A 54,898-nucleotide genomic window follows, 5' to 3' on the forward strand; every position below is an offset into this window, starting at 1 on the left:
CTCGCCGCTCGTGGGCTCGGCCAGGCGGTTGATGCAGCGCAGCAGCGTCGACTTGCCGGCGCCCGAAGGCCCCAGGACCACGAGGAATTCCCCCGGTGCCACGTCGAGGTCGATGCCCGTGAGCGCATCGAAGTCGCCGTAGCGCTTGTTCAGACCACGGATCCTGATCATTTCATGGCCCTCAGGTCGAGGTTCAGGATCTTGGCCGTCTCGCGGATGATGTCGTAGGCCTTGTCGTTCGTGGGATGAAAGCCGTTGAGCATGCCCTGGTCCGACCAGGGGATGTCCTTCACGTCCAGGAAGGCGGCCTGCACGCGCTTCTTGAGGTCCGCATCCAGGTCCTTGCGCCAGACGGTGGGCGACTCGGGGATCGGGTCCGACTTCCACACCACCACCAGGTCCTCGCGCTTGGCCAGGCCCTTGGCGATGGCGGCATCGAGGATGCGGTCGGCAATCGCCACGGCCTCGATCTTCTTGTTCTGCACCGCCACGGCATTCGAGTCGTGCGAGCCGGAGAAGATCACGCGGCCGAAATCCTTGTCGGTGTTGAAGCCTTCCTTCATCAGCCCGGCCTTGGGGAACAGGTGGCCTGAGGTGGACGTCGGGTCCACGAAGGCGAAGGTCTTGCCCTTGAGGTCGGCCACGGTCTTGATGCCGCTGTCCTTGTGGGCCACGATGAGGGAGTGGTAGAAGGCCCGGCCGGCCTTCTTGGTCTCGGCCACGGCAAAGGCCTCGATGGGCGCCACGGTGGTGCCCATCACGTACGAGAAGGGGCCGAGGTAGGCAACATCCAGCCGCTTGGAACGCAGGGCCTCGATCACGCCGTTGTAGTCCGCCGCCACGAAGGGCTTGACCGGCATGCCCAGCGACTTGGACAGCATGTCCATCATGGCCTGGCTGTTGGCGATCATGGCCCGCGAATCCTCGGAAGGGATCAGGCCTACCGTGAGGACGTTGGCAGCCCTGGCAGGGTTGAGGCCGGCAAGCGGCGGGGTTAGCAGCACGGATGCGCTGGCCAACAGAGATCGGCGCGTGAGTTTCATCGATGTCTCCTGTCTGGTGGGTTTGAACCTCTTTTTGCACTGCCTACCAAGCACAGTGCATGGGGCAACTGTCGGTGGTGCGGGACTATCTTGCAAATTCAAGTTTTTTTACCGATCCATTCATTTAATCTATAGTTGGCCCGGGATAACACGGAGGCGACTGTCATGCGGTTGACGCAATTGAGGTCTTTTCATGCGGTGGCGACCGAAGGGAGCTTTACCCGCGCAGCGCAGGCCTTGCACGTGAGTCAGCCCACCGTGACCACGCAGGTTCAGCAACTCGAGGAGCTGTACAAAGTTGAACTTTTTCACCGAACGGGGCGCCGCATTCGCCCGACGGAAATCGGAGAGCGATTGCTCCAGCTTTCGCGCCAGATGTTCGACCTTGAGCAAGAAGCCGTGCAAATTCTTCGAGACGCAGGCGAACTGCGTTCGGGGCATTTGCGTGTTGCGGCCGTGGGCCCTTCACACGTGACGAAGATGCTGGCGGCGTTTAACCAGAGATACCCGGAGATCCAGATTTCGGTAGGAACCGGCAACTCGGAAGATGTGTTGAGCCGGCTGCTGGACTACCGGGCGGACGTCGGTGTCCTGGCGCAGGTGCTCAAAGACAAGCGTTTCGTGTCGGTTCCGTACAGCGAACACCCCATCGTGATTTTCTGCAATGCAGACCATCGGTTCGCCCGCCGCCGCAGCATCCGCACCGCAGAGCTGCAAGGCGAAAAATTGATATTGCGCGAGCAAGGGTCCACCACGCGCAAGGCCATAGAACTGGCGCTCAAGGCTGCGGATGTGCAGCCGACAGTCGTCATGGAGGTTGCCAGCCGGGAGATCATCCGGGAGGCCGTGCTCCAAGGACTGGGCGTCGCGGCGGTCTCGGAGGTGGAGTACGTGCCCGGTTCAGGTTTGCACGCGGTGCGAATCAGCGATGCGCAAATCAGGACCTATGCACACGTCGTGTGCCTGGCCGAGCGCAGGGACACGCGTCTCATCCGGGCGTTCTTCAACATCATCGGACGTGACTCTTAGTCTCTTGGTCGCGCAGCTGCGTACGGATGGAGGGACAGGCTGCGTGTCGCTCGCCAGCGAGGCTGATATGGAGCGATTCCTGCGCCGGGTGCCTGGCTAGCAGGCGGGGGCCTTGCGCAGCTTCTTGTCCTCGTACATCCTCATGTCGGCATTGCGCAGGATGTCCCTGGAGCTCTCACCGTCCTGGGGCCAGACGGCGCCTCCGATACTGACCTTGATTTCGATGGGCTGGCTGTGGCCCAGCAGGGCGAAGCCGTTGAGGTGCGGCTTCAGCCTGTCGACGATGAAATGCAGGTTCTTTGCATTCTCAGCATCGCGAATGATCATCACGAATTCATCGCCTCCAAGCCTGGCCACAAAATCCGTGTTCCTCGCGTGCTTCTTCAAGCGCTGCGCGAATTCCACCAGCACCTGGTCTCCCACGGAGTGTCCATGGCGATCATTGATCTGCTTGAACTCATCGAGATCAATCAAGGCCAATGCGAACCTGTGGGTCTCGCGTTTCGCACGCTCGATGGACTCATTCAGGATGACGTCAAAGGACCTGCGATTGGGCAGGCTTGTCAGTGGATCGGTATTGGCGATGCTGTCCACTTTCTTGTGGGCGCTTTCCTCGCACACGAGAATGATGCAGCAGTTCCAGGCAATCGTGAACGAGATCAGGACCAGGTACAGATACGCGTGATACGGACTCTGGATGACCGCCGCGCGGTCTTCCGCGAAGAAAATGAAACTCCAGCGCAAGCAGAATGCGATGGAGAGCGATGTGAGATACAGCGCGGAGAGATTCTGTGCGGAGAAGCGCACCGGCCAGTTCCAGTGAGCGATGTGGTAGGCCATGCCCAGGGTAAAGGCCACGACCACAGCGTCAAGAATGAGGTACCTGGCGGCATCCTTGCCGTAGACAGCTGCCATGGTGACGATCATCACCACGGCAAACCACGGCATTGCCAGGAAGGTGATCCTGGCCAATTTCGTTTTGCCGCGAAAATGCAAGGTGCCATGGAGCATGAAGGCCAGCGCCATGATGCCGAAGAAGTCATTGATGAAGCGTGCCGCAGGCGCCTTCAGTTCCACGAATATCGGGATCGAGAAGCCGATCATTGTGGATACCGACCCAGCAATCCACCAGTTGACGCCTTTGACGTCCTTGTTGCCTTTCCAGATCAAGGCAACAATAGGAGCGAGCGTCAACTCGGCGACTGCCAGGACGACACGCAAGGTGTCTCTGTCCAGCAGGTCAAGATTCATGATGCCCTCTAATGACTTACCGCTCGTTTGTAACTTTATGTTCGCTGTTATATCCCTTCCCATCCGTGGGCGCCCTAGGGATAGTGCTGGGTAGCGAAGAGGTGCCCGCCGCGTTTCATGCTGGGTGCATTGAGACAGGACGCAGGGCCGTTGGCTTGCCGCGCCCTTGCCGCCGCGCTCCTGCCCCGTCCTGACGAAGTCGATGAGCTCTTGGATGCGAAAGAACGCGTCTTGCGGGAAGGCCTTCAGGCACGGGGTCCATGAGGTCGAAATTCCACCGTGGCTCCCAGCGCCTGCAAGTGGTCTTGGGAGCGGCGCAGGTGCACAAGATAGCCCTCCGCAACGGCAATTTCGGGTTGCATCGCCAGGGCCAGCGCTTCTTGTGGCGACAAGCCAAACGTCTGCTTGAGGAATTGCACGACCTTCATTTTTTGCGGACCGATGCCGCAGATGACCAGGGTGCCGTGCTGCCATGCCGTGGTATCGGGCGGGAACGCAGGTTCCTTTGCCGTGTCCGCGCGGTTCTGGCGGTTCTCGAGCACCTCCCGCCAGAGCCGGGTTCCCAGGCTGGCCTCGGCTTCGACCACGTGCTGTGCAGCCGTGGCGTCGTCTTCCAGCCCGCGCAGCACCGCCAGCATGTCACCCAATTGCTGCAGACTGGGTGCGGCCTGCTCCGCCTCCCACCGCCCCGCTCCATGCGGCGCATAGTAGACGGGAAAGCCTTTCGCCTCCTGGTTGAGATCGATGAAGAACGGATCGCCGAACCCATTGAGAGCGACCACGTACCAGCCCGGCTGCCATTCGCCCGGTGCGGTGCCGACCAGGCTTTCGCCGGTGATGCCGTGATGGCGAAAGCCGCTTTGCCAACCCTCCCATTGCCCGGGCTGGGGGTAGTGGAAAGGCAAGGCCATGTCGCCCGCGACGATGGCGGCTTCGATGAACTGGCGTGCCGCGTCCGGCAAGATGGATGTCATGGCTGCCTCCTGGACGGCGTGCGGGGCCTTTGTGCTGCCGCCAGCGCGGCCTGTGTCTGTGACAGCGCGAGCAGACCGGAATGCTCATGCTGCCCTTGCACGGGTCCGGTGATTGCGGGTGCCGGACTCCTGGCGATGGACTTGAGGTGGTAGCAGGTCATGGTCAGCGTGCAGCCAGGCTGCATGTCGTCATGCAGAATAATGTACCGATCTACTTCTTGCGCTCTGCGAACGCCATGACGGTTGCCTTTGCATTGCATCACCCGGAGGGCCTGCACATCGCGTGCGGGCTGCAAGAGGCAGTCCTGGTGGACCGTCATGCGGCACTGATCGTGGTGCCGCGCGTACCCCGGGCGGTGCAGGGTTCGGACTGGACCTGGCATCGTCTCAAGGCCTGGAGTGACAGCGGTTTCATGGTGGGCATCGAGCTGGCGTTCTTCCAAGGTTCCTTGTCCGAATGCTGGCTCTTCCACGATGACGACAGCCGCTATGGCAGGGATTGGAGCGATTGGTCCGAACGCAAGGAGCACCGGCGCGCCAAGGCGTTGCGCGACTGGCTGGGCGCGCGGGGCTGGGCTCCTGGGCACCATGCCTGGGGCGAGGTTTGGGTGGGGTACGACCCGCGCACCGGCTTTGGGGGTGGCGGGGTGCGCTACGGCAGCGCAGATTCGCCCGCGGCCAGGCGGGTGTGAAACCCGATGTCACCGCGCCCGGCCTCAACGGCGTTCTGGCGCCCCGTGAAGAGGGCCCGGCTGGGCTCTGAGTTGCTGCTTGTTGTGGGCACGCGGCCGGTTTTCGCCCATGTCCCATTCCTGTACGTGGCCGCTAGGGCGGTGCAGCCCGAAATACCCTATCAGGCCGCTGCCCGTCCAGGTGCCGGCGTACCCCTGCGGTGCGGGTGAGAGGCTGTGCACACCGACCACGGTGTAGTGCGCCGATCGCTCATGGAGCGTACAGCGCAGTTTGCCGGCCTGGCCAGGGTAGAGGGATGCCGCCACGGCGAGAATGCGGGCGCACTCGCGCTGGGGCACCTCGGGTACCTTGTCCGCCGCCGCAGCGAGAGCTGATGCAAGCGCGCAAGCCAGCGCCAGCAGGGCGTGAAGGCCCAAATCGATGGCCCGGCCTTGCGCGCCCAACTGGCTGGAATGTCCGATCATGGCGTTTTGCCCTCTCCCATGAGGAGGGGCCAGAGAAGGTTTTTGGAGGCCGGTGAAGGCCGGTGTCATGCACTCCACATGCCCGATGCGCGAGCCGGGACGGAACAATACGATGGGATTGTCGTTTGCCATGGTGCGTGGGGTGTCGCGGCAGGGCAGTGCGTCTGCATCCGAAGCGCTGGATGCTGGCGAGGTGGAGCAGAAAGAAGAGGCTACGGAAGGTCCTGTGCGCGGGTGCCCAACTTGAGGCTGGCGCAGAACACCGAGAACTCGCCTTTCTCATCAATGGGTGGGTTTTGCAATTGGACGAAGAGGTCGGGTGCGAACTGCACCAGCGTGACATCGGCGCCGCCCGAGCCCGCATAGATGCCCGTGTAATTTTTGACCCGCTGACGCGACCAGCCCATGCGCACGGTGGTTTCGCCCTTCCATGCGGGTTTGCCGCAGAAGGTGGTGGCTTCAGCAGGCTGTGCGCCGGCCTGGGCATTCGACACCATCCATCGGCCGTCTTCCTCGCGCATGAATGCATCCAGGAGCGGACTGCCACCAGGCCATATGCGCACCACCTGCACACTCGGTCCCGGGGTACCGATGTTGATCACCCAATCGCACACGTTGTAGGGCGGCTGGCCGCCGTCTTCCTTGTCCTTGCATTCGCCCTGCTGCACAGGATCGGGCCGGGCCTTGACGATATTGATTGCGCACAAGCGCCCGTGGGGAGCGAGTTCCATCCGCTTGGGGCGGGTAGTCTTGTAGCCCACGGGTAGATCAAACTCGAGACCACAGGCGGCGACGGGGATCGTGGTGGGTTGGCCGGCTTGGGCGCAAGGGAGCATGCCCAGGGTGGCAAGCAACGCAAAGGCAGGTACTGTTCGCAAGGAAGGCTTCATCGGGGACTCTCTTTTGCATCGGAGGGCGCTGGCGGCGGCTGCATGAGCGGCGACCCCTCATGCTGTGCGCGGATGCTTTCCACGTAGGCCGGGCCAAACGCCTGGGCGCAGTCTGCTATTGGGTCGCATGCGATGCCTTGCAGTCGAAAGCCGTCGGGATAGCGTCGTTCAATAGCACAGAGCAGTGCATTCGCGTTCCAGCGCGCGGGCTCACCGTCCAGGGTGGCGCGGGCCTGCGGGTCGCACAGCAATTCATGGAACTGCCAGTAGATGAAGAGGGCCGTGCCTGCGCTGCATTCAGGATGACCCACCACGCAACACAGAGGCTCGAAACCGTCGTTCGCGTTGTAGCTGCGACTGAAGCGGTCGAGCTGGTCGCTGGTGGTGAAGTGGGTGACGAGGGTGCACATCTCGTCATACCCGCATTCCAGGGCTTGCGCCACGCGATCGACAGTGTGTGTAAGGGTCATGCTCCTCCCTCGTCACCGTTGCGCAAGCTCTGCAGCACCCTGGCGCTGAAATCCGGGCTCAAACGCCATTGGTTGTCGGCTTGCAGCAAATCACCTGCCATGGCGCGCGCCTGGAACCAGTCTTCCACGAACCCGGGTGCCCAGGCGCCGGTGCCGAAGTGTGCGCTGCCTACCATCGCGATGACTCCTGGGTAGGACTGCATAAAGCCTTCCTTCGACCGCACCGGCCGGCTGTGGCTCAGCAGCAGGAACTGGGTGGCGTACATCAGGTGCGAATTCGCGTCCGCATGCAGCGTGAAATAGCCCCTGTCCTCCACGATGGTCTCGGCCAGGCGGCGAATATTTGCGGGCATCTCCGGATCGGGCCACTGATCGCAGAGTTTCTGCAGCCGCGTGTTGAAAGGCGCGCTGCGCACATGTGCAAGGGCATCGTGCTTCACGTCCTCAGGATCGTCTTCGTACTCGGATGCATGCACGAGACCCCGCACGAAGGTTTCGAAATCCGCCGCGAGCGGGGTGATGCGGTAGTCCACCTCCTGGTTGACGTGCACCACGCAGGGTTCGCCAGAAGGGCCACAGGCGCGATAGTCCAGCGCGATCATGTCGTGGCCGGCCGAGGGGCAGTCGCCGAAGTACACGCCGATGTCCGGGTAGTCCCATTCCTCGATCTTGAAACGGCTGCCGAGGCTGCCGCACAGGCTCCACTGCTTGCCGAATCCGATGCCCTTGAAGGCGCTGATCGCCACATGGTCCTCGGCCCAGGAGGTGGGCTGGTCGGTGGGGAAACGGCCGTGAGCGGGAATGCCGCCGTTCTGCGTCTGCATCAGCGCGATGTAGCTGGCCGGGAGTTTGTATCCCAGTTCAGCCTCGACCGCCACAATGGTTTCCGGCGAGGGCGCGGGCTCGATGTACTCCCTGCGCGCGTAGTCGCTGTCTTCCCAGAACCCGACAAGGTCGAAACTGGCAAAAGGCGGTTTACCTGCGTTCATGCGTTCGTTTTCCCCTCGCTGGCTCGTTCATGGATTTGCACGTGGAATTTTCCTCGCTGGCAATCAGGATCCGCCAGGCCCGGCCTTACTGCCACTCCACCACATAATCGTCTTTCAACCGCCGCCCGGTGTTCATTTCGGGTTCGGGCAGATAGCTGCCAGCATCTCGCTCCTGGCCCTGGAAGCTCACCTGGCGCTGCGCGCGCAGCACCTGCCGGCCGTTCGCGCCAGAGGCGGCCTGGCCCCACACCGCCGACTCGGCCGCGTTGTTGGCCGTCATGTTGGTGTGCAACAGCACCCGGCCGTCGCGCTCCACCAGGATCAGCAGCCAGCCGCTGCCGTAGATGGCGGTAAGCGGTGCATCGGCATGCACCAGGCGCGCCACGCCGTTGCGGCCGGTGCCGGTGCGCGTCTTCATCAGGTTCAGGAATGCGCTGCTGGTGATCTGCGCGCGCTCGAAGTCGCGCCGCAAGGCGGCAGCATGGCGCTGGGCTAGGCAATCAGACAGGGACTCCACCTCCTGCTGCGTAAACGCCGAGGGCGGCAGGTACAGGGTGTCGCCGCGGTCGTGGCCGCTGCGCTTGCTGGTGCCGCTCGTATCCAGGTTCAGGCCCAGGTTGTAGATGCGCGGGCTTGCCTGGCGCAGCCAGGGATCGAGGTTCTTGTAGTAGGCCTCGTAGTGGATGGCAGCCAGCACGACACCCCGGTAGCGGTAGCGCAGCTCTGCGCGCGAGCCGCCGGCCTCGTTCTCGCCCCAGGGCCGGGCGTCGACGATGAAATCGCCGCCGGGACAAGCCAGGTGCGTGACGGGCTGGAAGGATTGAGCCATGGCATGCGCTCCCGTGAGGACGAGGCCGGAAAAGACTGTCATGAGGCGTTTCAATGCCGACACCATAAACCCCTTGCGCTCTTCTCGCATCTGGCATGCAGGTCCTGCACAATGGAGCCTCCAACACTGGCGAGATCAGCGGGATCATCGTTGATGCAGGGCAACGAACAGCCCCGTGGAGTCTGTTCGGCCTCCAGGAGCGAGGGGCACCATGCCTCAACGGGGTGGCGTTGAACCCGTCAGGTCAAAAAAAAGCCCCATCTGTGAAGAAGGGGCTTTGGATGTGCGGGACTTCATGGGACGGATTGATCAATCTGTCCAGGTCCTTGATTTTTTAGCTAACTGGCGGAGAGGGCGGGATTCGAACCCGCGGTGGGGATTAGCCCACACACGCTTTCCAGGCGTGCGACTTAAACCGCTCATCCACCTCTCCGGAGCCCTCGATTATAGCCACAGGAAAGCGGCATTTTGCCCTGTTGTTTCATGCGCCTCAAAAAAGTCTGCTTTCGGTCCCTCCGCTGAACGGTGGCGTCCATGTCGCGTGCGGGCACTCTGCGGGATTGCCGCACTATCGATCTCATGGCCGCGCGCTTAGACTGAATCCCTCTTGAGAGGGAAAACCAATGCGATATCTGAGGCAATTCGGCAGAGTGAGCGTGATCGCGCTCGCTATGGTCACCTTGCATGTTCATGCAGCCACCCTGACGGTGCTGAACATCAGCGATGCAGGCGCGGGGTCGCTCCGCGACAGGATATCCGTCGCGGCGCCTGGGGATACCATTGTGTTTGGGCCAGGTGTCACAGGCACGATTCCGCTGGCCTCCACGCTGTCGGTGGCCCAGAATCTCACCATTCAAGGGCCCGGGGCGGGCAATCTCACGATCAGTGGTCAGAACACCGTCCGCGTTCTGGAAGTGACCGGCGGGGTCCTGGTGCTTTCGGCCGTGACGATATCGAACGGATTCACCGCGGGGCTTGGGGGCGGTGTGAACCTTCTGGGCACAGCAACGCTGGCGCTGCGCAACAGCGTATTGAGCAACAATGCTGGTAGTAATGGTGGTGCGATGGCCGTCGCCAGCGGCAGCACCCTGACGGTCACTAATTCGACCGTCGCAAACAACACCACCACGGGTGTCGGTGGTGGTGGCCTGATCAATTTCGGCACTTCAACGGTGACCGGCAGTACATTCCTTGGCAACACCGCGCCGATCAACGGCGGGGCGATCAACAACCAACCCGCCGGCGTGCTGTCGGTTACCAACAATACCTTTCGCTCCAACACTTCAGCGGGCCTTGGTGGTGCCATGGCCAACCTTGGAACGGTGACGGCTGTCAACAATACGTTCTCTGGAAACCAGGGGAGCGGCGGTGCTGCTGTGGCGACGGGCAATGCCAACGCGACTTTCCACAACAACATATTTGCTGACCAGGTCGCGGCTGCGGCGCCCGGTGCTCTTTCGCCGGCCGGCAGTTTTTTGACCTCCAGCAACAACGTGTTCTACAACAATCTCGCTGCAGGTGTTGCGGATGACCAGACTGGCTATGGGACGCTGAACTTTGTGTGGACCGGCACACAGCCCGTGGGGCCGCTGGCCAACAATGGGGGGTCTACGCAGACCATGCATCCTGTGCAAAACGGAGCTGCGATCTGTGCCGGCTCCGTGGCGCTGTTGCCAGCGGGCATCACGACGGACCAGCGTGGCAGCCCTCGGGCGTCGGGGAGCTGTGTCGATGCGGGTTCACTGCAGCACAACTCGATTCCGACGTTATCGACCTGGGCACTCATTTTGCTCGCCAGCCTGTTGGTGACGTGGGGTATGCGCCGCTCTGGATTTGCAAGGTATTGATTGGTGACGGGTCGGGCGGACTTTGGCAGGTGCAGGCACATCAGACGCCGCTCCCGCCCAGAGCCATGAGAAACGGGCCCTTACGGGCCTGTTTCTTTATTGCCAGCCATTGAACAGCCTGCCGAGCATGCCGGTAGCCCACATCCTGATGCGCCCCTGGCTTGTTGTTCAACTCCCCGGACAGCGTGCAGCAGGCACTTCAACTGGCCTTCTGAGCCTGCACCATCTTCATTGCCGACCCAATCAGTGCCGACACCTCGGTCATGTTGCTGGGCACGATGAGCGTGGTGTTCGAGTCCGCAGCCACCTGGCTGTATGCCTCCACCGCCTTTTCCGCGACCTTGAGCTGGACGGCTTGCTCGCCACCCGGCTGGCGGATGGCCGATGCCACGCGTTCGATGGCCTGGGCATTGGCTTCGGCCACGGCCTTGATGGATTCGGCCTCGCCCTGTGCCTTGTTGATGACGGCCTGCTTTTCGCCCTCGGATCGCGCGATGAAGGCCTCGCGCTCGCCGGTGGCGATGTTGATCTGCTCCTGGCGGCGGCCTTCGGAGGCGGCGATGAGGGCGCGCTTTTCACGCTCGGCTGTGATCTGGGCCTGCATGGCATGCAGGATTTCCTTCGGGGGGGTCAGGTCCTTGATTTCGTAGCGCAGCACCTTCACGCCCCAGTTCAACGCGGCTTCGTCGATGGCTTGCACGACCTGGGCGTTGATGATGTCGCGCTCTTCAAAGGTCTTGTCCAGTTCCAGCTTGCCGATGACCGATCGCAGCGAGGTCTGCGCCAGCTGCGTCACCGCCATGATGTAGTTGCTGGAGCCATAGCTTGCCCGCATGGGGTCGGTGACCTGGAAGTAGAGGATGCCGTCCACCTGCAGCTGGGTGTTGTCGCGCGTGATGCAGATCTGGCTGGGAACGTCGAGCGGGATTTCCTTCAGGCTATGCTTGTAGGCGACCTTGTCGACAAAGGGCACCAGGAAGTTCAGTCCCGGTGTGAGGGTGCCGGCATATTTGCCCAGGCGTTCCTTGACCCAGGCGTTCTGCTGGGGGACGACCTTGACCGAGCGCGCGATGAAGATCACGGCAATGACGAGAATGACGATGGCAATTTCCATGAAGGACCTCTCTTTTCTTTTCTGGGAGTGAAGCGTTGGCGGCCGCTACCTACAGCGGATCGACCAGCAGGCGGTTGCCCACCAGTTCGGCCACGCGGTGCATGCCCGTGGAGGGCGTGACGCCCGGGCGGTGAATGGCTGTCCAGGTGGCGCCGCGGTATTTCACCGTGGTGGTTCCGTCCGGGTTCCAGCCTTCGATGAGGATGGTCTCGCCAATGTCCATGTTCACGCTGCGGTCGGCGCGGGCGGACGGGTCTCCGGGACGTTTTTTCTTGAGGTAGTACCAGCCCACCACCGCCCCACCGCCCACGATGGCGGCGGCCACGATCTGCACCGTGACCGGCAGGCCCAGGTGCGCGGCCAGGGCGGCTGCCACCAGGCCCACCGCCACCATGAGCAGGTAGAAAGTGCCCGTGAGCAATTCCGCGACGACCACAGCGCCCGCGGCCAGCCACCAGATGGTGGATTCCTCCATAGCCGACTCCTCGTTGTTTGTGTTTAGTGCACCACATTCTGGGTCAAAAGCATGGCAGTTCAAAGGCGCGTCAACGTTATTCCTTACACTTCGCGCCTATTTCGTTTTTTGGCCGGGCAGGGCACGGTTGCACGGAGGCTGCGCATGAAGTTTCGCTTTCCCATCATCATCATCGATGAAGACTATCGTTCCGAGAACACTTCGGGCCTCGGTATCCGCGCGCTGGCGCAGGCCATCGAGTCCGAGGGTTTCGAGGTTGTGGGGGTCACCAGCTACGGCGATCTGTCGCAGTTCGCGCAGCAGCAAAGCCGTGCCAGCGCCTTCATCCTGTCCATCGACGATGAAGAATTCACCGTGGGCGAGGGGCTCGACCCCATCGTGCTGAGCCTGCGCAACTTCATCGGCGAGGTGCGGCGCAAGAACACCGAGGTGCCGATCTACGTGCACGGCGAGACCAAGACCAGCCGCCACCTGCCCAACGACATCCTGCGCGAGCTGCACGGCTTCATCCATATGTTCGAGGACACGCCCGAGTTCGTGGCGCGCCACATCATCCGCGAAGCCAAGAGCTACCTGGAGAGCGTGCAGCCGCCGTTCTTCAAGGCGCTGCTGGACTACGCCGAAGACGGCTCGTACAGCTGGCACTGCCCCGGCCATTCGGGCGGCGTGGCGTTCCTGAAAAGCCCCGTGGGCCAGATGTACCACCAGTTCTACGGCGAGAACATGCTGCGCGCCGATGTCTGCAACGCGGTGGAAGAACTCGGCCAGCTGCTGGACCACAACGGCGCCATCGGCGAGAGCGAGCGCAATGCCGCGCGCATCTTCAATGCCGACCACTGCTTCTTCGTGACCAACGGCACCAGCACGTCCAACAAGATGGTGTGGCACCACACGGTGGCCCCGGGCGACGTGGTGGTGGTGGACCGCAATTGCCACAAGTCCATCCTGCACAGCATCATCATGACCGGGGCCATCCCCGTGTTCATGAAGCCCACGCGCAACCACTTCGGCATCATCGGGCCCATCCCGCAAAGCGAGTTCGAGCCCAAGGCCATCGAGGCCAAGATCAAGTCCAATCCGCTGCTCAAGGGCGTGGATGCCAAGAAGGTCAAGCCGCGCGTGCTCACGCTCACCCAGTCCACCTACGACGGCGTGCTGTACAACACCGAGACTATCAAGGGCATGCTCGACGGCTATGTGGACAACCTGCACTTCGACGAGGCCTGGCTGCCGCACGCGGCCTTCCACCCGTTCTATGGCAGCTACCATGCCATGGGCAAGAAGCGCACGCGCCCCAAGTATTCGGTGACCTACGCCACGCAGTCCATCCACAAGCTGCTGGCGGGCATCAGCCAGGCCAGCCATGTGCTGGTGCAGGATTCGCAGACCACGAAACTCGACAGGCACCTCTTCAATGAGGCCTACCTGATGCACACCAGCACCAGCCCGCAGTACAGCATCATCGCCAGCTGCGACGTGGCCGCCGCCATGATGGAGCCGCCCGGCGGCACGGCCCTGGTGGAAGAAAGCCTGCTCGAAGCGCTGGACTTCCGCCGCGCCATGCGCCAGGTGGAAGATGACTTCGGCAAGAACGACTGGTGGTTCAAGGTCTGGGGACCGGACAAGCTCGTGGACGAAGGGCTGGGCCGGGCCGAGGACTGGATCATCCGCAGCGATGGCAAGGGCAAGAAGAACGGCAGCAAGTGGCACGGTTTCGGCCAGCTGGCCGACGGCTTCAACATGCTGGACCCGATCAAGTCCACCATCGTCACGCCGGGCCTGAACCTGGACGGCAAGTTCGACAAGACCGGGATTCCCGCGTCCATCGTGACCAAGTACCTTGCCGAGCACGGCGTGGTGGTGGAGAAGACCGGCCTGTACAGCTTCTTCATCATGTTCACCATCGGCATCACCAAGGGCCGCTGGAACACGCTGCTCACGGCGCTGCAGCAGTTCAAGGACGACTACGAGAAGAACCAGCCCATGTGGCGCATCCTTCCCGAGTTCTGCCAGCAGCACAAGCGCTACGAGCGCATGGGCCTCAAGGACCTGTGCCAGCACGTGCACGAGATGTATGCCAAGTACGACATCGCGCGCCTGACGACCGAGATGTACCTGTCGGACCTCACGCCCGCCATGAAGCCCTCGGACGCGTACGCGCACATCGCGCACCGCCAGACCGAGCGGGTGGAGATCGACCACCTGGAAGGCCGCATCACCGTGGGCCTGGTCACGCCGTACCCGCCGGGCATTCCGCTCTTGATCCCCGGCGAGGTGTTCAACAAGAAGATCGTGGACTACCTCAAGTTCGCCCGCGAATTCGCCAAGCTGTGCCCGGGCTTCGAGACCGACATCCACGGCCTGGTGGAGGTGGAGGACGAGAACGGCCAGGTGCGGTACTACGCCGATTGCGTGGCCGATGCGAACAAGGCCCCCGGCAAGAACCCCAAGCCGCTGGCCACCGCCAAGAACCTGGTGCAGGTGGGGGACGACGGCCCTTACGGGCGCATTGTCTGAAGGCCCGCGCTGACTCTTGGTTAGGGCATAAAGATGGCGGGAGCGCTTGAATGACAAGCGCTCATTGCTATATTTTCAATAGCAAATGCGCGCAAGACGTGCCTGCTCAGCGCGCGGGCATGTCTTCGCGTACCCGCACGAAGCTGGCAAACCGGGGCAGCCCGCCCCCGTGCGTGCCGCGATAGCGGTAGGTCACCCAGCTGCCCACCGGCGGTGGATGGCTGCGGTCGGCTTCGGTGAATCCTGCGCCCAGCCGGAAGCGCTGGCCCGAAGGCATCTCCACCAGCAGCGCGCCCATGCGCCCGGCATGACGGCCCTTGCCGGGCAGGTGGGCGACCACGCGGGCCTCGGTGTCTTCGTGGGTCTTGACCTTGACCAGATCGTCGCTGCGTCCTGACCGGTACAGCGAGGCGCCCCGGTGCAGCATCAGGCCTTCGCCCCCCGCACGCACCGTGCGCTGCAGCAGCGACTGCAGGGCGGCGTCGCTCGCCACGCGCTGTTGCGGCACGGCCTGCACCCAGGGCTGGCCGATGCCCGCGACCAGGGCGTTGAGCGCGGCGAGCCGTTCATCGAATGTGCTGCCGTGCCGGGGCAGGTCGAACACCATGAACCGCATCTGGCGCCAGGCGGCGTCATCGGGCTGCTGCTGCCGCGCGGTGGACTGCGCCTGGCTGAATCGGCCACGCCCGGCCCACAGTTCGCCGTCCATGGGGGTATCGGGCCACCCGGCGGTGAACCAGGCAGGGGCGGCAATCGTCTCGCCGCCGCGTGTGCGCAAGACCTGGCCGTCCCAGTAGCCGCGCACACCGTCGTATTTTTCGCTGACCCAGTAGTCCGCCAACGGCATGCCAGGCCGGTACACATTGGCCAGCAGCAGCGCGGGCGCATCCGCCGCACGGGCGCAGGGCAGGGCCGTGGCCCACGCCAGCCATGCCAGGCAGCTTCTGCGGCGCATGTGCTATTGAATGTGTAGCGGCTTGCGCTTTGCCATCAAGCGCTAGCGTGGATTCTGGTTCGTATTTCGTGGCGGGTCAGACCTGGTCGGCGCTCAGCCCGGCCGTCTGGCTGAAGCCTCCGTCCACGTAGGTGATTTCGGCGGTCATGCCCGAAGCCAGGTCGGACAGCAGGAACGCCGCCACATTGCCCACGTCTTCGATCGTCACATTGCGGCGCAGCGGCGAGGCGTCGGCCACGCGGCTGAGCAGCTTGCCGAAGTCCTTGATGCCGCTGGCGGCCAGCGTCTTGATGGGGCCGGCGCTGATGCCGTTGGCGCGGATGGCGCGGCCGTCCTCGGTGCGGCCCACGGCTTCGGCCAGGTAGCGCACGGAGGCTTCCAGGCTGGCCTTGGCCAGGCCCATGGTGTTGTAGTTGGGAATGGTGCGCAGCGCGCCCAGGTAGCTCAATGTGAGCAGCGACGACTTGTCGTTCAGGTAGGGCAGGGCGGCCTTGGCCATGGCCGGGAAGCTGTAGGCGCTGATGTCGTGGGCGATGCGGAAGCCCTCGCGCGAGAGGCCCTCGAGGAAGTTGCCGGCGATCGCCTCGCGGGGGGCGAAACCGATGCTGTGCACGAAACCGTCGAACTTGGGCCACACCTGGGCCAGGTCCGCGAACATGCGCTCGATCTGCTCGTCGCTGCCCACGTCGCAGTCAAAGATCAGCTTGGAGTCGAACTCGGCGGCAAAGTCGGTGATGCGGTCCTTGAAGCGGTCGCCCACGTAGCTGAAGGCCAGCTCGGCGCCCTGCGCGTGGCAGGCCTTGGCGATGCCGTAGGCGATGGAACGGTTGGACAGCACACCCGTGATGAGCAGCTTCTTGCCGGTCAGAAAACCCATTGTTGTTCTCCTGTGGAATGCGGAAATTGGCGTGGGCCGTGGCGCCCTGGCGGCCTGCGGGGGAATCTCCACAGCCTGCGCGGCGGCACCTTCGGCGTAGTGCAGAATTGTCGCATGCGGTTCTGGCTGACTTTTCTGCTGATGGGGTGTGCCGTCCCGGCGTGGGCCGCGCATGGGTACGCGCTGTGGGGCGACCTCAAGTACCCGGCGGGTTTTGCGCATTTCGACTATGTGAACCCCGCGGCCCCCAAGGGCGGCGAGCTGCGCATGGTGAGCAACCTGCGCTATTCCACGTTCGACAAGTACAACCCGTTCACCATGAAGGGCTCGGTACCCGCGTACCTGAGCGACCTGTTGTTCGAGACCTTGCTGACAGGCTCCATGGACGAGACGGCCTCCGCCTATGGCCTGCTGGCCGAGGACGTGCAGGTGGCCGACGACCGGTTGAGCGCCACGTTCCGCCTGCGCCCCGAGGCGCGCTTTCACAACGGCGATCCCGTCGAGGCCGCGGACGTCAAGTACAGCTACGACACGCTGATCGGCCCCTACGCGTCGCCCAGCTACGCCACGCTGCTGCAGGAGGTGGCGGGCGTCGACGTGCTTGACACGCGCACCGTGCGTTTTCGATTCAAGCAGCCCAACCGCGAACTGCCGTTGACCGCCGGGGGCATCCCGGTCTTCAGCCGCGCCTGGGGGCGCCAGCCCGATGGCAAGGCCAAGCGCTTTGACGAGATCGTGACCGACATTCCCATTGGCAGCGGCCCCTACCGCATCGGGCCGATGAAGTTCGGCCGCGACATCACCTACGAGCGCGATCCCCAGTACTGGGGCCGCAACCTCAACGTCAACCGCGGCGCCTTCAATTTCGACCGCATCACGGTCAAGATCTACAAGGACAACACCGCGCGGCTGGAGGCCATGAAGGCCGGCGAGTTCGATTTCATGACCATCTATTCGGCGGGCGACTGGGCCCGCCGCATCGATGGCAAGCTCTTCAAGCAGGGCGTGCTGGTCAAGAAAGACATGGCGCACAGGCTGCCCGCGGGGTTCCAGAGCTACGTGCTCAACACGCGCCGCCCCATCCTCCAGGACGTCCGCGTGCGCGAGGCGCTGGGCCTGGCCATCGACTACGAGTGGATGAACCGCCAGATGTTCTATGGCGGCTACCCGCGCGTGAAGGACCTGTTCGGAAACACCAGCTGCGAAGCCACGGGTACGCCGGGGCCTGAGGAGCTGGCCCTGCTGGAGCCCTGGCGCGGCAAGGTGCCCGACGCCGTGTTCGGCCCCATGTACACGCCGCCCGTGACGGAGGGAGACGGCCATTCGCTGCGCGACAACCTGCGCCGCGCCCGCCAGCTGCTGGCCGATGCGGGGTGGACGTACCGCGACGGCGCCCTGCGCAACGCCAAGGGCGATCCCATGGAGATCGAATACCTGGACAGCAAGGAAGCAGGGGCCCGGACCGTCACCCCCTGGATGCGCAATCTGGAAAAGCTCGGCATCACGCTGCGGTTCTCGTCGGTGGACTTTGCGCTGTACCTGCAGCGCATGGACAAGTTCGACTACGACATGGTCAGCCTGAACTACCCCGGCACCTACAACCCGGGGCAGGCCATGAAGGAGCTGTTCGGCAGCAAGGGGGCCGATGTGGAAGGCTCCAGCAACCACGCGGGCGTGAAGAGCCCTGCGGTGGATGCCCTGGTGACGGCGCTGACCCGTGCGCGCAGCCAGTCGGAGATGCTGCCCGCCTGCCGCGCGCTGGACCGCGTGATCATGCACAGCCACTACCTCATACCGCAGTGGACGCTGGCCTCGCACCGCGTGGTGTACAACCAGCAGCGCCTGGCCTACAAGGAGCCGATGCCGCCCTATGCCAAGGCGGAGGAATGGCTCATGTACTCATGGTGGAGCCTCAAGCCATGACCCCGAAGCCGCCGCAGCCCTGAGAGTCACCCTTTCCATCCAATGCTCGCCTACATCGCCAAACGCCTGCTGCTGATGCTGCCCACCCTGCTGGGGGTGCTGCTCGTGACTTTCGCGGTGATCCAGTTCGTGCCGGGGGGGCCGGTGGAGCAGTACCTGGCCGAAGCGCGCACGGCCGCGGGCAAGAGCGGCGTGGAATCGGGCGGCATGGCCTACCGGGGCGACCAGGGCGTGGACCCCAAGCGGCTTGCGCAGATCAAGGCGCTGTACGGCTTCGACAAGCCCGCGCACGAGCGTTTCCTGCAGATGCTGGGGCAGTTTGCGCGCTTCGACCTGGGCCAGAGCTTTTTCCAGAACAAGGCCGTCTGGGATCTGGTGAAGGAAAAGCTCCCCGTCTCCATCAGTCTGGGCCTGTGGACCTTCTTCATCAGCTACCTGGTGGCCGTGCCGCTGGGTGTGGCCAAGGCGGTGCGGGCAGGCTCGCGGTTCGACCTCGTGACCACGCTGATCATCCTCGTGGGCTATGCCATTCCGGGCTTCGTGCTGGGTGTGGCGCTGCTGGTGATCTTTGGCGGGCAGCTGCAGTGGTTCCCGCTCAGGGGCCTGACCTCGGCCAACTGGGACGAGCTTTCCTGGGGCGCGCGCATCGTGGACTACCTGTGGCACATCACGCTGCCCGTCACGGCCATGGTGCTGGGCAGCTTCGCGGTGACGGCCATGCTCACCAAGAACGCGTTCCTGGAAGAGATTCGCAAGCAGTACGTGCTCACGGCCCGCGCCAAGGGCCTGTCGGAGCGGCAGGTGCTGTGGAAGCACGTGTTTCGCAACGCGCTCATCCCCATCATCACCGGGTTTCCGGCCGCGTTCGTCGGTGCGTTCTTCACGGGCTCGCTCCTGATCGAGACACTGTTCTCCCTCGACGGGCTGGGCCTGCTCAGCTACGACAGCGTCATCCGCCGCGACTACCCCGTGGTGCTGGGCACGCTGTACCTGTTCACGCTGATCGGCCTGGTGACCAAGCTGGTCAGCGACCTGTGCTACGTGTGGGTGGACCCCCGCGTGAAGTTTGACTAGCCCGCCAGCCCGCCCAGCCAGCTTGAACCAAACGAACAGCCAGCCCTGATGAGCCCTGCCTCTCCATCGCCTTCGCTCTCTCCCGCGCGCCGCGCGTGGCTGCGCTTTCGGCGCAACCGCCTGGGCTACTGGAGCCTGTTGATCTTCAGTGCCCTGGTGCTGCTGAGCCTGTGCGCCGAACTGGTCAGCAACGACAGGCCGCTCATCGTGCGCTACGAGGGGCACACCTACTTTCCGATGCTCAAGGACTACCCCGAGACCACGTTCGGCGGAGACTTCGAGACCCCCACCGACTACCTGGACCCCTTCATCAAGAACCGGCTGAGCCAGGGCAGCAACTGGGCGCTGTACACCCTCAATCCGTACGGGCCCAACACGCTCAACTACTTCGCCAAGTCGCCCAACCCGTCGGCGCCCACCGGCGACAACTGGCTGGGCACCGACGACCGGGGGCGTGACCTGCTGGCCCAGCTGCTCTACGGCTTTCGCGTGAGCGTGCTGTTCGGCCTGGCGCTCACGGTGACGGGCGTGCTGCTTGGGGTGGTCACGGGGGCGATCCAGGGGTTCTTTGGGGGCAAGACCGATCTGGCGTTCCAGCGCTTCATGGAAATCTGGGGCTCCATGCCCGAGCTGTACCTGCTCATCATCTTCAGCGCCGTGTTCGCCCCGAGCATCTCGCTGCTGCTCATCCTTCTCTCCCTGTTTGGCTGGATGGGCCTGTCGGACTACGTGCGCGCCGAGTTCCTGCGCAACCGCCAGCTCGACTACGTGAAGGCGGCGCGGGCCCTGGGCGTGGGCAATGCGCAGATCATCTGGCGCCACATCCTGCCCAACAGCCTCACCCCGGTGGTGACCTTCCTGCCGTTTCGCATGAGCGCGGCCATCCTCGCGCTCACTTCGCTCGACTTCCTGGGCCTGGGCGTGCCGCCCGGCACGCCGTCGCTGGGCGAGCTGCTGAGCCAGGGCAAGAACAGCATCGACGCGTGGTGGATTTCCTTGTCCACCTTCGCCGTGCTGGTCACCACCTTGCTGCTGCTGACCTTCATGGGCGATGCGCTGCGGGACGCCCTCGACCCCCGAAAGGCCGATCAATGATCGCCCCCACGCCTGGCACCGGCATGTCCTCGCTGCCCCCCGGGGGCGCTCCCGCTGCCCCGCTGCTCGACGTGCGGGATCTGCACGTGCGCTTCGGCGCCAAGGAGGTGGTGCGCGGGGCCAGCTTCACCATCGCAGCCGGCGAAAAACTCGCGCTGGTGGGCGAGTCCGGCTCCGGCAAGACCATCACCGCGCTCAGCCTGCTGCGGCTGGCGGGCAATGCCGCCATCACCGGCCAGGCCATGCTGCGGGGGCAGCGCGATCTGCTGGCGCTCACGGAGCGCGAGATGCGGGGCGTGCGCGGCGGCGAGATCGCCATGGTCTTCCAGGAGCCGATGACCGCGCTCAACCCGCTGATGACCATTGGCACGCAGATCGCCGAGATCCTGCAGCTCAAGAAAGGCCTGACGGGCGAGCAATGCGCGCAGGCCGCCGTTGCGCTGCTGGCCAAGACCGGCATTCCCGAGCCCGCGCGCCGCGCCAACAGCTTTCCCCACCAGCTCTCGGGCGGCCAGCGCCAGCGCGCCATGATCGCCATGGCCCTGGCCAGCGAGCCGCAGCTGCTGCTGGCCGACGAACCCACCACCGCGCTCGACGTCACGCTGCGCGGCCAGATCCTGGACCTGCTGTCCGATCTGCAGCGGCAGAACGGCATGGCGGTGCTGCTGATCACGCACGACCTCAACCTGGTGCGCCGCTTCGCGGACCGCGTGGCCGTGATGGAGCAGGGCGTGCTGGTGGAGCAGGGGTCCGTGGCCGAGGTGTTCGGCGCGCCGCAGCATGCCTACACCCGCCGCCTGATCGCCAGCCAGCCGCGCCGTGACGTGGCACCCGCCGATTCCCCCGCGGGCACGCCGCCGGTGGTCCAGACGCGGGACCTGCGCGTGGTGTACCCCACGCCGCTCCCCGGCCTGCGGGGATGGTTCCAGAAAGGCGAGTTCGTGGCCGTGCAGGCCGCCACGCTCGCGCTGCCGCCCGGAGAGACGCTGGGCGTGGTGGGCGAATCCGGGTCGGGCAAATCCACGCTGGCGCAGGCCATCCTGGGCCTGCTGCCCTGCACCGGCCAGCTGCAGGTCGGCGGGCAGGCGTGGCAGCAGCCCGCCACGCGCAACACGCCCGCCAACCAGCAGCTGCGCCGCCGCGTGCAGGTGGTGTTCCAGGACCCGTTCTCGTCGCTCTCTCCGCGCCTGACGGTCGAAGAGATCGTGGGCGAGGGCCTCAAGGTGCATGAGCCCGCGCTGGGCGTGGCCCAGAGGCGCGCCCGGGTCGAGGCCGCGCTGGCCGAGGTGGGCCTGGCCGAGGCCCAGTACCCGCGGCTGCTCGAGCGCTACCCGCATGAATTCTCCGGTGGGCAGCGCCAGCGCCTGGCCATCGCGCGCGCCCTCATCGTGCAACCGCAGGTGCTCGTGCTCGACGAGCCCACCAGCGCGCTCGACGTCACCATCCAGCAGCAGGTGCTGGGCCTGCTGCAGCGCCTGCAGAAAGAAAAGGGCCTGAGCTACCTGCTCATCACCCACGACGTGGACGTGATCCGGGCCATGGCGCACCAGGTGCTGGTGATGAAGGATGGCTCCGTGCTGGAAAGCGGCAGCGTGGACGAGGTGCTGGACGCACCCCGGCACCCGTACACCCAGCGCCTGGTGGCCGCCGCCACCGTGCCCGGGGCGGAGTAGTTTCTGTCCGAAATGGCCGCTGGCGCTTTTGGTGAAAGCGCGAAGCGCTATTTAATTGGTAGCAAAAAGAGTCTTCATGCCGGTTGGGTGCGGCGCACCACATCGCATCGCGGTGCTTCGCCGCGGCCAGGTGCTGGCATCCGGCGCACGGGCTCCACGCCCGCAGCGCCTGGCCTTGCCTCAGGTCATCACTGCGCGCCTGGCGTGCTGTTCACTGGCGGGCGGCGCCCACAGGATGCGGCCCACGTCGATGCCCATGGACTGCGCACGCTCGATCAGGTGTTCGCGCACATGCCAGGGCAGGGTGGGGGTGCGCGACAGGATCCACAGGTAGTCCTTGCTGGAGCCCACCACCATGGCCCACTGGTAGTTCTCATCCAGCGCCACCACGTTGTAGCCGCCGTAGAACGGCCCGAAGAACGACACCTTCAACGCCGCGCGCGTGGGCGCATCGACGAAGCTTGCCGTGCCCTCGGCCTCCTTCCACTCCTTGCGCACCGGGTCGTACCCCCGGTTCACCACCTTCACGGTGTCGTCGGGGTTGCGGCTGTAGGTGGCGCTGGTCTGGGTGAGCCCGCGCTCGAACGAGTGGTCGATGCGCGCCACCTCGTGCCAGTGGCCGGTGTAGCGGTCCACATCGAAGCCGGTCACGGCCTGGATGCCTTCGGGCGTGCGTGGCGTGGAGCAGGCCGTGAGCGCCAGCAGCGCCATCAGTGCGGTGGCTCCGATCACCAGGGACCAGGGGGAGTGGCGGCGAGGCATGGCGTGGATGCGCATGGGATTGCTCCTGCGGTGGCGGCTTTCGAGGGTGCGTTGCAGGGCTTTGTGGGCATGCGCTGCGCGGCGGTTGTCTGTGCGTTCGACTGTAGGCACGGTGGCTGCCCCGGCGTGTAGGCGCAGGCTGGCAGCGCCTGTCGGCGCGGCGTTGACGGACCGGCGGCAGTCGTCCAGGCGTAGAGTGGGGCCAGGCGCCTTCTGCCTGTTTGCTGCCTGTTGGCGAATGCGCCCCGATCGGAGAGGAACACCCATGACCGCCCACCCCCACCCTGCGCACAACGCCCCACCCCTGGAAGACGGCCCGCCCCGGGTAGACCCCTTGCGCTTTCACCGGCGCCATGAGCACCTGGCCCCTACCTTCGGCACGGACCGGTTTGCGTTGCAGGCCGAGGCCTTTGCGCGGTTCTTTGGCACGCCGCTGTTTCTCGGTGCGCAGACGCTGATCGTGGCGGCGTGGATCTTGATCAACGTGCTGGGTGCCGCCAGGTTCGATCCCTATCCGTTCATCCTGCTCAACCTTGCGTTCAGCCTGCAGGCGGCCTACGCCGCGCCGCTCATCCTGCTCGCCCAGACGCGGCAGGCCGCGCGCGACAAGCACCACGCCGACGCGGATGCGCAGCACCGCGAGGCGCTGGCCATCGCCAGCGAACAACGCCAAGCCATTGCCGCGCAGAATGCCGCGCAGGTGCTGGAGCTGCTGCAGCAAAACACCCTGTTGACCGAACAGACGCGCCAGCTCACGCTGCGCGTCGAAGCACTGACTGTGGAGATCCACCAGCGATTTGTCACGCAGGCCGCGCGGCCGTGACGGGATGGATCCACGAACGACTTCCCGTCATCCACGCGGGCCCGGGCCATGCCCTCCTGCTCCTTGCCCATCACACCGCGGAATGTCCATGCCCCCACCATCCCCGCCATCTCCTTCGCCCCCTCCGGCCCCGCCGGTGGCTTCATCGCCGTCGCCCCAGGGGGGTGATGCGGACGTCGATATCGCGTCGCTGTACCGCCGGGTCCATGGCCTTGCCGTGCCAGGGCAGCTGGCCACCGCCCTGCACATGGGGGCGGAGCACACCGTGGTGGCGACGGGGCTGGATCCTCAGCTGCCCTCCGTCGTGCTGACCCTGGCGCTGGGCAGCCAGAAGACGGCGCGCGATTTTTTCCGCGGGGTACTTCCCACCCCCTTCGAGCTGGAGACCGCCATTGCGCGGGTGGAGGACGAGGTCTACGCCGCCCATGTCCGCCATCGCCCCTGGGTGCCGCAGGGTGCGGTGGTCACGCCTTGTTCCGCAGACCCGGCGCTGCACGAGATCGCCACCCTGGCGGGCATTGCGCCAGGGCCGCGGCGCATGCTCACTCTCGATGCCCTGGAGCATGTGTTCAACCGGCTTGTCTCCGTATCCCAGGGGCGTCCGGCTTCGCAGGAGGGGTTGCCCGCCCACGCTGCATTCGCGGCCACCCTGCTGGTGCTGCGCGAGCTGATGCACCACATGCCGTTCGGGTCGCTCACGCTGATGGACGGTGCCTGAGGGGCCGTGGGCCGATGGGTGGCCCAACGCTGGACGGTGCGGGCATGTGGTGGAAAGCGGCGCGGAGAGCGTGCGCCGCTCGTCGCCAAGTCTGGGTGTTGTCCTACAGACACGCGCCGGGATGCCTCTAAGGTTGTTTGTGTGAATTTTTCACATTCTTCGGGATGCTCCCCTGGTCCCGCAGCCGCCAACATCTCACCAAAGAGGCCACCCCATGAAAACACATCCTTGTCTGCGCACCGTCCTATGTGCGCTGTCCATCGCCAGCCTTGCCGCCTGCGGGGGCGGTGGTGGAGGTGGCGAAACCAGCGGAAATGGCACGTTGCGCCTGGCGATGACGGATGCCCCCAGCTGCGGCTATTCCGCCGTGAATGTCACGGTCGAGAAAGTGCGCGTCCACCAGAGCAGCAATGCCTCGGACAACGATGCGGGCTGGTCCGAGATCGTGCTGAACCCGGCACGCAGGGTGGACCTGCTGACGCTGACGAACGGTGTGCTCATGGAGCTGGGGCAGGTGCCGCTGCCCGCGGGAAAGTACACGCAGTTGCGGCTCGTGCTGGCCAGCAACACAGGGGCCCAGCCGCTGGCCAATTCAGTGGTCCCCACCGGCGCATCGGAAGTCGCGCTGAAAACGCCGAGCGGGCAGCAATCGGGCGTCAAGACGAATGTGAATATCGACGTGGGCGCCAATCAGATGGCCGACTTCGTTCTGGACTTCGATGCCTGCAAGTCGGTGGTGGCCGCTGGCGCCTCGGGCCAGTATCTTCTCAAACCCGTGGTGTCGGTGATCCCGCGCTTCGTTTCCGGTGTGCAGGGCTATGTGGAACCCGGCACGGGCACCAGCGTCTCCCTGCAGTTCAACGGTGAGCTGGTGCGCGCCACCACACCCGACAGCGCGGGCAGGTTCCTGCTCCAGCCGGTGGCCCCGGGCAGCTACACGCTGGTCGTCGTGGGTGCGGGGCGCACCACCACGGTGGTCACGGGGGTCCCGGTGGCCGCCGAGACAGTGACTTCCGTGGGCGCGGGCGCCGCGCCTTTGAGCCTGCAGCCATCTCCGGTCGCGACGGTGAAGGGCACCGCCCCGGTGGACACCATGGTGCGGGTGCTCCAGCCCTTGTCGTTGGGGGGCACGATCGAAGTGGCCGGCCGGGGCGTTGACGGGGTGACAGGGGCCTACGGCTTCACGGTACCTACCCTCGCGCCGCGGGTCGCCCCCTATGCCGCGCCGGGCACCAGCCTGGTGTTTGCCGCGGACTCCGCGGCGGCGGGGCGCTACGCTGTTCAGGCCCGCCTGGGTGGTTTTGCCGACAAGACGCAGGCACTGCCTGTCCTGACGGAGGGTGCCGTGCAAACCACGGATTTCACCTTCCCCTGACACCGCGGGCGGAGGGCACCGCCCCGCCTGCGATGAATGGCAGCGGGGCGGCCTTTCAGGACGGGGGGCGCGTCTCGGCGCCTGTCGGCCAGGGGGGGGTGATGTCAGGGCTCTCCGGCCGGCCGCGCCACGAGGTCCTTCCGGTCGCCGGAAAACCAGGCCGCCAGGAAATCCGCCAGCGCCCGCGTCTTGGCCGACAGGTCGCTGCGGGTGGGGTACACCAGCGTCACGTCCGCCGCGGGCAAGGCCCAGGCGGGCAGAACGCGCCGCAGGCGGCCAGCGGCCAGGTGGGCTGCCACGTCCCACTCGGAGCGCATCAGCACGCCGTGGCCTTCCAGGGCCCAGGTGGTGGCGGCCGCGCCATCGTTGGTGCTGAGCATGCCGCGCACCTTCACCGTTTCCTGCCGCCCGCCCTGGTGCAGGTGCCAGGTGCCATAGGTTTCATCGCTTTCGCGGATCACGATGCACAGGTGGGCCAGCAGGTCGGCGGGCTGGGCGGGCTCGCCCGCGTGGGCCAGGTAGGCCGGCGACGCGCACAGCACGCGCCGGTTGGCCATCAGCCTGCGGGCCGTGAGGCGCGAGTCGGGCAGGTCGCCAAAGCGCACGGCGGCATCCAGGCCCTGTTCCACCAGGTTCACGGGCCGGTCGGTCAGGTGCAGTTGCACCTCCACTTCGGGGTAGGCGCGCGAGAAGGCCGACAGGGCGGGCGCGATGTGAACGCGGCCAAAGCCCAGCGTGGCCGCCAGCTTGATGAGCCCGCGCGGCGAGCTGCGCGCGCCGGCCACCGTGCGCTCCAGCGCCTCCAGGTCGCCCAGGATGCGGGCACCATCCAGCAGGTAGGTCTCGCCCTCGGGTGTGAGGTGGATGCGCCGTGTGGTGCGGTGCAGAAGGCGCACGCCCAGCCGGTGCTCCAGCTGGGCCAGGCGCCGGCTGACCGCGGGCGGGGTGATGCCCATCTGCTGCGCGGCGGCGGCCAGGCTGCCTTCCTTCATAAGCAAGGCAAAGAAGCGCAGGTCCGAAAAGCCGTCCATGGGTACCTCATTCGTGCTTTGAATTTATGAATGAAATGATTTTGACGGTATTTATGGCGTTGAACATCACTCATAAGATCCAGCCACAACAAATACCCGCAGGAGACAACCCATGACCGATTCCACCCCCCCGACACCGTCCCTGTTTCCCCGCCGGCTGGCTGTGGCGGCAACGGCCGCCGCCACGCTGGCACTGCTGTCGCCCGCTGCGGCCCTGGCACAGCCAGCGGCTTTTCCCAACAAGGCCATCAAGCTCGTGGTCCCCTATGCGCCCGGCGGCAGCGCCGACATCGCCGCGCGGCTCATCACCGATGAATGGGGCAAGGCGCTGGGCGGCTCGCTGTTCATCGAGAACAAGGGCGGCGCGGGCGGCAATATCGGTGTGGACATGGTGGCCAAGGCCGCACCGGACGGCTACACCATCGGCCTGCAGACCGTCTCGCTGGCCATCAACCCCAGCCTCTCGGCCAAGATGCCCTACGACACCCTGAAGGATCTGGCGCCCATCGGCATGGTGGCCAGTTCGCAGCATGTGCTGGTGGTCAACAACGCCTTGCCCGCCAAGAACATCAAGGAACTGGTGGCGCTGCTCAAGGCGCAGCCGGGCAAGTACTCGTATGGCTCGGCCGGCGCGGGCAGCACCTTCCACATGTCGGCCGAGTTGTTCAAGGCCGTGGCGGGCACGCCCATCGTGCACATACCCTACCGCGGCGGCGGCCCGGCCATGATCGACACCATGTCGGGCCAGGTGGCGCTGAGCTTTCCGGTGCTGTCGGCCGCGCAGCCGCACGTGCAGGCGGGCAAGCTCAGGGCGCTGGGCGTCACCGGTACCAAGCGCTCGGCGCTCATGCCCGACGTGCCCACCATTGCCGAGGCGGGCCTGCCTGGCTACGCGTTTGAAACCTGGTTCATCGTGTTCGCGCCGGCCGGCACGCCCAAGCCGGTCGTCGACAAACTCAACACCACCCTGAACCAGGCGCTCAACACCCCGGCGCTCAAGGAGCGCATGGCCAAGGACGGTTTCGACCCCATTCCATCGACGCCCGAGCAGGCCCGCGCACGGATCGAAAAAGAGATGCCGCAGTGGGCCAAATTGATCAGGGAGCGGGGCATCACCGCCGAATAGGCACCGCCGCAATTTCAACGACACCATGACCACGACGACCCCGCTTTTCCCCGGCTTCACCCCCCACCGTGTGCCCACGCCCGACGGCCAGCACATCCACGCGCTGGTGGGCGGCACGGGCCCGGCCCTGCTGCTGCTGCACGGCCACCCGCAGACCTCGGCCATCTGGCACAAGGTGGCGCCGGTGCTGGCCCGGCACTTCACGCTGGTGCTGGCGGATTTGCGGGGCTATGGCGATTCCGCAAAACCTGCTGGGGATGCCGAGCATGCCCTCTACAGCAAGCGCACCATGGCCGCCGACATGCTGGCCGTGATGCAGCACCTGGGCCACCCACGCTTCACCGTGCTGGCCCACGACCGGGGCGCCCGCGTGGCGCACCGCCTGGCGGCCGACCACCCGGCCGCCGTGTTGCGCATGGTGCTGCTGGACATCGCCCCCACGCTGACCATGTACGAACAGACCAGCAACGCCTTTGCGCGTGCCTACTGGCACTGGTTCTTTTTGATCCAGCCCGCGCCGCTGCCCGAGCGCCTGATCGAGGCCGACCCCGCCGCCTATGTGCGCGACGTGATGGGCCGGCGCAGCGCCGGCCTGGCCCCGTTCGACCCGCGGGCCCTGGCCGAGTACGTGCGCTGCCTGGGCCTGCCCGGTACGGCCCACGGCATCTGCGAGGACTACCGCGCCGCCGCCGGCATCGACCTGGTGCATGACCGCGCCGATCGCGACGCGGGCCGCCAGCTGGCCATGCCGCTCCTGGCCCTGTGGGGCGAGCAGGGCGTGGTGCACCAGTGCTTTGCGCCCCTGGCCGAGTGGCAGCGCGTGGCGGCCGACGTGCGCGGCCACGCACTGCCTTGCGGCCACTACATCGCCGAGGAGGCGCCGGATGCGCTGCTCGACGCGGCGCTGCCCTTCCTGCTGGCCGACCGGTAAGGCTGCACCCAACGACAACCCCCGACGCTGACCATGACCACTCCCTCAACGCTCTACCAAAAGCTGGTGGCATCGCACACCGTGGCCGTTCTGGACGAACAGAACGTTCTGCTGTTCTGCGACCTGCACCTGATGAACGAATACACCAGCCCCCAGGCCTTCGCCGGCCTGCACGAGGCCGGGCGCGGCGTGCCCGTGCCGGGGCAGAACGTGGCGGTGGTGAGCCACATCATCCCCACGCACCCGGTGCGCTGGCGCACCATCCAGGACCCGCCCTCGGCCCTGCAGGCCAGCAACCTCAAGGCCAACTGCGACCGCCACGGCATCCCGCTGTTCGACACCAACGACCCGCTGCAGGGCATCGAGCACGTGATCGCGCCCGAGCACGGCATGGTGCGCCCGGGCATGGTCATCATCTGCGGCGACAGCCACACCACCACGTACGGCGCGCTGGGCGCGCTGGGTTTCGGCATCGGCACGTCCGAAGTGGAGCACGTGCTGGCCACCCAGACCCTGGTCTACCGCCTCGCCAAGGACATGCGCATCCGCGTGGACGGCACGCTGCCCACGGGGACCACGGCCAAGGACCTGATCCTCATGGTCATCAGCCGCATCGGCGCGCAGGGCGCACGCGGCTATGTGGTGGAGTTCTGCGGCAGCGCCATCGAAGCCCTGTCGGTGGAGGCGCGCTTCACGCTGTGCAACATGGCGGTGGAGGCGGGTGCGCGCGGCGCGCTGATCGCGCCCGACGCCACGGCCATCGACTACGTGCTGGCCAAGGCCCCCGACATCACCGGCGAGGTCCGCACGCAGGCCCTGGCCCACTGGGCCACGCTGGGCAGTGACGCGGGCGCCGTGTTCGACGTGGAGCATGTGTTCGACGCCAGCGCCGTGGCCCCCTTCGTCACCTGGGGCACCAGCCCCGACCAGGCCATGGCCATCAACGCCACCGTGCCCCGGCCCGAGGACATCACCGACGCCGTGCAGCGCAGCAGCGCCGAGCAGGCCCTGCGCTACACGGCCCTGGCGGCAGGGCAGCCGCTGGCGGGTGTGCCCGTGCAGCATGTGTTCATCGGCTCGTGCACCAATGCGCGCATCGAGGACCTGCGCGAGGTGGACCGCATCGTCGGCAGCCGCCATGTGGCCAGCGGCGTGCGCGCCATGGTCGTGCCCGGCTCGGGCGCCGTGAAGGCCCAGGCCGAGGCCGAGGGCATCGCCGCGCGCCTGATGGCCGCCGGCTTCGAATGGCGCCAGCCCGGCTGCTCCATGTGCCTGGCCATGAACGACGACGTGCTGGCCCCCGGCCAGCGCTGCGCCTCCACCACCAACCGCAATTTCGAGGGCCGCCAGGGCCGTGGCGCCATCACCCACCTGATGAGCCCGGCCATGGCCGCCGCCGCCGCCGTCACGGGCTGCATCACCGACGTAAGAACCCTGGAGGTGACCGCATGAGCGCCGACCACAACCACAGCACCGTGCGCGGCCAGGCGGCCCTGCTCGACATCGCCAACCTCGATACCGACCAGATCATGCCCAAGCAGTTCCTGCGCGGCATCGACAAGGCGGGCCTGGCGCCGGGCCTGCTGTACGACCTGCGCTTTGACGGCGCCGGGCAACCGCGCGAGGACTTCGTGCTCAACCAGCCGGCGTTTGCCGGCACCGATGTGCTGCTGGCCGGCAGCAATTACGGCTGCGGCTCCAGCCGCGAGCATGCCGTGTGGGGCATGCAGCAGTACGGCTTCCAGGCCGTGGTGGCGTCGAGCTTTGGCGAGATTTTCTACTCCAACGCCATGAACAACCGCCTGCTGCTGGCCATGGTGACCGAGGCCGATGCCCAGGCCTTCATGCGCGAGGCCCGTGCCACTAACGGTCCCTTGGCCATGGAGATCGATGTGGAACAGCGCCAGGTGCGCACGGCAGGGCACAGCGCACCGTTCACCATCTCCGAGCGGCACCGGCGCATGTTCCTCGACGGGCTGGATGTGATTGGAGCTTCGCTCACCTACCAGGCGCAGATCGATGCCTTTGCCCAGCGGCACTGGGCCGCGCAGCCCTGGGTGAAGGATGTCGCGCGGCGCACGCGCGAGCGGCTTGGGGCCGCCTCCGCGCAGGCCTGAACCGCCAGCGCCTTGGCGCTGCGGGGCACCTACTTGGCGGCGGGCTTGCCGGCCTGCGCCGCCTTCGCGGTCTTGTTGTAGACCTCCATCACCGTGGCGAAGTCGCGCTCGAAGTTGATGGGCAAGAAGGTGTCGTTGCCCGGCAGCAGCTGGCGCAGCTTGGGCGAGAAGCTGTAGCTGTACGAGCATTTCTTCACGCGCGCCTGCACCTCGGGCGACACGTCCTTGCCCAGGGTCCAGGTTTCGGTCATGAACGGCGGGCTTTCCCACAGCGTGCGGATGCTCGAACCCTTCACATCGCCCTTGACCACCATGCGCTGGTACAGGTCGCTGGCCACGGCGGCGGCGGGGTAGAAGCCGTGCATCACACCCGTCACCGAGCGCTCGTGGCCGTTGGAGAACACCACCTCGTAGTTCTGGTCCGGCACCAGGCCAATGGCCGGGAACAGCGCGCGCGGCGCCAGGTTGCCGGAGTTGGATGTGGGCGTGGTGTGCGCGATCTTCTTGCCCACCAGGTCCTGCGGCTTGGTGAACGGGCTGTCCACGCGCGCAATCAGGATCAGCTTGTACGAGTTGCGCTGCCCGCTGGCCTTGTTGCCCGGCACGCCAAACGGCGCGGGCTGGCCGGCGGCCACCAGCTGCGGCACCAGGCCGGGGTTCACCTGGGCCAGCTGGGCCTTGCCGGCGACCAGGCTGTCGATGAGGTCCTTCTCCCCCAGCACGTCGATGTTGGTGCTGCGTTCCAGCGACTCGCCCTGCAGGTTCTGCAGGTCGATGTTGCCGCAGCGCGCCAGATGATTGAAGTAGTCGCCCCACAGCAGCATGGTTTCGCTCTTGGCGTAGGTCTTGGGCATGGCCACCACCAGCTTCTCGCGCGTCCCGCTGAAGGCGGGGGATGGGGCCGTGGCTGCGGCGCGGACAGCGGCGGCGCGGGCCTGGGGTGTGGCGGCGCTGTCCGTCTGGGCGGCAACGGGGCCGAGCGTGAAGGTGGCGCAGAGCAAAAGCGCGCCAGAGCGTGCGTGAGAACGCATGGTGAATCTCCCTCAGGGTTTTGTGATGGTGGTGGCCCGCAGGCCAACCTGCCGGGGCCACGCACGGGTTGCGGGCCTGCCCGTGGCGTGCCGCGCGGCGCTGCCCGGCCGCGCGGCGGGCTGGCCGTCGAGTATGCATGAAGCTCCCGCGCGCCAAGGCAAGCGGCGGGTGCTGGAACCGTGGAGGCGCGCGGTGCCCACCGCATCCATCCAACGGCCGTGCCGCTGAAGGACGGTGGTTGACATGGCGTCAAGTGCCAGGGCCCGGGCAATGGACAACGCCGAGAGGGACGGTGCCCGCGAAGCCGGTAACAATTCGTGTACTTCCACCGCGAACCCACTCTCCCTACCGCCGCACCATGTCGCAAAACGCACACACCCTGCACCTGTTCTTCGAAGACGCGATCAAGCTCAAGACCGGCCAGCTGGTCTACCAGTACCTGGCCGCCGGCAATACCGAACAGGCGCAGCGCTGGGCCCAGAAACTGGGGGGCGCGGATCTGGCGGCGCTGTGGGACGAACAGTGGTTCAACCAGGAGGTCCTGGCCCAACGCACCCACCTGCTGCTGCGCTTTGACACCGGCACGCACGACGACCTTCCCTTGCGGGCGCTCGAAACACTGTTTGCCCACGGCCTGCAGTCGGCGGTGCTGGAGGTGTTCTACGACCAGGTGGGCGAAACCGAGCGCATGCACTTCGACAAGGGCCTGTGGGTCTCGCGCAAGGCGTTCTTCGAGGCCAACCCGCAGTGGCGCGCGGTGGTGGAGCCCGTGGACGAACCCGTGGCTGCCGGTGAGGCTGGCGAAGGGCCCGACGAGGAAGATGCCCACGCCCACTCCAAGGACCCGGGCAAGCCGGTCTCAGTGTCCAAGCTGCGCAAGCAGGAGGCCGAGCGCAGGAAGAAGGGCGAGGAAGCCGCGCAGGCCTTCATCGACATGGCCAAGGAAATGCACAAGACCGGCACCTCTCCCGTTCAGGGACTGATCGCGGTGCTGCTGCTGCGCGCCGGCTTCAAGGGGCTGCTGCAGGCCATCGCGTTCACGGTGGTCACCGTGCTGCTATTCAAGGGCCTGTGGCTCTGGCTGGGGCTGGGCCTGGTGCTGGCCATCGTGCTGCCGCTGTACTACATGCTGAGCGAGTACAAGGACCTCCACGGGGACGGCGACCCGGACAAAGACGCCGACGACGACAGCGAAGATGGCGGCGAGAGCGAGGGCCGTGGTGGCGAAGCGCCGCAGGGCGGCAACGCCAGCAAGTCCAGCCATTGAATCCGAGGGAGACACACAAAATGCTGACACAGATCGAATGGTGGGGCGGGCTGATCTTCGTGCTGGGCGCGATCACCTACAAGCTCGTGATGGGCGCGCTGGAAAAGAAGGACGATGGCATCCATTGGTACCGGCTTCAGATGCACGCCTTCTTCCTGCTGCCCGCCGTGGTGCTGGCCGCGTATTTCTATCCGCTGGACAGCCCGTGGCTGCGGTACGGCTACCTGGGCGTGCTGGGTGTCTCGCTGCTGGTGGTGCTGGTGATGCTGGTGCAGGAGATCACGGGCGACGCACCCGGGGACGATGCGGAGAAGGCCGCCACGCTCGACACAGTCAAGGGGGAGGGGGGAGAGGAAAAGAAAAAGCAGACCGAAAACGAGGAGGATGAAACCGGCTGGCTGACGGCGGTGCTGGGGGCCCTGGTGCTCTACAGCCCGGTGCTCGCGGCTTGTGGCCTGGGTTGCTACAAGGCCTGGCCCCTGGTGCAGGCGCTCTGGTAGCGCGGCCTGCGCGGGCAACGCCGGAAGGTGCCGGGTGCTGGACGGCACCGGCACGCATCACAATCCGTGCCAGCCAGCCACCGACTTCTTTTCGTTTGTGTTCTTTCCAAAGCCCTCTCACCGCGCGGCGCGCAGAGTGCCCACCCCCACAGCCATGGCCCACGATTCCTTTCCGGAGCTTCTCTCGCTCTACATGCGGCGCATTCGCGCCAGCGCCTCCGGCGTGGCCACCGAGATCGGCCTGAGCCGCGAGGCCGTGAACAACTGGCGCAACGGCCTGTCGGCGCCCAACCCCCGCTCGCGAGAAAAACTGGTGGCCTGCACCCGCTACCTGCGCCTGACGGAAACCGAGGCCAACCGCCTGCTCAGCGCCGCCGGCTTCGAGCCCGAGTTTCCGCTGCAGGCCGAGTCGGCGGGCGCGGCGCAGCCCTTCGCTGCCTTCCAGGACCGGCTGTTTGCCCAGCTGGCGCAGGCCGTGCCGTATCCCATCTCGCTGCTGCTGTCGCCCGCCCACTGGGGCCAGCCGCCGTTCAGGCAAGAGCTGCTGCAGCGCGCCAAGGCGCAGTACGGCGAAGGCGCGGTGCTGCACATCCAGCCGCCCTACAGCGTGAGCACCGTGCCGGCCGAGTACTTCGCCGCCATTGGCCGCCAGTGCGGGCTCGGCGATGTGGCGTCCGACTACGAATTCGAATCCGCGCTGGAGCGCCGCCTGCTGGCGGGCGAGCGCCTGTTCTGCCTGGTCAGCCGTTTCGAGCAGGGCACCCCCGAACTGCGCGAAACCCTGGCGGGCATCCTGCGCAGCCTGAGCGAGATGCACAGCGGACGGCTGCACCTGCTGCTGTGCGGCGGCGAGGCGCTGGCCGACCTCAAATACCGCAGCGGCGACCTGTCGCTGCTCAACATCGCGCAGGTCAACCACTGGCCCGATCCGTCGCTGGAAGACCTCACCCAGCTGGCGCGCCACCGCTGGCCCGAGCAGGCCTGGCCCCAGCCGGTGCTGGCGGCCCTGCAGGAGATCAGCGGTGGACACCCCGCGCTGTTCGAGGAAGGCCTGCAGTGGCTGGTGGACCAGGGAGCGGGCGGCGGCCTGCAGGGCGCGCAGGCAGACCGCGCCGCGCTGCGCACCCACCTGGCCAGCAGCCCGCGCCTGTGGCAGACCCTGCTGCCCCTCGCGCAGGCACCGGCCACCCGGCAACGGCTGGCGCAGCTGCTGCAGGCCGATGAGCTGGGCCGCGCGCGCCCCTACCTGCAGGACGACGAGCTGCGCCGCCTGTTCTGGGGCAACCTCATCCATGTGCGCGGCACGGGCGAGGCCGCGCGGCTGCACTGGCGCAGCCCCACCATCCGCGACGCGGGCCTCATGGTGCTGGACTCGTGTTCGTCGGCCGCATGAGCCCGCTGCTGTCCAGGTCCGTGGTCCGCGCGGTGGTGATCGCGGCCATCACGCTGTTCGTGGGCAGCGCGCTGCTCACGCCCAAGCTCAACCCGGCCACGCGCGGCTCCGTGCTGGGGGCCGAGAACGCGGGCATCGTCTGGGGCGAGCTGGTGCAGTGGCGCGTGGCGATGATGCAGGCGCACAACGAGCTGGACGCCTGGCCCGAGGACATCCGCACACATGCGCCGCGCATCGGCAACCCGCAGTTGCGCGTCACGTCGCCCCGGCCCTACGTGCTGCAGGCCGACATCGCCCACAACCCCGAACTGGGCAAGCTCGCGGGCACCCAGGTGGTGGTGGAGCTCAAGCCCGGCACGACCACCTGGAGCTGCCGCCCCGGGCGCCCGCCCATTCCCCTGGGCTATCTGCCCATCAACTGCCTGGAGGGGCAGGCCGACGACTTCACGCCCGTGCCGCCGTCCGAGCGCGACCCGTTCGAAGGCCTGCGCAAGCTCATCTACTGGTGCGCCGCCATCTTCGCCGTGGGCGCGGTGGTCTGGGTCGCGCGCCACCCCCTGCTCGGGCCTTCGCAGCTGCAGCCTGCGCGCCTTCGCCGCACCCCGCTTGCGCGGCTGCCCCGTCTGGACCGGCTGCTGGGCTGGACCGGGCGGCGGGAGTCCACGCTGCTCGCGGCCGACATCCGCCCGGTGGACTGGCGCCGCGCGGTGCTGTGCGCGCAGCCCGGCGCGGCAGAGGGTGCGGGGGGCCTCGCGCGCGCGATGGCCGAGCGGGTTTCCGCCCGCAGCCAGCCCAGCACCGACTGGGCGCTGCCGGGGCTGGTGTTCGAGTGGCAGTTCCCGCCGGACCTGCCCGTGTCGCTGGACCGCTGCCTGGTCTTCGTGCCCACGCCCGGCGTGGACGAGGCCGCCGTGCTGCGCCAGCTGCGCGCCGCGCAGACCGGCAGCGACGTGCTGCTGATCCTGAGCGGGCACAGCGTGGACGCGCCGATGCCCCTGCTGCAGGCCCATGCCGATGACCGCGCCAACCTGCACGTGATGGTGGACAGCGCCAGCCAGACCGAATGGCTGGTGGGCGGCGAGGCCCTGCAGGTGCTGCTGCGCCTGCTGGCCGCGCAGCTGCGCATCACCCGCATCTCGCCGTACCAGACGCGCGGTGGCGTGACGCGGGAGGGCTCCTTCTTCGGCCGCGCCCAGCTGCTGGCCCGCGTGGTCAACCGCGAACCCGCCAACTACCTGGTGGTGGGCGGGCGCCAGCTGGGCAAGAGCAGCCTGCTCAAGGCAGTGCAGCGCCGCCTGCAGGGCCACCCGCACACCGTGTGCCACTACGTCTCGCTGCGCGACCACCGCCTGGCGCCGCGCATGGCGCTGCAGTTCGGCCTGCCGGCCGACACGCCGCTCGAAGCCATCGTGGACCACCTGCAGGCGCAGTACGCGGGCAAGCGCCTGTATTTGCTGATCGACGAAGCCGACCTCTTTTTCCGCGACGAGTCGAACAGCGGCTACGCCCAGTTGTCCACGCTGCGCGCGCTCAGCGAGGAGGGGCGCTGCTGGTTCATGCTGGCGGGCTTCTGGGACCTGTACGCCACCGCCGTGCTCGACTACCAAAGCCCCCTGCGCAACTTTGGCGAGGTGCTGGCCATCGGCGGGCTGGAGCGCGCCGCCTGCCGCGAGCTGGCCACCGAGCCGCTGCGCCGCCTGCGCCTGGGTTTTGGCAGCGACACGCTGGTGGAAAAGCTCGTGGACGCCAGCGGCCAGCGCGCCAACCTCGTGGCCATCCTGTGCCAGGAATGCCTGGAGGCCCTGCAACCCGGCGAGCGCGCCATCGAGGCGCGCCACCTCGCGCAGGCCCTGGCCTCGCAGCCCGTGCAGGACGCGCTGGCCGGCTGGGGGCGCCTGAGCCAGGACGAGGCCGCCTGCCGCCTGGACCGCGTGGTGGTCTACCACACGGCCCAGGCCGGGCAGACCAGCCTGGTGGCCCTGGCCCAGCTGCTGCAAGGCCACGGCATCACGGCCGACGCGCAGGCGCTGCGCCAGTCGCTGGCACGCCTGCAGCTGGCCTATGTGCTGCGCAAGCAGGATGCCGCGTACCGCTTTGCCATTCCGCTGCTGAAAGACCAGTTCGAGCCCACGGAGGTGGAGCTGTTGCTGCGCCAGGAGCTGGCCGTGCTGGCGCGTGGGTGACGGCCGCTTCCGCCGTGCACATCGCCACCGCCTTTGCTACACAAGCCTATGACCACCAAACTCAAGTGGACCAACCGCCTCTACGGCCCCATCCGTGTGCTGAACCATGCGGACGGCCTGCATCTGGAAAAATTCACCGACGCCGATCTCGACCAGATCGCGGGCTGTGACGATGTGCTGGAGATCGACCTGCGCAGCAACCGCACCCCGCAGCCGGTGGACCTGTCGCGCCTGGCGCATATCGCGGGGCTGCGGCGCCTGAGACTGGAGCACGTGCGGTTCAGCAACCTGCAGGCGCTGGGGGCTCTGCCACGCCTGCAGTCGCTACTCATCGCGCACTGCGACTTCCAGGACTTCGAGGCGTTGAACGGCCTGCAGATCGAAACTCTGTTCCTGTGGAACAACAAGCTCAGGGCCTTTCCAGCGGGCCTGGATCTGCCGAAGCTGGAAAGCCTGTACCTGTCGCACAACCGCATCGCCGAGGTGGGGTTTGCGGCCAGCTACGCCACGCTCAAGGAACTGCACATCAATGGCAACCAGGTGGCCGACCTCTCGCCCCTCGCCGCCTGTACGGCGCTGGAGCGGCTGTGGGCGGACGACAACCGCCTGAGCACCCTGGCGCCGCTGGCGGGGCGCCGCTTTCAGCGCTTGCATGTGGACAATGCGCTGGCCTGCGAGTGTGAGTCACTGAAGCTGGAGCTGCCCGAGACCCCTTTCGAGCAAGACGCCGAGAGCGCCGAGTCCTGGCGTGTGGCGCGGCTGATGGAGGCCAAGGACTGGCCGCAGCTGTATGCCATCACCTCGCCAGCGCTGCTGGGCAGGGCGTTTTCGAATCTGGTTCACGGGCACGCAGATGCCGAGATGATGCGTGGCGCGCTGGAGCATCCCGCGCCGGGCGCTTTCGAGGCCATGGTGGCTCACGGACTGAGGCCGCACTACGTGTCCGTGCGGGAGCAGTTGGTGGATGTGGTCAGCGCCCACGGCGAGCGGCTAGTGCTGCCGCTGGCCCGTGCATTTGATGCTCTGCTGGCCCAGGGCTACGTGCACGACCCGGAGTTCTACGCTGGTAAGTTCAAGCAAGAGCACTTCACGCTGGCGCGCATCCTGCAGCAGGTGGCCAGCCCGGTATTTGCCGGCCTGTTCCAGGCCTTCTTCGCACAACGCGAGAGCTTTTCGCAACTCCACCTGGACCTGTACAAATGGCTGCTCGACGTAGTGGGCAAGACGCAGTCGCCCGCGCTGGTGGAGCCACTCATCGACCTGCTGCGCCTTGAAGAGCGCATCCTGGGTGGCGATGCGGCGTTCATGAAAAAGACCTTCAAGGCCATTGGGCAGCTGGGCACCCGGGCAGACGCGGCCCTGCTGACCAGCCGATTTGACGTCGCGGCCGAAGCGCGGCCCGATGTGGCCGAGGCCTGCTTGGCCACCTTGAAAAAGCTCGAAAAGAAAAAGGCCGAACCCGTGGCGGCGCGTGCGGCTGTGCGCTCTTGCGTCTCCTCCCAACCCTGAGGTTTCCTGATGTCTGAGTCTCGTCTTCACTACACCGTTTATTTCTCATCCCGCGCCCAGGCCGCGGCCTGGGCCGCCGAAGCGCAGGCGACCGCTGATCTGCCGCTGGAGGAACAGGCCCCCGTGCTGGGCGCCATGCTGGGCCTGGGCGGCGATGCGGGTGCCTCTTTCGAGTTCGCGGGGGCTGCCGAGTTGTGTGCCGAGCTGGCCATCCTCGGGCCGTGGAACCTGCTGGCCGCCAACGAGTGGCCACCGGGCCTGATGGAGCGGGGCGCCAAGCTGTTCAGCTGCGAATGCCACAACGGCCCCAAGGCGGAAGGCCTGTGGTTCAACGGCCCCAAATCCGTCACGCGCAAGCAGTTTGAGGCTGCTGTGCGCAAGTTGGACCCGCTGGAAGAAGTGCACCAGTGGCTCTCCAAAGAACAATATGGCGAGGTTTTGAACCTGGTGCACCACCATGGCCTGGACCCCAACACGGTGCTGTACCACCGGCCGCTCATCGTGCACTTGCTCACGCCGCAGGCAGGCAAGGCCAGCGGCGTGTTGCCCACCGACGCCATCATCGCCCTGCTGCAAGCCGGGGCGCGACCCGACCCACTGGCGCTGGTCACTCTCATGCCCAGCTTCACCTTGCCCGTGTTTCCGCTGCATTGCGCGGCGTATGCGTTTGACATTGCACTGATGCAGGCGCTGGTGGACGCTGGCGTGGATGTGAACGCTGTGGACGACGAGGGGCACACGCCCTTGATGCAACTGGCCGATGCCACACACTATTTGAGCAAGCCAGCCTCCATGGCCGTGCAGGCCGCGCAATGGCTGCTGGAGCGGGGCGCAGAGGTCAACGCCGTGAGCCAGCACGGGGATTCGGCCCTGGCCGGGGGCGTGCACCAGGCGCTGCGCGATCTTCTGGTCGCGCACGGTGGCCGGGTGATCTGGCCGCAACACGCGCTGGAGTACGACACCCCGGAGCAGCAACGCAGCGCGATCTGGTACCACGACCATGCGCGCCTCGATGAACTGCTGGCGCAGGCCCCACCGGACGAGGCCTACCGGCAGCAGTTGCTGAGCAGTGCAGTGGATGGAGGAAATGGCCACGCGCTGGACCGGCTGTGGCGGCCGCAAGACCATGCGCTGATGTGCATCGACAAAATCCCACAGCCCCGTTTGCTGGCGGAATCCCTCACGAAGCACGAAGGCACGGACGTGGCCACGATGCAATACCTGGTGCAGCGCAGCGCACCCGAGGCATTCCCCACGCGCGACGCCGCCTGGCTGGATGCCGCCAACAGCTGCATGCACGATTTCACCAGCCGCATCGTGGACCGGCCTGTGGCATTGCTGGAGATGGTGCTGGCGCTCGGCCTGCCCGCCGAGCCACCCGCCGATGCGCAGCACACCCCCCTGGAGTGGGCCATCCACGGCCTGTCTGAAGCCAAGGTCGCGCTGCTGTTGGCCCACGGTGCCAACCCCAACAGGGCGCTGTACCACGGTGGCAATGCCCTGCATGAGGCGGTGCTGTACAAGGCGACCGATTGCATCCCATTGCTGTTGCAAGCGGGGGCGGACCGTACCCAGTGCGACCGCCAGGGCCGCACACCGCTGCAACTGGCCGTGTCCAAGCGCAATAAGACGGCCCAGAAGCTGCTCGCGGCCTGATTTTGATCGAAATCCAGATTTGGGGCTTTACCCGTAAGCGCTGAAAGCTATCAATAGAGTAGCAAAAATATCTGGCTTCCATCACGGCCGCTGCACCATCACCAGCGCATACAGCGCCTGCGCCGCCACCGACAGGCTCTCGTCGCGCCGCCGCACCAGGTAGATCTGCCGTGTCAGCCCGGGCAGCGACAACGGCCGCGTGACCAGCCCCGGCTGCTCGAAATGGAACAGCGTGAGCGCCGGCACCACGCTGATGCCCAGCCCCGCGCGCACCATGCCCATCACGGTGGCCAGTTGCTCCACCTCCATCAGCGTGTGCATGGCCTGCGGGTGCAGGGCGGCCTCGAGGTACTGGCGCACGCTGCTGGTGCGCGCCAGGTGGATGAAGGGCCAGGCGGCCAGGTCCTGCGCGGTGATGGCCTTGCGCCTGCGCGCCAGCGGGTGGTCGGCGGGGCACACCAGATAGAAGTCATCGCTGCAGAACGGCTCGGCCTGCAGCGCGGGGGTGTCGGCGCGGATGGCGGCCAGTGCAAAGTCGGCATGGCCGCTGGCCACGCGCTCGATGCAGGGTTCGGACAGTACGTCGGCAATGTCGATCTCGATGCCCGGGTGCGCCGCGCGGTACTGCGCCAGCACGCCCGGCAGCCAACCCGCGGCCAGCGAGGGCAGCAGCGCCACGGCCACGCGCCCGCGCTGCAGCGTGGCCGTGTCGCGCACGGCGGCCAGGGCGCTGGTGATTTCGGCGCGGATGCGGCGGGCCGACTCCAGGAAGTTCTGCCCCTCGGGCGTGAGGTCCACATGCCGTGTGCTGCGGTCGAACAGGCGCAGGCCCAGGTCGTCCTCCAGTGCGCGGATGAGGGCGCTGAACGCGGGCTGCGACAAGTGGCACAACGTGGCGGCGCGGGTGAAGCTGCGCTGCTCGGCCAGCGCAAGGAAGGCGTCTAACTGGCGGCTGGAGAGGTGAGGGGCGCTCATGGTGGGGCTGAATGATTCATCTGCATATCAGATGGATTCATCAGAACAATCGATTTCACAGAATACAGCCATGTTCCTACATTCATGGTCAGGAGACAACGGATTCATGCCGAACGACCAAAAAACCAAACTGCTGGTGGGCTGCGCCGCCGGCTTCTCGGGTGACCGCACCGACGCGGCCTTGCCCGTGGTGCAGGCGCTCATCGCCAGCGGCCAGCCTGCGGTGCTCATCTTCGAGACCCTCGCCGAGCGCACACTGGCCCTGGCGCAACTGGCGCGCCGCACTGACCCGGATGCAGGTTATGAACCCCTGCTGGTGGACCTGCTGCGCCCCGTGCTGGCGCAGTGCCTGGCGCACGGCGTGCGCATCGTCAGCAACTTTGGCGCCGCCAACCCGCACGGCGCCGCGCGCCGCATCCACGCCCTGGCGGCCGAGCTGGGCCTGGCCTCCCCGCGCATTGCCGTACTGCAGGGCGACGACCTGAGCGGACCCGAGCACCGCGCGCTGCTGCAAGGCGCCTTGGGCAGCGCCATGCCCACGGAGCCCATCGTCAGCGCCAACGCCTACATCGGCGCACAGGCCATTGCCGATGCCCTGCGCGCCGGGGCTGACATCGTGGTTTGCGGCCGCGTGTCCGACCCGTCGCTCGTGCTGGGCCCGGCGTTGGCGCACTACGGCTGGGCCCCGGACGACTGGGACCGCCTGGCCCGCGCCACCATGGCCGGGCACCTGCTCGAATGCGGCGCGCAGGTCACGGGCGGCTACTTTGCCGACCCTGGCTACAAGGATGTACAAGGCTTGGCGCAACTGGGCTACCCCATCGCCGAGATCGACGCCGACGGCCACTGCACCATCACCAAGCCGCCCGGCACCGGCGGGCGCATCGACGAGCGCACCGTCAAGGAGCAACTGCTGTACGAGCTGCACGACCCTGCGGCGTATCTCACGCCCGACGTGGTGGCCGATATCACCCAGGCCCGCGTGCAGGCCGTGGGCACCGACGCCGTGCGGCTGGAAGGCGTGCAGGGCCATGCCCGGCCCGCCACGCTCAAGGTCAACGTGTGCTTTGAATCCGGCTGGTTCGCCGAGGGGGAAATCTCCTACGCCGGCCCGCGCGCCGAAGCCCGCGCGCGCCTGGCGGGCGAGGTGCTGCGCGAGCGATTGAGCGGCCTGGGCCCGCTGCGCATCGACCTGATCGGCGTGACCAGCATCTTCGGCGACGACACCAGCCGGTGGCTGGACGCCCCTGCAGACGCAGGTGCCCACGCCCGCGATGTGCGCCTGCGCGTGGCCCTGCAGCACCGCGACCACGCCAGCGCCCAGCGCCTTGTGCGCGAGGTGACCGCGCTCTACACCTGCGGGCCTGCGGGTGGCGGCGGGGTGCGCACCGCCATGCGGCCCCGCCTGGGCACGGTGTCGTGCCTGGTGCCGCGCGACGCGGTGGCCGTGCGTTTTGAGATGGTGGATTGAGGAGTACCCACACCATGACAACCACCATCACCGTTCCGCTTTATCGAGTTGCTCATAGCCGCACCGGCGACAAGGGCAACCGCTCCAACATCAGCGTCATCGCCTGGCACCCCGCGCTGTGGGATGTGCTGGTCGAACAAGTCACCGAGGCCGCCGTGGCACAGCAGTTTGCGCAGCGCCGCCCGCGCCAGGTCACGCGCTACCTGCTGCCCCAGCTGCAGGCCATGAACCTCGTGCTGGACGACGTGCTCGACGGTGGCGTGAACGACGCGCTCAACCTCGACAGCCACGGCAAGGCACTGAGCTACCTGCTGCTCGATATGCCCGTCACCGTGCCCGCACATCTGGCACCACACTTTGGCGGTCCCACGGCCTAGGGCCTGTTCACACTATTTTTGCCAGATGCGTTGCGAAGCAAACAGGCCAGGCGCTAGGCGCCAAACGAAGCTGGGGTGCGGCCCCAGCGAGGATTGGCAACACAGCGGATGGCCTGTTTGCTTCGCAACCCGAAGGGAAGGCAACCCCAGCCACGCCACTCGTCGTTGCGTTCCTAGCCAAGGCCCCGGCCTTGGCGTCGTCACGCGCCTAGATTGGCGTGGCTGGGGCTGCCTTCGCAATGGCAAAAATAGTGTGAACAGGCCCTAGACCTCCCCTTTCGCTTTTCCATCCATACCAACACCAGGAGACAACATGACCCATTCATCCCCCCGCCGCGCTCTGCTCGCCACTGCCGCCGTAATGGCGCTGTGCGCATTGCACGCCCCTGCTGCGCTGGCCCAGGCGGCCGGTGCCTACCCCGCCAAACCCATCACCTTCGTCGTGCCATTCGCGGCCGGCAGCGCCACCGACCAGCTGGCGCGCGCGCTGGGCCAGTCCATCACCACTGACACCAAGCAGGCGGTGGTCATCGACAACAAGGCGGGCGCCAGCGGCATGATCGCGGCGTCGGCCGTGGCCAAGGCTGCGGCGGAGGGCTACAGCGTGCTCATCACCACCAACACCACACACGCCGCCAACGAGCACCTGTACAAAAAGCTCTCGTACGACCCGGTGAAGGACTTCGCGCCCGTGACGGGCCTGGGCAAGGGCGGGCAGGTGCTGGTGGTCAACGCCAGCGCGCCGTACAAGAACGTGGGCGAGCTGCTGGCCTTTGCCAAGAAGAACCCCGGCAAGCTCAGCTTCGGCAGCGGCAGCTCATCGAGCCGCATGGCGGGCGAGATGCTCAAGCAACTGGCGGCGGTGGACATCCTGCACGTGCCCTACAAGAGCAATCCGCTGGCCATCACTGACCTGCTGGGCGGCCAGATCGACCTGATGATCACCGACACCTCCACCGGCGTGCCGCAGGTCAAGGCGGGCAAGCTGCGGGCCCTGGGTTATTCCACCCAAAAGCGCAGCGCGCAACTGCCCGACGTGCCCACGCTGGACGAAGCCGGCGTGAAGGGCTACGACATGGGCTACTGGTTTGCGGCATACGTGCCGGCCAACACGCCCGCACCGGTGGTGGCGCGCCTCAACGAGCTGCTGACCGCCGCCACCAAGAGCGCCGCGGCCAAGAGCTTCTATGACAACGCCGGCTCCGAAGCCTGGACGACCACGCCGGATGAACTCGCCAAGTTCCAGGCCGCCGAAACCCAGAAGTGGGGCAAGGTGATCAAGGCCGCCGGTATCGAGGCCGAATAAGCCACCGGCCCACCCACAGGCCCACCCACCGGGCCGTTTCATTCTTTTTTTGCTTCTCGCAGCCTGCCTTTGCCGGCAGGTCTGGGCGAAGCCTTGCCCGCGCGCGGCGCAACAGACGCTGCCGTTTTGTTCCAGAGCCGTTCCAGCGGCCCGCACCACCATCCATCCAAGGAGACAGACACCATGAAACCTTTTCGTGCATTCGGAAAACTCGCGCTCACGGCCGCCGCTGCAGCCGCCATCACGGCCTGCGGGGGTTCCAGCAACGATGCGCCCAAGGGCCCCGCGCTCAAGCTGGCCATCACCGCCACCGAGGCCTTTCCGGGCACCTATGGCGCCGTGGGCGAATACGAGCGCGTGACCGGCACCATCAGCGGCGAGGTAGACCCCAAGGACCCCAAGAACGCCGTCATCCAGGACCTGGCCCTGGCGCCTACCAACGCCAACGGCATGGTCGAGTACCAGGCCGACTTCGTCATGCTCAAGCCCAAGAACATGGCCAAGGCCAGCGGCGTGCTGCGCTACGACGCACCCAACCGCGGCAACATCCTCACCATGCTCAACCCCACGGCCACGCCCAGCGATGCGGTGTACCTGGAGCGCGGCTATGTGATGCTGTATTCGGCCTGGCAGGGCGATGTGCCCAAGAGCACTGCCGCGCGCCTGACGGTGACGGTGCCCGTGGCCAAGAACAAGGACGGCAGCAGCATCACCGGCCCCTACCGCGCCGAGCTGGTGCCCACGGCCGCCAGCCCCGCAATGACGCTGCCCGGCGGCGTGTTCAACGGCACCATGATTCCGTACGAGCCCGCCAGCCTGGACAACACCCAGCCCGGCTACTCGCTCACCCGCCGCGCCAACGAGACCGATGCGCGCGTGTCCGTGCCCGCGAGCGACTGGAAGTTCGCCACCTGCGACACAGGCACCAACGCCTTCCCTGGCACGCCCAGCCCCACCAGCGTGTGCCTGAAGGGCGGGTTCGACCCAGCCTATCTGTACGAGCTGGTCTACGTCGCCAAAGACCCCAAAGTGATGGGCGTGGGCCTGGCTGCGCTGCGCGACACGGTGAGTTTCTTCCGCAACAAGGCGGCCGACTCGTCGGGCACCCCCAACCCGCTGGGCGGCCGCATCACACACACGCTGGGGCAGGGCACCTCGCAGTCGGGCAACGCGATGAAGACGTTCTTGCACCTGGGCTTCAACCAGGCGCTCGATGGCGGCAAGGTGTTCGACGGCATGTTCGCCCACGTGGCTGCGCGCCAGACGCACATCAACACCCGCTTTGCCGTGCCCGGTGGCGGCGGGGGCCTGCGCACCGACCACACGGCCTTCGGCCAGACGGCGCCGCGCGGGCTGGACAAGGACTACATGGACGACATCAGCGGGCGCCAGGGCGGGGTGATGAAGCGCTGCGCTGCCACCAACACCTGTCCCAGGTTCTTCCTGGGCCTGTCGGGCACCGAGTTCTGGCAGCTGCAGGGCTCGCCCGTGCTGACCGACGCCAACGGCACCAAGGACCTGGCGCAGCCCGACAATGCCCGCATCTATTACTACTCCAGCACCCAGCATGGCGGGGCAGGGGGCACGGCCAGCATCGCGTATGCGCCCACGCGCGCCACCTACCCCACGGGCACGGTGGTGCAGTTCAACGACACCTTCCGTGCGCTGTTCCTCAACCTGGAAGACTGGGTGGTGCGCGGCACGCAGCCGCCCGCCAGCCAGGTGCCGCGCATCGACAACGGCACGCTGGTGCGGCCCGAGGCGCTGGCCTTCCCGGCCATGAAGGGGCTGACCTGGGCGGTGGGCGGCGTGCAGACCGCCATTCCTGACTTCAGCTACCGGGGCCTGTACAACAACTTCCCGCTGTTCGACTTCGGGACGCAGTACATCCCGCAGGACGAATCGGGCATCGCCACCATCCTGCCCCCGCGCAACCTGGGCCGCGACTACGCGATCATGGTGCCGCAGGTCGATGCATCCACCGGCCTCACCCGCGCCGGCATCCGCAGCGTGGAAGCGCGTGCACCCTTGGGCACCAGCATCGAGTTCAACTACGTCGCCACGCCCGGCATCACCGACCTGGCCAACCTCACGGGCAGCTTCATTCCCTTTCACAAGACGCGGGCCGCGCGGCTGGCGGCGGGCGATGCGCGGCCGTCGCTGGAAGAGTTGTATGGCACACAAGACGGCTACGTGACGGCCGTGACCGAGGCCGCCAACACACTGGTCGCGCAGCGCCTGCTGCTGCAGCGCGATGCGGACCTGCAGATTGCGCGTGCGAAGGCGGCTGCAGTGCTGCCGTGAGGTGATGAGGCCGGGGAGCGGGGGCGGGCGGTAGGTCTGGTGCTGCCATGCTGCTGGGCGATGGCCCCCTCTCCCCAGCCCCTCTCCCGCAAGAGCGAAGGGCGAGGGGCGAGGGGCGAGGGGCAAGAATGCCGCCGTGCGTTCGAGCTCCACGCGAAAATCAAGCAAAAAACAGCCTGCAGCGCTTGATCCACCAGCGTCAATAGCTATCAAAAAAGTAGCATTTCTCTAGCCGGCGCATTGCTGCCACGGCACACCTTCAAACCGCAGCACCAAAAAATCCAGCAGCGCCCGCACCGCGGGCGACAGGTGCCTGCGCGACGGGTACAGCGCATGGATCGTCATCACCGGCAAGCTCCACGCAGGCAGCACCGCCAGCAGCTCGCCGCGGTGCAGATACGGGTTGACCAGGTAGGTGGGCTGCAGCGCGATGCCGCCGCCCGCCAGCGCGGCGCGCATGAGGGTGGTGGCCTCATTGGCGCTGAAGTGGCCTGAGACGCCCACGCGCTCCGTCTCTCCATCGCGGGTCAGCGTCCATACGCTCTTGCCAAAGTTGGCATAGCTCAGGCAGCGGTGCTGCGCCAGGTCGGCGGGCACCTGCGGTGTGCCATGCGCGGCCAGGTACGTGGGCGATGCCACCAGCACCGAATCGCAGCGCGCCAGGGGGCGACCGATGAGCAGCGGGTCGGGCTCGGCGCTGATGCGGATGGCCAGGTCGATGCGTTTTTCCACCAGGTTCAACGAGCCCTCGCTCGCGTCCAGATCAATCTTGAGCAGCGGGTGCTGGGCCAGAAAATCCGCAATCGCCGCGCCCATCTGCGCGAACGCGAACGACACGCTGCAGGTGATGCGCAGCTGCCCGCGCAGCGCGCCCTCGGTGGTGGTGGCGGTTTCTTCCTCCAGGTCCTGCGACAGCGCCAGCATCTGCTGGCAACGGCGCAGGCAGTGCTCGCCGGCGTCGGTCAGGGTCACGCTGCGGGTGGTGCGCTGCAACAGCCGCGCCTGCAGCCACTGCTCCATCTCGCCCACATAGCGCGTGACCATGGCGCGCGACATCTCCAGCCGGTCGGCCGTGGCGCTGAAGCTGCCGCTGGTGGCCACTTCCACAAACACCCGCATGGCAGTCAGGCGGTCCATATTTGCTCTATTGGTGCAACAAATATGCGCATTTTATGGGGTTTATTGGATCGATTGGCGCAAATAAACTTCGCTTCGACATCAACGCCAACCCCTCACAACCCCTTCAACACACTGGAGAAACCGCCATGTTCCGCACCACCCTCATCGCCGCCACCCTCGCCGTCGCCTTCACCGGCGCCCAGGCTGCCCAGCCCCTGCAAGTCAAGGTCTACAACGCCGACGGCAACAGCTTCAACGTCAACTCCACCCTGGTCTACGGCGAGAAGGAAGCCATGGTCATCGACGCCGGCTTCACCCGCGCCGACGCGCTGCGCATTGCCGCCAACGTGCTCGACACCGGCAAGGAGCTGAAAACCATCTACGTGAGCCAGGCCGACCCCGACTACTACTTCGGCGTGGAAACGCTGAAGGAAATCTTCCCCAGGGCCGACGTGGTGACCACCCCCGCCGTGCTGGAGAAGATCAACGCCAAGCTGGCCACCAAGCTCTCGTTCTGGGGCCCCAAGATGGGCGCCAACGCACCGCGCACGCCCGTGCTGCCCAAGGCCCTTGCGGGCAACACGCTGAGCGTGGACGGCCAGGCGGTCGAGATCCGTGGCACCACGGGCCTGCTGGCGCACCGCCCGTATGCGTGGATCCCGTCCATCAAGGCCGTCGTGGGCAACATCGCGGTGTCGGGCACCAACACCCATGTGTGGACGGCCGATACGCAAACCGTGGCCGAGCGCAGCGCCTGGGTGGCCCAGCTCGACGAAATGGCCGCCCTGCAGCCCACCGTGGTCGTACCCGGCCACATGCCCGCCGGTGGCACGCTCGATGCTGCCAACATCACCTACACCAAGGGCTACCTGCAGGCCTTCGAGAAGCATGCCGCGGCCACCAAGACCAGCGCCGAACTCATCGACGCGATGAAGAAGGCCTACCCCGCCGCGCCCATGGGCCTGTCGCTGGACATTGGCGCCAAGGTCAACAAGGGCGAGATGAAGTGGTAAGCCACCCCACCGGCTGGCCTCCAACCCTCTGAGGGGGCATGCAGGCAGCCACTGTTTGTTTGAAAGGACCAGATCGTGACCTCGCACCCCCTCCAGCCCATCCTGCAGCACCTGCACGCCGGGTGCTGGAACGCGGCGCACGACCTGGTGCAGCACGACGGCTCGATGCTGGCGGCCTGGCTGCACGGCATCCTGCATCTGCAGGAAGGCGACCTGGAAGACGCCGAGAACTGGTACGACCGGGCCGGCCGCCATTTCCGCAGCCGGGGCACGCTGGCTGAAGAGCTGGCGCTTTTCGAGGCCGCGCTCGCCACATCCGCACATCCCCCCACCCACCCTGAAAGCCCCTGATCCATGTCCGCCATCTCCGTGACCTATCTGTTCGACCCCCTGTGCGGCTGGTGCTACGCCGCCGCTCCCGCGCTGAAACACCTGCAGGGCGTGGACGGCGTCCAGGTCTCGCTCGCGCCCACTGGCCTGTTTGCAGGCGCTGGCGCACGGCCCATGGACGCGGAATTTGCCGCCTATGCATGGAGCAACGACCAGCGCATCCAGCAGCTCACAGGGCAGCCTTTCACGCAGGCCTATCGCGACCACATTCTGGGCGCGGCGGATGGCCGCTTCGATTCGGGCCCCGCCACGCTGGCGCTGACCGCCGTGGCCCGGACCGCGCCCGGGCGCGAGCTGGAGGCACTGCACGCGCTGCAGCACGCCCGCTACGTGGACGGCCGCGATACCGCCGAACCCGGGGTGCTGGCCGATGTGCTCACCGCCCTGGGCCTGAGCGACGCCGCCGCGCTCACACGGGGGCCCGATGCGGCGGCACTGCGCAAGCTGCTGGCCGAGCGCGTGGCCCAGGCCCAGTCCGTGCTGCGCGCCGTGGGCGCGCGGGGTGTGCCGCAACTGGTGGTCGCGGGGCAGGGCGGTGCGCTGCGCCTGCTCGGTGGCGATGCGCTGCTGGGGCCGCGTGAGCGGCTGGTTGATCTGGTGCGGGCGGCTGCCGCGGCCTGATGGCCGCCCCCCGCCTGATGCTGGCGGGCAGCCCCGTGCGCACGGCGCCCCGGTTTATTCCATCGACGGATCGATCAGCACCTTGGCGCCCGTGTTGCGCGCGCCGTAGAAGGCGATGGCATCGGCGCTGAGCGCACCCGCCAGCGACACCGTGCGCGCGTAGTGGCTGGCGAACGTGGTTTTCAGCTCGGCCGCCACGCGCGCGCGCAGCGCCTGGGCCGCCGCGTCACCGATTTTCTGCAGGAAGGGAAACAGCAGCCAGCCGCCCACGCCCCAGGCCATGCCAAAGGTGCGCTGGATCTCGGTGGGGCGCGTGTCCAGGTGGCCGTACAGGTACACCTGCTTGTGCACCGCCGAGCCATAGCGGCTGTACTCCTGCGCCTTGCGGTTGATGGCCGCTTCCATGCACTGCAGGATCTGCCCGGCCAGCGTGCCGCCGCCCGTGGCGTCGAACGCGATGGTGGCGCCCGTGGCCGCGAGAGCGTCGGTCAGGTCGGCCATGAAAGTGGGCGCGCTGCTGTCGCACACATGTTGCGCGCCCATGCCGCGCAGCAGCGCCGCCTGTTCGGGCTTGCGCACGATGTTGACCAGGCCGATGCCGTCCTTCTGGCAGATCCTGAGCAGCATCTGGCCCAGGTTGCTGGCCGCGGCGGTGTGCACCAGCGCGGTATGGCCTTCGCGCTTCATGGCCTCGACCATGCTCAGCGCGGTCAGCGGGTTGACGAAGCACGATGCGCCTTCGGCCGCCGTGGTGCCTTCGGGCAGCGGCAGGCACTGCGCCGCTGGCATGGCGCGGTACTGCGCGTACATGGCGCCGCCGATCACCGCCACCGTGCGGCCCAGCAGCGCCTGCGCGGCGGGGGACGACCCTGCGGCCACCACCAGGCCAGCGCCTTCATTGCCCACCGGCATGCTCTGGCCGATGCGCGCGGCCATGCCGGGCATGGCGCGTTCGGGGATGCGGGCGGTCGCCACCGGCCGGTCAGGGCTGCCGGATACCTGGACGGTGGCCAGGTCGGCGGGACCGAGCAGCAGGCCGATGTCCGACGGGTTGATGGGCGTGGCCTGCACCTGGATCAGCACCTCGTCGGGCCCCGGCGTGGGCACGGGCGTGGGCTCCAGGCTGATCTGCAAGGTGCCGTCGGGCTGGACGAGCGAGCGCAGTTGCAGCGCGGTCGCGGGGATGGTGGCGGTGGTGGTCATGGGTGGCTTTCGGTGGGAAGGAAGAAGGGCGCGCCCTTTTTCCAAGGGCGCGGCCCGGTGCCGAACATTAGAACTGGATTGCGCCGCAGCCACGGTCGCGCAAGTGCCTTGCGGCGGCAGGGTTGCTCTGGGTACCGCCGTGCAGTCCGGCACGCAGGCCGCGTCCCTCCACGCGCCGTCAACCCCCCAGCGTGCGCACCATCTGCTCGTACATCGCATCCACCGCCGGCGAGCGCAGCGACACCTTGCTGCGCAGCACCGCCACGTCCATCGAATCGAGCGGCGGCAGGTCGAACTCCGCCGGCAGGTCCTGCAGTATCTGCAGATGCGCGGGCACGCTGCAGCGCGTGAGCACCGCCACGGCCAGGCCGCTTTCCACGGCGGCCAGCTGCCCCGCCAGGCTGGAGCTGTGGTACACGATGCGGTGCGCCCGCCGCCGCGCGGCCAGGGCCTTCATCGTCGCCATGCGGGCCAGGCTGGCCGATTCATACACCGCAATCGGCAAGGGGTCGCGCCGCCACACTTCCAGCTGCGGCGAGCCCACCCACACCAGCGGCTCGTGGAACAAGAAGCGCCCGCGCTGCGGCTTGTCGCGCGAGACCAGGGCCAGGTCCAGCTCGCCCCGCCCCAGGCGCGGGATCAGCGAGGTGGACTGCTCGCACGTCAGCTCGATCTCCACCCCGTGGTAGCGGTGCGCAAAGCTGCGCAGCACCGGCGTGAGGTAGGTCGATGCGTAGTCGTCCGGCACGCCCAGCCGCACCCGCCCGGCCAGCTGCGGGCCGAACAGCGCCGTGTGCGCCTCGGCCTGCAGGTCGAGCACGCGGCGCGCGTACGACAGCAGCTCGGCCCCGGCGGGGGTCACCTCCAGGTGGCGCGGCCCGCGCAGCAGCACCGGGCGGCCCAGCGCGGCCTCCAGCTTCTTGATCTGCATGCTGACCGCCGACTGCGACCGGTGCACCAGCGGCGCCGCGCCCGAGAGCGAGCCTGCATCGACCACCGCCACGAAGGCGCGCAGCCAGTCGATCTGGAAATCCGGGTGGTTCATGGGGCGTGTCCTTGTGGGTGGGGCATGCCGCCAAGCCAGACCATGGCTTTGCGGTGATTCGTTTATCGAATGGTAGCTCTTCGAACTATGCGCTTTACACCAAAGCGGCAATCTTCGAGCATCGACCGCATGAACCACAAAGCCAGCATCGCCGCGCCGTCCACTGTTGCCAACGCCCCCACGCCCGGCAACGCGCGCGAGCGGGACGGCCAGTGGCTGCTCATCGCCGGTGGCGTGCTGCTGGGCACCATCGGCGTGTTCGTGGAAGAGGCGGGCCAGCACCCGCTGGTCACCGTGTGGTTTCGCTGCGCGTTCGGCGCGCTGGCGCTGCTGGCCTGGTGCCTGGCCACGGGCCGGGGGCGTGAATTGCTGCTGAACGGCCGCGCGCGCTGGGTGGCCTGCGCCACGGGCGTGCTCATGGTGCTGAACTGGGCGCTGTTCTTCGCGGCCATCCCGCGCACCTCCATCGCCGTGGCCACGGTGATCTTTCACATCCAGCCCATCTGGGTCATCGTGTTCGGCGCGCTGTTCCTGCGCGAAGCCGTCTCGCCCACGCAGTGGCTGGCCACCCTGGCCGCGCTGGGGGGCCTGGTGCTGACCACCGGCCTGCTGGACGGCACCACAGCGGCTGCTGCGGCCAGCAGCAGTGGCGGCTACATGGCCGGGGTACTGATGTGCCTGGGCGGTTCGCTGTGCTACGCCGGCGTCACGCTGCTTGCCAACACGCAAAAAACCATCAGCCCCTTTGCCATGGCGCTGTGGCAGTGCCTGGTGGGCGCGGTGGCGCTGGCCTGGGCCCCCTTCGTGCTGGGCTGGCCGCAGCAGGGTGCAGCCTGGGGCTGGCTGCTGGGCCTGGGGGTGCTGCACACCGGCCTGGCCTACGTGGTGCTGTTTGCCGGCATGGCGCGCCTGGTGCTGGGGCGCATCGCGGTGCTGCAGTTCGTGTACCCGCTCACGGCGGTGTTGGTGGACTGGGCGGTGTATGGGCGCACGCTCAGCCCCGTGCAACTGGCGGGCGTGGGGCTGATGGCCGCGGCGCTGTGGACGATTCGGCGGCCGGGCTGGGCTGCTGTTGCCCAATCGGGCTGATGGCCCGACAGCTCAGCGCAGCCGCTCAGTCATCGGCACAAAAACCATCGACCGCTCGGCGCACTCCGCGTCACTGGGCGGCTGCCACAGGTCGCTGGCCAGCTCAAAGATGTGCGGGGGCACCACCATCGAGAACGTCTCTCCCTGCTCGGCATTGCGCCGCAACACGCGCTCGCGCCGCACCTCGCGCGGTGCGTCCAGCAGGTACACCGTCATCGCGTCAGCCCACGGCCCCATGCGCGCATAAAAGGCGTCGCGCTGGTGCTGCTGGATCAGGCCCGCCTCCAGCACCACATCGTTGCCCGCGGCCAGCACGGCTTCTGCGGTTTTCCAGATCTGCTCCAGGCAGCGCAGGGTGCGGGGCACGTACCAGGCCATCACATCGGCGGTATCGGGCCGGTCCGGCGAAAACAGCGTGGCCATCCAGTCGTCCAGGTTCAGCGGCACGGCGCGGTGATGCTGCACCAGTTGACGCACGAAGGTGGACTTGCCCGCGCCGACCGGCCCGATGACCAGATGAATGCGGGGGGCGGTGCCTGCAACGGCTGCGGGGGTGGTGTGTGTCGAAGCGGAGTGCATGATGAGAAAGGGCTCCAAAAATGCAAAAAGCCCTCTCTGCAGGCAGGGAGAGCTTTCCATCGGGCGGACGAAAAAAAGCCCTCGACGGTGGTGGAGGGCTTTGCGGTTCGCTCCGATTCCAAGGATCAGATGCGAGGTTGGCAGTGTAGGTGGCTGGCGCGCGCAGCGTCAACCCACGGGCCGTGTGGGTGCGACGAATTCCAGCCTGCCGTCAGGGCGCTTTGGCTGCCGCGATGTGCCGCTGAAAGAACGCCAGCACCTGCGCATTGAAAACCTGGTGAAAGGCCACGCGGTCAAACCCCGCGCCATCGCGGCAGATGCCCGGCACTGCCTCGGCCAGCGCTGGCGAGCAGGGCGCCAGAAAGGCGAAGTGCCCCGCGTTGGCCGCCAGATGCCACTCGGGCGCGCTGGGCAGGCCCTGGCGCACGGTCTCCACGCTTTGCAGCGTGACGCCATCGCCGCCCAGTGCCGAGGCCCACAGCTGGACGGGGGTTTTGACTTGCCCCAGGCCTTTGGCATCGAACACGCTCAAGGGGTCGACGATGATTGCCGCCCGAATGCGCGGGTCCGGCGCGGGCGTGGTGGGGATCTCTTTGCGCCGGATCTCGCCGCACAAGGGCCGGGTGGATAGTGGCGAGCACAGGTCCTGCCGTGACGTCCAGTCCGGCACGGCGCCGATGGCCACCAGGCCCGTGTAGCCGCCGCGTGAAAAGCCGAAGAAACCGACCTTGCCCGCGTCCAGCTGCGCGCGCTGGGGCCACGCGCCCAGCATGTAGTCCGTCAGCCGCTTCATGTCCACGG

General features: G+C 66.8%; 51 protein-coding genes and 1 tRNA gene (2 of these 52 only partly in view). 29 read left to right on the forward strand and 23 right to left on the reverse strand.

The features are described 5' to 3' along the window. Together phnC and phnD are read right to left on the reverse strand one after the other, a co-directional pair. On the reverse strand, window positions 1-171 hold the beginning of the coding sequence (gene phnC / locus AC1RVY_RS09925) for a phosphonate ABC transporter ATP-binding protein (protein WP_492806439.1). The gene continues 654 nt to the left of window position 1, outside the view; the window shows 171 of its 825 coding nt (coding positions 1-171); the start codon lies at window positions 169-171; its stop codon lies beyond the left edge, outside the window. Then, window positions 168-1,043 (reverse strand): phosphonate ABC transporter substrate-binding protein, encoded by an 876-nt coding sequence (phnD, locus tag AC1RVY_RS09930; RefSeq protein ID WP_218338878.1) that lies wholly within the window; start codon window positions 1,041-1,043, stop codon window positions 168-170. Before phnD ends, phnC begins: the two co-directional genes overlap by 4 nt. A gap of 165 nt (window positions 1,044-1,208) precedes the next feature. On the opposite strand from phnD, the gene AC1RVY_RS09935 reads away from it, so the two are divergent. Next, on the forward strand, window positions 1,209-2,072 hold the full coding sequence (locus AC1RVY_RS09935) for a LysR substrate-binding domain-containing protein (protein ID WP_218294286.1): 864 nt from the start codon (window positions 1,209-1,211) through the stop codon (window positions 2,070-2,072). A gap of 96 nt (window positions 2,073-2,168) precedes the next feature. Here AC1RVY_RS09935 and AC1RVY_RS09940 read toward each other — a convergent pair whose 3' ends face one another. Together AC1RVY_RS09940 and AC1RVY_RS09945 are read right to left on the reverse strand one after the other, a co-directional pair. Further along, a complete protein-coding gene (locus AC1RVY_RS09940; RefSeq protein ID WP_218294287.1) occupies window positions 2,169-3,323 on the reverse strand; it encodes a GGDEF domain-containing protein in 1,155 nt (384 codons plus the stop codon). 245 nt (window positions 3,324-3,568) lie between these two features. Beyond that, window positions 3,569-4,297 (reverse strand): SMI1/KNR4 family protein, encoded by a 729-nt coding sequence (locus AC1RVY_RS09945; protein ID WP_218294288.1) that lies wholly within the window; start codon window positions 4,295-4,297, stop codon window positions 3,569-3,571. Between the two features lie 236 nt (window positions 4,298-4,533). Between AC1RVY_RS09945 and AC1RVY_RS09950 the strand changes: the two genes are divergently transcribed. Then, complete coding sequence (locus AC1RVY_RS09950) at window positions 4,534-4,989, forward strand: hypothetical protein (RefSeq protein ID WP_492806441.1); 456 nt, start codon at window positions 4,534-4,536, stop codon at window positions 4,987-4,989. 24 nt (window positions 4,990-5,013) lie between these two features. Here the strand turns inward: AC1RVY_RS09950 and AC1RVY_RS09955 are convergent, their stop codons facing one another. The 6 genes from AC1RVY_RS09955 to AC1RVY_RS09980 all read right to left on the reverse strand — a co-directional run bounded on the left by AC1RVY_RS09955 (window position 5,014) and on the right by AC1RVY_RS09980 (window position 9,065). Next, window positions 5,014-5,586 (reverse strand): hypothetical protein, encoded by a 573-nt coding sequence (locus AC1RVY_RS09955; RefSeq protein WP_492806443.1) that lies wholly within the window; start codon window positions 5,584-5,586, stop codon window positions 5,014-5,016. Between the two features lie 80 nt (window positions 5,587-5,666). Then, complete coding sequence (locus AC1RVY_RS09960) at window positions 5,667-6,344, reverse strand: hypothetical protein (RefSeq protein ID WP_492806444.1); 678 nt, start codon at window positions 6,342-6,344, stop codon at window positions 5,667-5,669. Next, window positions 6,341-6,814, reverse strand: a complete 474-nt coding sequence (locus AC1RVY_RS09965; RefSeq protein WP_492806446.1) for a DUF4274 domain-containing protein — start codon at window positions 6,812-6,814, stop codon at window positions 6,341-6,343. Before AC1RVY_RS09965 ends, AC1RVY_RS09960 begins: the two co-directional genes overlap by 4 nt. Further along, a complete protein-coding gene (locus tag AC1RVY_RS09970; protein ID WP_492806447.1) occupies window positions 6,811-7,803 on the reverse strand; it encodes an SMI1/KNR4 family protein in 993 nt (330 codons plus the stop codon). The genes AC1RVY_RS09965 and AC1RVY_RS09970 overlap by 4 nt, the downstream gene beginning before the upstream one ends. An 85-nt stretch (window positions 7,804-7,888) precedes the next feature. After that, entirely contained in the window at window positions 7,889-8,674 is a 786-nt protein-coding gene (locus AC1RVY_RS09975) for a hypothetical protein (protein ID WP_492806449.1), read from the reverse strand. Between the two features lie 301 nt (window positions 8,675-8,975). Then, window positions 8,976-9,065 (reverse strand) — tRNA-Ser (locus AC1RVY_RS09980). 223 nt (window positions 9,066-9,288) lie between these two features. Here AC1RVY_RS09980 and AC1RVY_RS09985 point away from each other — a divergent pair. Next, on the forward strand, window positions 9,289-10,479 hold the full coding sequence (locus tag AC1RVY_RS09985; RefSeq protein ID WP_492806451.1) for an IPTL-CTERM sorting domain-containing protein: 1,191 nt from the start codon (window positions 9,289-9,291) through the stop codon (window positions 10,477-10,479). A 199-nt stretch (window positions 10,480-10,678) separates the two neighbouring features. Here AC1RVY_RS09985 and AC1RVY_RS09990 read toward each other — a convergent pair whose 3' ends face one another. Further along, window positions 10,679-11,593, reverse strand: a complete 915-nt coding sequence (locus AC1RVY_RS09990; protein ID WP_492806452.1) for an SPFH domain-containing protein — start codon at window positions 11,591-11,593, stop codon at window positions 10,679-10,681. A gap of 49 nt (window positions 11,594-11,642) precedes the next feature. Next, window positions 11,643-12,068 (reverse strand): NfeD family protein, encoded by a 426-nt coding sequence (locus AC1RVY_RS09995; protein ID WP_492806454.1) that lies wholly within the window; start codon window positions 12,066-12,068, stop codon window positions 11,643-11,645. 144 nt (window positions 12,069-12,212) lie between these two features. On the opposite strand from AC1RVY_RS09995, the gene AC1RVY_RS10000 reads away from it, so the two are divergent. After that, on the forward strand, window positions 12,213-14,585 hold the full coding sequence (locus tag AC1RVY_RS10000; protein WP_218294298.1) for an arginine/lysine/ornithine decarboxylase: 2,373 nt from the start codon (window positions 12,213-12,215) through the stop codon (window positions 14,583-14,585). Window positions 14,586-14,691: 106 nt separating this feature from the next. Here the strand turns inward: AC1RVY_RS10000 and AC1RVY_RS10005 are convergent, their stop codons facing one another. Both AC1RVY_RS10005 and fabI read right to left on the reverse strand, forming a co-directional pair. Further along, window positions 14,692-15,540 (reverse strand): DNA ligase, encoded by an 849-nt coding sequence (locus AC1RVY_RS10005; protein WP_492806455.1) that lies wholly within the window; start codon window positions 15,538-15,540, stop codon window positions 14,692-14,694. 76 nt (window positions 15,541-15,616) lie between these two features. Then, window positions 15,617-16,417, reverse strand: coding sequence for an enoyl-ACP reductase FabI (fabI, locus tag AC1RVY_RS10010; RefSeq protein WP_218294300.1), 801 nt, complete (start codon window positions 16,415-16,417; stop codon window positions 15,617-15,619). Between the two features lie 114 nt (window positions 16,418-16,531). Between fabI and AC1RVY_RS10015 the strand changes: the two genes are divergently transcribed. From AC1RVY_RS10015 to AC1RVY_RS10030, 4 genes are read left to right on the forward strand one after another with little or no spacing between them, the layout of a single operon-like run. Continuing rightward, entirely contained in the window at window positions 16,532-18,340 is a 1,809-nt protein-coding gene (locus AC1RVY_RS10015; protein ID WP_218294301.1) for an extracellular solute-binding protein, read from the forward strand. Window positions 18,341-18,382: 42 nt separating this feature from the next. Next, window positions 18,383-19,414: a microcin C ABC transporter permease YejB gene (locus AC1RVY_RS10020; RefSeq protein WP_218294302.1), complete on the forward strand. Its 1,032-nt coding sequence runs from the start codon at window positions 18,383-18,385 to the stop codon at window positions 19,412-19,414. A gap of 48 nt (window positions 19,415-19,462) precedes the next feature. Continuing rightward, window positions 19,463-20,509, forward strand: a complete 1,047-nt coding sequence (locus AC1RVY_RS10025) for an ABC transporter permease (protein ID WP_218294303.1) — start codon at window positions 19,463-19,465, stop codon at window positions 20,507-20,509. Next, window positions 20,506-22,182 (forward strand): ABC transporter ATP-binding protein, encoded by a 1,677-nt coding sequence (locus AC1RVY_RS10030; RefSeq protein ID WP_492806457.1) that lies wholly within the window; start codon window positions 20,506-20,508, stop codon window positions 22,180-22,182. The genes AC1RVY_RS10025 and AC1RVY_RS10030 overlap by 4 nt, the downstream gene beginning before the upstream one ends. Before the next feature lie 180 nt (window positions 22,183-22,362). Here AC1RVY_RS10030 and AC1RVY_RS10035 read toward each other — a convergent pair whose 3' ends face one another. Continuing rightward, window positions 22,363-22,959, reverse strand: coding sequence for a lipocalin family protein (locus tag AC1RVY_RS10035; protein WP_218294304.1), 597 nt, complete (start codon window positions 22,957-22,959; stop codon window positions 22,363-22,365). Window positions 22,960-23,209: 250 nt separating this feature from the next. Here AC1RVY_RS10035 and AC1RVY_RS10040 point away from each other — a divergent pair, with 250 nt between their 5' ends. The 3 genes from AC1RVY_RS10040 (at window position 23,210) to AC1RVY_RS10050 (ending at window position 25,860) form a co-directional block, all read left to right on the forward strand. Next, on the forward strand, window positions 23,210-23,767 hold the full coding sequence (locus tag AC1RVY_RS10040) for a DUF1003 domain-containing protein (protein WP_218294305.1): 558 nt from the start codon (window positions 23,210-23,212) through the stop codon (window positions 23,765-23,767). Between the two features lie 88 nt (window positions 23,768-23,855). Then, the gene (locus AC1RVY_RS10045; protein ID WP_492806459.1) at window positions 23,856-24,485 is read left to right on the forward strand and encodes a hypothetical protein; all 630 of its coding nucleotides are present in this window, start codon (window positions 23,856-23,858) and stop codon (window positions 24,483-24,485) included. Window positions 24,486-24,699: 214 nt separating this feature from the next. Next, window positions 24,700-25,860: a DUF4382 domain-containing protein gene (locus AC1RVY_RS10050; protein WP_218294307.1), complete on the forward strand. Its 1,161-nt coding sequence runs from the start codon at window positions 24,700-24,702 to the stop codon at window positions 25,858-25,860. A gap of 104 nt (window positions 25,861-25,964) precedes the next feature. Here the strand turns inward: AC1RVY_RS10050 and AC1RVY_RS10055 are convergent, their stop codons facing one another. Further along, window positions 25,965-26,891, reverse strand: a complete 927-nt coding sequence (locus AC1RVY_RS10055; protein WP_369643891.1) for a LysR family transcriptional regulator — start codon at window positions 26,889-26,891, stop codon at window positions 25,965-25,967. Window positions 26,892-27,003: 112 nt separating this feature from the next. Here AC1RVY_RS10055 and AC1RVY_RS10060 point away from each other — a divergent pair, with 112 nt between their 5' ends. From AC1RVY_RS10060 to leuD, 4 genes are read left to right on the forward strand one after another with little or no spacing between them, the layout of a single operon-like run. Further along, window positions 27,004-28,017, forward strand: a complete 1,014-nt coding sequence (locus tag AC1RVY_RS10060; RefSeq protein WP_492806461.1) for a tripartite tricarboxylate transporter substrate binding protein — start codon at window positions 27,004-27,006, stop codon at window positions 28,015-28,017. 25 nt (window positions 28,018-28,042) lie between these two features. Then, window positions 28,043-28,948, forward strand: coding sequence for an alpha/beta fold hydrolase (locus AC1RVY_RS10065; protein WP_218294309.1), 906 nt, complete (start codon window positions 28,043-28,045; stop codon window positions 28,946-28,948). A gap of 33 nt (window positions 28,949-28,981) precedes the next feature. Next, entirely contained in the window at window positions 28,982-30,400 is a 1,419-nt protein-coding gene (leuC, locus tag AC1RVY_RS10070) for a 3-isopropylmalate dehydratase large subunit (protein WP_492806463.1), read from the forward strand. Then, on the forward strand, window positions 30,397-31,065 hold the full coding sequence (gene leuD / locus AC1RVY_RS10075) for a 3-isopropylmalate dehydratase small subunit (RefSeq protein WP_492806465.1): 669 nt from the start codon (window positions 30,397-30,399) through the stop codon (window positions 31,063-31,065). The genes leuC and leuD overlap by 4 nt, the downstream gene beginning before the upstream one ends. Window positions 31,066-31,094: 29 nt before the next feature. Here the strand turns inward: leuD and AC1RVY_RS10080 are convergent, their stop codons facing one another. Next, entirely contained in the window at window positions 31,095-32,096 is a 1,002-nt protein-coding gene (locus tag AC1RVY_RS10080; RefSeq protein WP_492806466.1) for a PhnD/SsuA/transferrin family substrate-binding protein, read from the reverse strand. 359 nt (window positions 32,097-32,455) lie between these two features. Here AC1RVY_RS10080 and AC1RVY_RS10085 point away from each other — a divergent pair, with 359 nt between their 5' ends. The 6 genes from AC1RVY_RS10085 (at window position 32,456) to AC1RVY_RS10110 (ending at window position 40,605) form a co-directional block, all read left to right on the forward strand. Beyond that, entirely contained in the window at window positions 32,456-33,364 is a 909-nt protein-coding gene (locus tag AC1RVY_RS10085; protein ID WP_492806468.1) for a hypothetical protein, read from the forward strand. 20 nt (window positions 33,365-33,384) lie between these two features. Then, on the forward strand, window positions 33,385-33,864 hold the full coding sequence (locus AC1RVY_RS10090; protein WP_218294314.1) for a hypothetical protein: 480 nt from the start codon (window positions 33,385-33,387) through the stop codon (window positions 33,862-33,864). A 154-nt stretch (window positions 33,865-34,018) separates the two neighbouring features. Then, window positions 34,019-35,257: a hypothetical protein gene (locus AC1RVY_RS10095; RefSeq protein WP_218294315.1), complete on the forward strand. Its 1,239-nt coding sequence runs from the start codon at window positions 34,019-34,021 to the stop codon at window positions 35,255-35,257. Continuing rightward, window positions 35,254-37,440: an AAA family ATPase gene (locus AC1RVY_RS10100; protein ID WP_492806470.1), complete on the forward strand. Its 2,187-nt coding sequence runs from the start codon at window positions 35,254-35,256 to the stop codon at window positions 37,438-37,440. Before AC1RVY_RS10095 ends, AC1RVY_RS10100 begins: the two co-directional genes overlap by 4 nt. A gap of 48 nt (window positions 37,441-37,488) precedes the next feature. Continuing rightward, entirely contained in the window at window positions 37,489-38,949 is a 1,461-nt protein-coding gene (locus AC1RVY_RS10105) for a leucine-rich repeat domain-containing protein (protein WP_369642287.1), read from the forward strand. Between the two features lie 9 nt (window positions 38,950-38,958). Continuing rightward, window positions 38,959-40,605, forward strand: coding sequence for an ankyrin repeat domain-containing protein (locus tag AC1RVY_RS10110; protein ID WP_492806472.1), 1,647 nt, complete (start codon window positions 38,959-38,961; stop codon window positions 40,603-40,605). A gap of 81 nt (window positions 40,606-40,686) precedes the next feature. Here AC1RVY_RS10110 and AC1RVY_RS10115 read toward each other — a convergent pair whose 3' ends face one another. Continuing rightward, window positions 40,687-41,580, reverse strand: coding sequence for a LysR family transcriptional regulator (locus tag AC1RVY_RS10115; RefSeq protein ID WP_218294318.1), 894 nt, complete (start codon window positions 41,578-41,580; stop codon window positions 40,687-40,689). A gap of 106 nt (window positions 41,581-41,686) precedes the next feature. Between AC1RVY_RS10115 and AC1RVY_RS10120 the strand changes: the two genes are divergently transcribed. The 4 genes from AC1RVY_RS10120 to AC1RVY_RS10135 all read left to right on the forward strand — a co-directional run bounded on the left by AC1RVY_RS10120 (window position 41,687) and on the right by AC1RVY_RS10135 (window position 47,038). After that, window positions 41,687-43,051 carry an acyclic terpene utilization AtuA family protein gene (locus AC1RVY_RS10120; RefSeq protein WP_369642289.1) on the forward strand — a complete coding sequence of 455 codons (1,365 nt, stop codon included), beginning with the start codon at window positions 41,687-41,689 and terminating at the stop codon, window positions 43,049-43,051. 14 nt (window positions 43,052-43,065) lie between these two features. Beyond that, on the forward strand, window positions 43,066-43,428 hold the full coding sequence (locus AC1RVY_RS10125) for an AtuA-related protein (protein WP_369642290.1): 363 nt from the start codon (window positions 43,066-43,068) through the stop codon (window positions 43,426-43,428). A 313-nt stretch (window positions 43,429-43,741) separates the two neighbouring features. Then, window positions 43,742-44,734 carry a Bug family tripartite tricarboxylate transporter substrate binding protein gene (locus AC1RVY_RS10130; RefSeq protein WP_369642291.1) on the forward strand — a complete coding sequence of 331 codons (993 nt, stop codon included), beginning with the start codon at window positions 43,742-43,744 and terminating at the stop codon, window positions 44,732-44,734. Window positions 44,735-44,917: 183 nt separating this feature from the next. Then, window positions 44,918-47,038: an alpha/beta hydrolase domain-containing protein gene (locus AC1RVY_RS10135; protein ID WP_492806474.1), complete on the forward strand. Its 2,121-nt coding sequence runs from the start codon at window positions 44,918-44,920 to the stop codon at window positions 47,036-47,038. Window positions 47,039-47,266: 228 nt separating this feature from the next. Here AC1RVY_RS10135 and AC1RVY_RS10140 read toward each other — a convergent pair whose 3' ends face one another. After that, window positions 47,267-48,175 carry a LysR family transcriptional regulator gene (locus AC1RVY_RS10140; protein WP_492806476.1) on the reverse strand — a complete coding sequence of 303 codons (909 nt, stop codon included), beginning with the start codon at window positions 48,173-48,175 and terminating at the stop codon, window positions 47,267-47,269. Between the two features lie 128 nt (window positions 48,176-48,303). Here AC1RVY_RS10140 and AC1RVY_RS10145 point away from each other — a divergent pair, with 128 nt between their 5' ends. The 3 genes from AC1RVY_RS10145 to AC1RVY_RS10155 all read left to right on the forward strand — a co-directional run bounded on the left by AC1RVY_RS10145 (window position 48,304) and on the right by AC1RVY_RS10155 (window position 50,181). Next, a complete protein-coding gene (locus AC1RVY_RS10145; RefSeq protein ID WP_492806478.1) occupies window positions 48,304-49,170 on the forward strand; it encodes an MBL fold metallo-hydrolase in 867 nt (288 codons plus the stop codon). 75 nt (window positions 49,171-49,245) lie between these two features. Continuing rightward, window positions 49,246-49,521, forward strand: coding sequence for a hypothetical protein (locus AC1RVY_RS10150; protein WP_492806480.1), 276 nt, complete (start codon window positions 49,246-49,248; stop codon window positions 49,519-49,521). Window positions 49,522-49,524: 3 nt separating this feature from the next. Next, window positions 49,525-50,181 (forward strand): DsbA family protein, encoded by a 657-nt coding sequence (locus AC1RVY_RS10155; protein ID WP_492806482.1) that lies wholly within the window; start codon window positions 49,525-49,527, stop codon window positions 50,179-50,181. Between the two features lie 54 nt (window positions 50,182-50,235). Here AC1RVY_RS10155 and AC1RVY_RS10160 read toward each other — a convergent pair whose 3' ends face one another. Both AC1RVY_RS10160 and AC1RVY_RS10165 read right to left on the reverse strand, forming a co-directional pair. Then, window positions 50,236-51,384 (reverse strand): zinc-binding dehydrogenase, encoded by a 1,149-nt coding sequence (locus AC1RVY_RS10160; protein WP_492806483.1) that lies wholly within the window; start codon window positions 51,382-51,384, stop codon window positions 50,236-50,238. A 178-nt stretch (window positions 51,385-51,562) separates the two neighbouring features. Then, the gene (locus AC1RVY_RS10165) at window positions 51,563-52,429 is read right to left on the reverse strand and encodes a LysR family transcriptional regulator (RefSeq protein WP_492255165.1); all 867 of its coding nucleotides are present in this window, start codon (window positions 52,427-52,429) and stop codon (window positions 51,563-51,565) included. A gap of 129 nt (window positions 52,430-52,558) precedes the next feature. Here AC1RVY_RS10165 and AC1RVY_RS10170 point away from each other — a divergent pair, with 129 nt between their 5' ends. Next, entirely contained in the window at window positions 52,559-53,518 is a 960-nt protein-coding gene (locus AC1RVY_RS10170; protein ID WP_492806485.1) for a DMT family transporter, read from the forward strand. A gap of 12 nt (window positions 53,519-53,530) precedes the next feature. Here AC1RVY_RS10170 and AC1RVY_RS10175 read toward each other — a convergent pair whose 3' ends face one another. Both AC1RVY_RS10175 and AC1RVY_RS10180 read right to left on the reverse strand, forming a co-directional pair. Beyond that, a complete protein-coding gene (locus tag AC1RVY_RS10175) occupies window positions 53,531-54,097 on the reverse strand; it encodes a P-loop nucleotide/nucleoside kinase family protein (protein ID WP_492806486.1) in 567 nt (188 codons plus the stop codon). Window positions 54,098-54,308: 211 nt separating this feature from the next. Beyond that, window positions 54,309-54,898: the 3' portion of an alpha/beta hydrolase family protein gene (locus AC1RVY_RS10180; protein WP_492806488.1), read on the reverse strand. It continues 397 nt past the right edge of the window; only the last 590 of its 987 coding nucleotides appear in the window; its start codon lies off the right edge, out of view; the stop codon is at window positions 54,309-54,311.

The organism is Acidovorax sp. GW821-FHT11A03 (genome assembly GCF_058809075.1).

What these genes read in the sequence shown, in the direction of transcription:
- phnD (WP_218338878.1), bottom strand. Translation starts at nt 1,043, where the DNA reads ATGAAACTCACGCGCCGATCTCTGTTGGCCAGCGCATCCGTGCTGCTA.
- AC1RVY_RS09935 (WP_218294286.1), top strand. Translation starts at nt 1,209, where the DNA reads ATGCGGTTGACGCAATTGAGGTCTTTTCATGCGGTGGCGACCGAAGGG.
- AC1RVY_RS09940 (WP_218294287.1), bottom strand. Translation starts at nt 3,323, where the DNA reads ATGAATCTTGACCTGCTGGACAGAGACACCTTGCGTGTCGTCCTGGCA.
- AC1RVY_RS09945 (WP_218294288.1), bottom strand. Translation starts at nt 4,297, where the DNA reads ATGACATCCATCTTGCCGGACGCGGCACGCCAGTTCATCGAAGCCGCC.
- AC1RVY_RS09950 (WP_492806441.1), top strand. Translation starts at nt 4,534, where the DNA reads ATGACGGTTGCCTTTGCATTGCATCACCCGGAGGGCCTGCACATCGCG.
- AC1RVY_RS09955 (WP_492806443.1), bottom strand. Translation starts at nt 5,586, where the DNA reads ATGGCAAACGACAATCCCATCGTATTGTTCCGTCCCGGCTCGCGCATC.
- AC1RVY_RS09960 (WP_492806444.1), bottom strand. Translation starts at nt 6,344, where the DNA reads ATGAAGCCTTCCTTGCGAACAGTACCTGCCTTTGCGTTGCTTGCCACC.
- AC1RVY_RS09965 (WP_492806446.1), bottom strand. Translation starts at nt 6,814, where the DNA reads ATGACCCTTACACACACTGTCGATCGCGTGGCGCAAGCCCTGGAATGC.
- AC1RVY_RS09970 (WP_492806447.1), bottom strand. Translation starts at nt 7,803, where the DNA reads ATGAACGCAGGTAAACCGCCTTTTGCCAGTTTCGACCTTGTCGGGTTC.
- AC1RVY_RS09975 (WP_492806449.1), bottom strand. Translation starts at nt 8,674, where the DNA reads ATGACAGTCTTTTCCGGCCTCGTCCTCACGGGAGCGCATGCCATGGCT.
- AC1RVY_RS09990 (WP_492806452.1), bottom strand. Translation starts at nt 11,593, where the DNA reads ATGGAAATTGCCATCGTCATTCTCGTCATTGCCGTGATCTTCATCGCG.
- AC1RVY_RS09995 (WP_492806454.1), bottom strand. Translation starts at nt 12,068, where the DNA reads ATGGAGGAATCCACCATCTGGTGGCTGGCCGCGGGCGCTGTGGTCGTC.
- AC1RVY_RS10000 (WP_218294298.1), top strand. Translation starts at nt 12,213, where the DNA reads ATGAAGTTTCGCTTTCCCATCATCATCATCGATGAAGACTATCGTTCC.
- AC1RVY_RS10005 (WP_492806455.1), bottom strand. Translation starts at nt 15,540, where the DNA reads ATGCGCCGCAGAAGCTGCCTGGCATGGCTGGCGTGGGCCACGGCCCTG.
- fabI (WP_218294300.1), bottom strand. Translation starts at nt 16,417, where the DNA reads ATGGGTTTTCTGACCGGCAAGAAGCTGCTCATCACGGGTGTGCTGTCC.
- AC1RVY_RS10015 (WP_218294301.1), top strand. Translation starts at nt 16,532, where the DNA reads ATGCGGTTCTGGCTGACTTTTCTGCTGATGGGGTGTGCCGTCCCGGCG.
- AC1RVY_RS10020 (WP_218294302.1), top strand. Translation starts at nt 18,383, where the DNA reads ATGCTCGCCTACATCGCCAAACGCCTGCTGCTGATGCTGCCCACCCTG.
- AC1RVY_RS10025 (WP_218294303.1), top strand. Translation starts at nt 19,463, where the DNA reads ATGAGCCCTGCCTCTCCATCGCCTTCGCTCTCTCCCGCGCGCCGCGCG.
- AC1RVY_RS10030 (WP_492806457.1), top strand. Translation starts at nt 20,506, where the DNA reads ATGATCGCCCCCACGCCTGGCACCGGCATGTCCTCGCTGCCCCCCGGG.
- AC1RVY_RS10035 (WP_218294304.1), bottom strand. Translation starts at nt 22,959, where the DNA reads ATGCGCATCCACGCCATGCCTCGCCGCCACTCCCCCTGGTCCCTGGTG.
- AC1RVY_RS10040 (WP_218294305.1), top strand. Translation starts at nt 23,210, where the DNA reads ATGACCGCCCACCCCCACCCTGCGCACAACGCCCCACCCCTGGAAGAC.
- AC1RVY_RS10045 (WP_492806459.1), top strand. Translation starts at nt 23,856, where the DNA reads ATGCCCCCACCATCCCCGCCATCTCCTTCGCCCCCTCCGGCCCCGCCG.
- AC1RVY_RS10050 (WP_218294307.1), top strand. Translation starts at nt 24,700, where the DNA reads ATGAAAACACATCCTTGTCTGCGCACCGTCCTATGTGCGCTGTCCATC.
- AC1RVY_RS10055 (WP_369643891.1), bottom strand. Translation starts at nt 26,891, where the DNA reads ATGGACGGCTTTTCGGACCTGCGCTTCTTTGCCTTGCTTATGAAGGAA.
- AC1RVY_RS10060 (WP_492806461.1), top strand. Translation starts at nt 27,004, where the DNA reads ATGACCGATTCCACCCCCCCGACACCGTCCCTGTTTCCCCGCCGGCTG.
- AC1RVY_RS10065 (WP_218294309.1), top strand. Translation starts at nt 28,043, where the DNA reads ATGACCACGACGACCCCGCTTTTCCCCGGCTTCACCCCCCACCGTGTG.
- leuC (WP_492806463.1), top strand. Translation starts at nt 28,982, where the DNA reads ATGACCACTCCCTCAACGCTCTACCAAAAGCTGGTGGCATCGCACACC.
- leuD (WP_492806465.1), top strand. Translation starts at nt 30,397, where the DNA reads ATGAGCGCCGACCACAACCACAGCACCGTGCGCGGCCAGGCGGCCCTG.
- AC1RVY_RS10080 (WP_492806466.1), bottom strand. Translation starts at nt 32,096, where the DNA reads ATGCGTTCTCACGCACGCTCTGGCGCGCTTTTGCTCTGCGCCACCTTC.
- AC1RVY_RS10085 (WP_492806468.1), top strand. Translation starts at nt 32,456, where the DNA reads ATGTCGCAAAACGCACACACCCTGCACCTGTTCTTCGAAGACGCGATC.
- AC1RVY_RS10090 (WP_218294314.1), top strand. Translation starts at nt 33,385, where the DNA reads ATGCTGACACAGATCGAATGGTGGGGCGGGCTGATCTTCGTGCTGGGC.
- AC1RVY_RS10095 (WP_218294315.1), top strand. Translation starts at nt 34,019, where the DNA reads ATGGCCCACGATTCCTTTCCGGAGCTTCTCTCGCTCTACATGCGGCGC.
- AC1RVY_RS10100 (WP_492806470.1), top strand. Translation starts at nt 35,254, where the DNA reads ATGAGCCCGCTGCTGTCCAGGTCCGTGGTCCGCGCGGTGGTGATCGCG.
- AC1RVY_RS10105 (WP_369642287.1), top strand. Translation starts at nt 37,489, where the DNA reads ATGACCACCAAACTCAAGTGGACCAACCGCCTCTACGGCCCCATCCGT.
- AC1RVY_RS10110 (WP_492806472.1), top strand. Translation starts at nt 38,959, where the DNA reads ATGTCTGAGTCTCGTCTTCACTACACCGTTTATTTCTCATCCCGCGCC.
- AC1RVY_RS10115 (WP_218294318.1), bottom strand. Translation starts at nt 41,580, where the DNA reads ATGAGCGCCCCTCACCTCTCCAGCCGCCAGTTAGACGCCTTCCTTGCG.
- AC1RVY_RS10120 (WP_369642289.1), top strand. Translation starts at nt 41,687, where the DNA reads ATGCCGAACGACCAAAAAACCAAACTGCTGGTGGGCTGCGCCGCCGGC.
- AC1RVY_RS10125 (WP_369642290.1), top strand. Translation starts at nt 43,066, where the DNA reads ATGACAACCACCATCACCGTTCCGCTTTATCGAGTTGCTCATAGCCGC.
- AC1RVY_RS10130 (WP_369642291.1), top strand. Translation starts at nt 43,742, where the DNA reads ATGACCCATTCATCCCCCCGCCGCGCTCTGCTCGCCACTGCCGCCGTA.
- AC1RVY_RS10135 (WP_492806474.1), top strand. Translation starts at nt 44,918, where the DNA reads ATGAAACCTTTTCGTGCATTCGGAAAACTCGCGCTCACGGCCGCCGCT.
- AC1RVY_RS10140 (WP_492806476.1), bottom strand. Translation starts at nt 48,175, where the DNA reads ATGGACCGCCTGACTGCCATGCGGGTGTTTGTGGAAGTGGCCACCAGC.
- AC1RVY_RS10145 (WP_492806478.1), top strand. Translation starts at nt 48,304, where the DNA reads ATGTTCCGCACCACCCTCATCGCCGCCACCCTCGCCGTCGCCTTCACC.
- AC1RVY_RS10155 (WP_492806482.1), top strand. Translation starts at nt 49,525, where the DNA reads ATGTCCGCCATCTCCGTGACCTATCTGTTCGACCCCCTGTGCGGCTGG.
- AC1RVY_RS10160 (WP_492806483.1), bottom strand. Translation starts at nt 51,384, where the DNA reads ATGACCACCACCGCCACCATCCCCGCGACCGCGCTGCAACTGCGCTCG.
- AC1RVY_RS10165 (WP_492255165.1), bottom strand. Translation starts at nt 52,429, where the DNA reads ATGAACCACCCGGATTTCCAGATCGACTGGCTGCGCGCCTTCGTGGCG.
- AC1RVY_RS10170 (WP_492806485.1), top strand. Translation starts at nt 52,559, where the DNA reads ATGAACCACAAAGCCAGCATCGCCGCGCCGTCCACTGTTGCCAACGCC.
- AC1RVY_RS10175 (WP_492806486.1), bottom strand. Translation starts at nt 54,097, where the DNA reads ATGCACTCCGCTTCGACACACACCACCCCCGCAGCCGTTGCAGGCACC.